Genomic DNA, 56,764 nt, shown 5'->3' with positions numbered 1-56,764 from the left:
CGCAGCCGCCAGGGCCGCATGCCCAAGGTCTGTCCGCCGCGCCGCCAGCTGATCGTCGCGTAGGCGCCGGTCAGCAGCCAGCACACGATCCAAAGTTCGATCTGCAGCGCGCTGAGCGGCGCGATGTTCTGCCGGGGCGAATGACCGGCCACGGTATAGCCGACGGTGAAGGCCAGCGAAGCCAGCATCCATAACGCCAGCGCCGGCCACAGATCGTAGAGCAGGGCGAGCCAGCGCCAGCCGATCAAAGCCTGTCGTGGATTCGATCCGGGGGCACGGGGTTCTGTGGCGAGGGGGTCGGCTTCTTCCATAGCGCATCAGCATAGCCGCGCGCGGCGCGCATCGCTAAGCTGGCGGCATGGTTGCCAGCACGCCCGCCGACCGCCGCAAGTCCGCCAACGCCTTGCCGCCGACGCCCGACGCCGACGATGCCGCGATCCAGGCTTTCATCGACGCCACCTGGGCCGAAAGCGGTCTGGCGCGCAGTTCGCTGGATAGTTATCGCCGCGATCTCGAAGGCTATGCGCGCTGGCGCGAAGGCCGGGGCGGCGGCTTGGCCGGCGCGGACCGTGCCGCGCTGTTCGAATACCTGGCCTCGCGCGCGCGCGCCGGCTATTCGGCACGCAGCAACGCGCGGCTGCTGTCATCGCTGCGCGCGTTCTTCGCGCATCGCGTGCGCCGCGGCGATCGCAGCGACGATCCCACCGCGTTGCTCGATCCGCCCAAACTGCCGCGCTCGTTGCCCAAAGCGCTCGCCGAAAGCCAGATCGACGCCCTGCTGGATGCGCCCGACGTCGATTCTCCGCTGGGCTTGCGCGACCGCGCGATGCTCGAGCTGATGTACGCCTGCGGGCTGCGCGTCAGCGAGCTGGTCCATCTGCCTGCGACTGCCGTCAACCTGCGCCAGGGCGTATTGCGGGTGATGGGCAAGGGCAGCAAAGAGCGCTTGGTGCCGCTGGGGGAAGAGGCGCAGCACTGGCTGGAGCGTTATCTGGCGCAATCGCGTCAGGCACTGGCCGGCAAGCGCAGCGTGGCGGCCTTGTTCGTCGGCGCGGGCGGCGCGCCGCCGTCGCGGCAGCAGTTCTGGCAGATCGTCAAACGCTATGCCGGCGCCGCCGGCATCGACCCGGCCAAGGTCAGCCCGCACGGCCTGCGGCACAGCTTCGCCACGCACCTGCTCAACCGCGGCGCGGACCTGCGTGCGCTGCAGATGCTGCTGGGCCACAGTTCCTTGTCGACCACCCAGATCTACACGCTGGTGGCGCGCGAGCAGCTCAAGCAGTTGCATGCCAAGCACCATCCGCGCGGCTAGGCCGAGTCTGGTTCTAATTTCAGCGCGTTTGCTCCTGCACTGTAGAACCGAGCTCGCTCCGCTGCCTTGGCTAGGGGTTTGTGGCGACCTGCCGGCCTTTCAGGCCGGGGTTTCGTCCGCTAAACCCGCGGCCGAGTGACCCTTCGGCAAGCTCAGAGGCATGCTTTCTTTTTGTGGGGCCTAAAAAGAGCTATCGCCAAAGAAAAGGGCCTTTGAAAGGGGTCTTGGCGACGTGTTCTTGGCCACCGCTTGCCAGCGCTCGGGATTCCTCCCTCGCTTCGACATTCAGATCCGAGGCGATCGACCAGAATGCCTCCTTAGCGCAACTCCGCAAAAGCCACGTCACCCATAGACTGCGAATCAAAATCTAGTACCTGCGTAAGAAGGTCACCTGCGACGAAAGCAGGTCCGCTGGCGGACTTACAGGTGCGACCCATCGCACCGCAGTTCAGGCCCTTTCTTGGGTTACTTTCTTTGGGCCAGCAAAGAAAGTGACCCGGCGCAGCCGGAAGCCTTTGTCCATGGCGCGAGTCGCAGCGCAGTCCACAAGAACGCGGGCCTGGGTCCCAGCGTTCGCTGGGATGGCGGGTGCAAAGCAAGGGCGGCCTCGGGATCTTTGTTCGGGCATGAGAGCAGGGTGGGCGCGGCCAATAAGCAGGGGCGGAACGACTCGACCGCTCTGGCCTGCAGTCCTCCTGAACGCCGTAACTGTCATCATGGGCGGCCAAGCTTGCATCTATGCGAAAATCCAGAACTAGCGCCCCCGGCCGCGGTCCCACCCGGCCTCCTTCACGGATATCGCACCGCATGAAACGCTACGCCACCGCCGCCCTGCTGGGCGCGATCAGCTTGTCCGCTTGCGCGCAACCGCAGGCGCCGGGCGCCGACGCTAAGACCGCGGCTGCGCCTGCCGCTTCCGTCGCCGGGACCCAGCCCAAGACCACGCCGGGCACGCCGGACGCGAAAGCGGTCGCGGCGATCCGCGCGCTCAACCAGCAGGTGCCGATCGACCGCGTCGGCGCCGCGCCGATGCCCGGCTTCCGCGAAGTAATCGTCGGCGGCAGGACGCTTTACGTGTCCGACGACGGCAAATACCTGATCCAGGGTTCGCTGTACGACATGAGCGTCAAGAAGGACCTGAGCGAAGCCAGCCTGTCCAAGCTGCGCAAGGAAATGCTCAAGCAGGTGCCGATCAGCGACCGCATCGTGTTCGCGCCGGCCAATCCCAAGTACACGCTCACCGTGTTCACCGATATCGAATGCGGCTATTGCCAGAAGATGCACAGCGAGATCGCCGAGTACAACCGGCAGGGCATCGAGATCCAATACCTGGCCTTTCCGCGCATGGGCCTGGGCAGCCAGGACCACAAGAAAATGATCGCGGTATGGTGCGCCGCCGACCGCAAGCAGGCGCTGACCGCGGCCAAGTCCGGCAAGTCCGTGCCGATGAAGGACTGCAAGAACCCGGTGACCATGGAATACGACCTGGGCCAGCGCCTGGGCCTGACCGGCACGCCGATGATCATCACCGCCAACGGCGAGCAGGTGCCCGGCTACATGCCGCCGCAGGAAATGCGCAGCTATCTCGACAAGCTCGCCGAGTCCGCGGCCGATCCCAAGACGGCCGCCGCCAGCGGCTGATCCTCGGATTTCCCGACTTCACGGAACCACGCGATGGGACGTGTCCTGCCGATGCTGTTGTCGTCGTACGTAATCTTCGTCTGCAGCGGCGCTGCGCAGGCGCAACCGGCGCCGGAAACCGGCGTGGCGGCCGCGATACAGGCCTACGACCGGGCCTGGGCCGGCAAGGATCCTGTGGCCTTCGAGCGCACGCTGGCCGCCGATTACGTCTACTTCACCTCGAAAGGCGGCGTCAGGTCGCGCCAGCAGTGGGTGGAATTCCTGGGCTCTCCGAAATTTCGCCTGGCATCCGCCGAGCGCAGCGAAATCCAGGTGCACCGGACGGCCGACACCGCGGTGGTCGGCAGCCGTTGGAAAGGGCACGGCAGCTACGACGGCAAGCCGTTCCGCGACGACCAGCGCTGCAGCATCGTCCTGGCCCGGTCTGCGGACGGTTGGAAAGTCCTGTCCGAGCATTGCGTGCAAATCGTCGAGGGCTGACCGCGCCGTCCGCGGCGGACAGACCCCGGGCCGGCCGGCTACAATAGCGCCCCGTTCCACGGTTTATCGCCGGACATGATCGTCCTCGAGGGCCAACCGGCCCTGTCGCCGTTCCGACGCGAGCGGCTCGAAGCCCGCCTGCAAGCCCTCGTTCCCACCGTCCGGATTTCCGGTGCCTGGCACGTCTATTGGGTCCAGCCCGAAGACGGCGCGCAGCCCCAGGCCGATGCGTTGCGGCGCATCCTGCAGGCCGGATCGCAGGCGCAGCCGCTGGCCGCGGGTGCCCTTTCCCGCTTCGTGCTGCCGCGGCTGGGCACGATCTCGCCCTGGGCCAGCAAGGCCACCGAACTGCTGCATGGCGCAGGCCTGCCGGTGAAACGCGTCGAGCGCGGCACCCGCATCGACTTGCTCGGTTGGCCGGACGATCCCGCCGCGCAAGCCGCGCTGGCCAAGCGCCTGCACGACCCGATGACGCAATCGCTGCTGGCCGACCGCGAAGCCGCCGTGGCCCTGTTCGCCGTGCCGCCGCGCGGCACGCTCGAACGCATTCCGCTGGCGCAACTGGAATCGGCCAATGCGCGGTTGGGCCTGGCGCTGGCCGACGACGAAATCGACTACCTGCGCCGGCGCTACGCCGAACTCGGCCGGGATCCGTCCGACGTCGAACTGATGATGTTCGCGCAGGCCAATTCCGAGCACTGCCGGCACAAGATCTTCAACGCTTCCTGGACCATCGACGGCCGCGAGCAACCACTGTCGCTGTTCAAGATGATCAAGCACACCCATGCGCAGACGCCCGAGCACACGTTGTCGGCGTACAGCGACAACGCGGCGGTGATCGAGGGCTATGCGTCGCGCCGCTTCCGGCCCGATGCGCGCAGCGGCGAATACCGCGCCGAAGCCGTGCAGGACAGCGCGTTCTGCATCAAGGTCGAAACCCACAACCATCCCACCGCGATCGCGCCGTTCCCCGGCGCCAGCACCGGCGCCGGCGGCGAGATCCGCGACGAAGGCGCCACCGGCCGCGGCGGCAAGCCCAAGGCCGGCCTGTGCGGCTTCAGCGTGTCGCACCTGCGCATTCCGACCCTGCCGCAACCGTGGGAAAGCGAGCGCGCCTTGAATCCGCGCATGGCGCCGGCGCTGGAAATCATGCTCGACGGCCCGATCGGCGCAGCCGCATTCAACAACGAATTCGGCCGTCCGAACCTCACCGGCTATTTCCGCAGTTTCGAGCTGCGCGAACCCGACGCGACGGTGCGCGCCTACGACAAGCCGATCATGCTCGCCGGCGGTTTGGGCGCGATCGACCGTCCGCTGGTGGAGAAGAAGCGGTTGTCCCCGGGCGACGCGGTGATCGTGCTCGGCGGCCCGGCGATGCTGATCGGCCTGGGCGGCGGCGCGGCCAGTTCGGTCGCTTCGGGCGACAGCGCCGAAGACCTGGATTTCGCCAGCGTGCAGCGCGACAACCCTGAAATGGAACGGCGTTGCCAGGAAGTGATCGACCGCTGCGTCGCGTTAGCCGAACGCAATCCGATCCTGTGGTTCCACGATGTCGGCGCCGGCGGCCTGTCCAACGCGATTCCCGAACTGCTGCACGATTCGGGCGTGGGCGGCGTGATCGATCTGGGCAAGGTGCCGACCGACGATCCCTCGCTGTCGCCGATGCAGTTGTGGTGCAACGAGTCGCAGGAACGCTACGTGCTCGGCATCCCGCAGGACCGCATCGCCGATTTCACCGCCATTTGCGAGCGCGAGCGTTGTCCGTTCGCCGTGGTAGGCACGGCGACGGCGGAAGAGCGCCTGGTCGTCGGATACGGCGTCGGCTCTTCCCTTCTCCCCTCGGGAGAAGGTGCCCGAAGGGCGGATGAGGGTACGCAGTACGACGCAAGTCAGAACGCCGTCGCTTCCCCGAACCATCACCCCAACCCCTCTCCCGATGGGAGAGGGGCTTCACAGCGCGATCTGCCGATCGATTTGCCGATGGACGTGCTCTTCGGCAAGCCGCCGAAGATGCACCGCGACACGCAGCGTCCGCGCGCGGCGCGCTGGCCGGAACTGGACAGCGACGTGCTCGGCGAGAATCCGGGACAAGTGCTGCACGACGTCGGCCTGCGCGTACTCGCCCACCCCACCGTCGCCGCCAAGAGCTTCCTGGTCAGCATCGGCGACCGCAGCGTCGGCGGTTTGACCGCGCGCGACCAGATGGTCGGCCCGTGGCAACTGCCGGTGGCCGATTGCGCGATCACGCTGTCGGGTTTCGAAGGCGGCGCCGGCGAAGCGATGGCGATCGGCGAACGCACGCCGCTGGCGCTGCTCGACGCCGCCGCATCGGCGCGCATGGCCGTCGGCGAGGCGATCACCAACCTGTGCGCCGCGCCGGTGGAAAGCCTGCAGCGCGTCAAGCTGTCCGCCAACTGGATGGCCGCGGCAGGCCACGCCGGCGAAGACGCGCGCCTGTTCGACGCGGTCAAGGCCGTGGGCATGGAATTGTGCCCGGCGATCGATCTCAGCATTCCGGTCGGCAAGGATTCCTTGTCGATGCAGGCGCAATGGTCGCAAGACGGCCAGGCGCACAAGTCCGTGTCGCCGGTGTCGCTGGTGGTCAGCGCATTCGCGCCGGTCGCCGATGCGCGCGCGCAGCTGACGCCACTGCTGTCGCGCGATGCCGATACCGAGTTGTGGCTGATCGGTTTGGGCGCCGGCAAACAGCGTCTGGGTGGTTCGATCCTGGCGCAGTGCTACGACCGCTTCGGCGGCGACTGCCCGGATCTGGACAGCCCCGAACGCCTGCGCGGCTTCTTCGAACTGATCCGCGACGCGCGCCAGGCCGGCCTGCTGCTGGCCTACCACGACCGTTCCGACGGCGGCGCCTTCGCCGCGCTGTGCGAAATGGCGTTCTGCTCGCACCTGGGCCTGGATATCCTGCTGGACGGCTGGGGCGAAGGCCGCAGCGACGATCCCTGCCGCACGCTGTTCAACGAAGAACTCGGCGCGGTGGTGCAGATCGCGTCCGAGGACCGCGCCGAATTCGCCGACCTCATCGCGCGCCACGGCCTGGTCGAATGCGCGCAGCGCATCGCCCGGCCCAGCACCGCGCCGACGATCCGCGTACGCCACGACAACGAAACACTGGCCGAATGGCGCTGGGACGCGCTGTTCGACGCCTGGTGGTCGGTGACGCACGCGATGCAGAAGCTGCGCGACGATCCGGCTTGCGCCGACGAAGAGCGCGATGCGGTGCGCGCGTTCGCTGCGACCGGACTGCAGCCCAAGCTCGCGTTCGACCCGGCCGAGGACCTCGCCGCGCCGTATCTCAATCTGGGCGCCAAGCCGAAGGTCGCGATCCTGCGCGAGCAGGGCGTCAACGGCCAGATCGAAATGGCCTCGGCGTTCACGCGCGCGGGATTCTCCGCTTGCGACGTGCACATGAGCGACCTGATCGCCGGGCGCGCGAAGCTGGCCGATTTTCGCGGCATTGCCGCCTGCGGCGGTTTCAGCTACGGCGACGTGCTGGGCGCGGGCCGCGGTTGGGCGACGTCGATCCTGGAGCGCGGCGCTTTGCGCGAAGCCTTCGCCGAATTCTTCGTGCGGGACGATACGTTCGCGCTGGGCGTGTGCAACGGCTGCCAGATGCTGGCGCAACTGAAGGACATCATTCCCGGCGCCGCGCATTGGCCGGTATTCCTGCGCAACCGCAGCGAGCAGTTCGAAGGCCGCTTGAGCTTGGTCGAAGTGCCGGAATCGCCGTCGCTGTTCTTCCGCGGCATGGCCGGTTCGCGCATTCCGGTGGTGGTGTCGCACGGCGAAGGACGCGCCGCGTTCGCCGGCGACGCCGACCGCGCCGCTGCGGCCGTCGCGATGCGCTATATCGATGGAGACGGACAGCCCGCTACGCAGTATCCGGCTAATCCGAACGGTTCGACCGACGCGATCGCAGGCCTGACGAGCGACGACGGCCGCGCCACCATCCTGATGCCGCATCCCGAACGCACGCCGCGCAGCGTCAACCTGAGCTGGCATCCGCGCGAATGGCCGGATGCGTCGCCGTGGATGCGGATGTTCGGCAATGCGCGGAAGTGGGTGGGCTGAGCCATAGCTTTTGTAGGAGCTTCGGCTTTTGTAGGAGCGGCTTTAGCCGCGAGCTTTTGCAAGGTCGCGCGAAAGGGTCAAGAGCTCGCGGCTAAAGCCGCTCCCACAAAGAGCACAGCTCGCCGGCGCGGCAACTGATAAAGTCGGCGCACGATCCAAGGCATGAGGCCGCGATTGCCAGCCAACCGTCACCACCGCGAACCGGCAGCCCATGGCGGCTGACAAGGCAGCGCTGCCGATCGTGCTGCTGCCGCTCGGCACCGACGACGAGGCGCTGGACCGCTGCCTCGGAGCGCTCGACGCCGGCACGCCCGCCGGCACCCGCATCTGGCTGGCCGACGACGCGCAAGCCGGGCCGCGCGCGCTGGCCATCGTCGAACGCTGGCTGGTGCGCACGCCGCTCGCCGCCGATTACACGCGGCGCCAGCGCATGGTCGGCGAAGTTGCGCATTTGGACGAAGCTTTGAAAGCCTGCGGCGACGCCGACGTCGCCGTGCTCGCGCCCGATGCGATGCCCTCACCGGGCTGGCTGCAGCAACTCGCCGCGTGCCTCGCGCGCGATGCCGCCATCGCCACCGCCACGCCGTGGTGCAACGCAGGCGAATCCGCCTCATGGCCGCGCTGCGGCGAGATCGCGCCCTTGCCGGACGATCCCGAACGCCTGGCGCGTGCGGCTGCGACGTTGCCGCCGCTGCATCCGGAATTGCCGGCCGCAGTCGGCCACGCGGTGCTGCTGCGCGGCAGCGCGCGCCGTCGCGCAGGCGGATTGGATGCGGACAGCTACGGCTCCTGGTACGCCGCACTGGTCGACCTCTCGCTGCGCCTGTCGGGCCTGGGCTGGCGCAACGCGCTGTGCGAAACGGCCTACGTCGCGCGCGGCGGCGAGGGCGGCCCCTACGAAGGCGACATGGATGCGCTGGCCGCGCGCTGGCCGGACTGGCATGCGCGCATCGCCGGTTTCCTGATGAACGACCCGCTGCGCGACATGCGCGAACGGCTCGCGCAGCACTATGCGCAGGTCGACTTGCCGCAATCGCAGCACGACCTGTTCCCGCGCGACCGCGCGGACAGGCGTTGAGCGCGCGACGCATGGCCGACATCGCCGCCATCGTCGTCGCCTACCGGAGCGCCGCCACCATCGACGAATGCCTGTTGCGGCTGCGCGCCGCGGAAGGCGTCGCGCAGATCCGCGTGGTCGACAACGGCTCGCAGGACGGGACGCTGGACGTCGTGTTGCGGCATGCCGCGAGCGACGCGCGCCTGCGCTTCGTCGGCAATCCCGACAATCCCGGCTTCGCCGTGGCCTGCAACCAGGGCGCCCGCGACTGCGATGCGCCGTGGCTGGCGTTCGTCAATCCGGATTGCCTGGTGGAAACCGACACGCTCGCGCGTTTGCGCGCGCGCACGCAGCGGCTGGGACGCGAAGCGCTGCTGGGCGCCGATCTGGTCGACGAATCCGGCGCGCGCGACGCGGCCGCGCGACGCCGCGACCCGGATTTCGCCGCCATGCTCGGCTCGCGATCGGCGCGTTCGCTGGATCTGCCCGCCGACGATTTGCAAAGCCTGCAGCCGGTCGATGCGGTATCGGGCGCGTTGATGCTGATGCCGCGCACTTTGTTCGAAAGCATCGGCGGCTTCGACGAGAACTATCGCTTGCATGCCGAAGATCTGGATCTTTGCCGCCGCGCGCGTGCGGCCGGCGCGGCGATCGCCGTGGCCAACGACGTCCGCGTCTTGCACGTGCGCGGCGTGTCCAGCCGGTCGCGGCCGTTGTTCGTCGAATGGCACAAGCACCGTGGCTTGTGGCGGTATTTCAAGAAGTTCGAGGCTTCGCGACGCAGTCTGCCGACGCGCATGGCGGTGTTTTCCATGATATGGCTGCGCTTCCCGTTCGCCGCGCTACGCGCGATTGCGCGTTCTTCTTAGCCGCGCAAGCGAAACCACCCGACTGCGAGCTGGTCTTGCTGTACCTCCCCCCTTGAAAAAGGGGATTGAGGGGGATTTGCTTTTGCTCTGCATAGGGGGAGGCGCCAAAAGCAAATCCCCCTGTGTCCCCCTTTTTCAAAGGGGGAGAAGGCATAGTTCAGCGGTATCGGTTGATCTCGTCGCGAAGCGTCTTAGCCGCAATCGCGGCCGCTGCGGCGTAATCGTCGCCTTTCGAGGCATACAGGATCGCCCGCGAAGAACTGACGATCAGGCCGGTGCCATCGGCGGTCTTCGCATTCGTAACCACCGCCTCGACGTCGCCGCCCTGCGCGCCGACGCCGGGCACCAGGAACGGCACGTCGCCGACGATGGCGCGCACTTCGCGCAGTTGTTCCGGCCAGGTCGCACCGACGACCAGCGCGCAGTTGCCGTTATCGTTCCATTCGCGCGCCACTTTCTCGGCCACGTGCTGATACAGCGGGCGGCCGTCGACGCGCAGATCCTGCAGATCGCCGGCGCCGGGATTGGAGGTGCGGCACAGGATCACCACGCCCTTGTCCGCGCGGTCGAGGAAGGGCTGTACCGAATCGCGGCCCAGATAAGGGTTGGCGGTGACGGCGTCGGCGCGGTAACGGTCGAATGCTTCCGCGGCGTACTGCTGCGCAGTGCTGCCGATGTCGCCGCGCTTGGCGTCCAGGATCACCGGTATGCCCGGATGCTTGGCATGGATGTGCGCGATCAGTCGTTCCAGCGCGTCTTCGGCGCCGTGCGCGGCGAAGTGGGCGATCTGCGGTTTGAAGCAGCAGACGTATTCCGCGGTGGCGTCGGCGATGTCGCGGCAGAAGGCGAAGATCGCATCCGGGTCGCCCGCGAATCGGGCCGGGAACTTGGCCGGCTCGGGGTCCAGTCCTACGCAAACCAACGACGATGCGTTTTGCCAGCGTTGCTTCAGCGCAGTCGTGAAAGCCATGGTGGGGATCCTGTAGGCGAGGGTGCGTTGCTCAAATGCCGAGATGGTCCGCGTAGAAGATCCAGGCGCCCGCCACGATCAGTCCGTAGACGAGTCCGAACGCGCAGACCAACTGCGAATAGCGCAGCTCGGGATGGCGGCGGCCGATCGCACGCATGTCCAACAGCAAGGAAAACAGGCCGACGCCCCGTCCATCGGCAAGCGCCTGCCTCATGATGCGCTGCAAATGCACGGCGCACCACAGCAGCGGCAAGACGAGCAAAGATTGCGCGACGGCGACCAGCGCCAGCACCGGCACGCCGAGAGGACGTTCGCCGAAAGCCAGGACAAGGACCCGGCGCACGCCGGGATCGAACAGCGTCGCGGTCAGCAAGGCGTAGAGCAGGACCGGCAGCATCCACTCGTCGCGCTTGATCGGCATCGCCGCCCCTCGCCGGACCGCTTACTTGAGCGCCTTGAACCGCAACCGGTGCGGTTGCGCGCCCTCGTCGCCCATGCGCCGCTTCTTGTCTTCCTCGTACTCGCGATAGTTGCCCTGGAAGAACTCGACGTGGCTGTCGCCTTCGAAGGCCAGGATGTGGGTGGCGATGCGGTCCAGGAACCAGCGGTCGTGCGAGATCACGAACGTGTTGCCGGGGAATTCCAGCAACGCGTCTTCCAGCGCGCGCAGCGTTTCGATGTCCAGGTCGTTGGACGGTTCGTCCAGCAGCAGCACGTTGCCGCCCTGCAGCAGCGTCTTGGCCAGGTGCAAACGTCCGCGCTCGCCGCCGGACAAGGTGCCGACCAGCTTCTGCTGGTCTTGGCCCTTGAAGTTGAAGCGGCCGATGTAGGCGCGCGACTGGATCTCGATGCCGTTGATGTTGAGGATGTCGGCGCCGCCGGAGACTTCCTGGAAGACGTTGTGGTTGCCTTCCAGCTTCTCGCGGCTCTGGTCCACGTAGGCGATGTTGACGGTCGGGCCCTTGACGATCTCGCCTTTGTCCGGCTTTTCCTGCCCGGTGATCATCTTGAACAACGTCGACTTGCCGGCGCCGTTGGGGCCGATGATGCCGACGATCGCGCCGGGCGGGACGATGAAGCTCAAATCGTCGATCAGCAAGCGGTCGCCGAACGACTTGGACACGCCCTTGAACTCCATCACCGAATTGCCCAGGCGCTCGCCCGGCGGGATGAAGATCTCGTTGGTCTCGTTGCGCTTCTGGTAATCGACCGATTGCAGCTCTTCGATGCGCGCCAAACGCGCCTTGCCCTTGCTGCGGCCGCCCTTGGCGTTGCTGCGCGCCCACTCGAGTTCGCGCGCGATCGCCTTCTGGCGCGCCTTCTCGGAAGACTCTTCCTGCTTCAGGCGTTCTTCTTTCTGGATCAGCCACTCGGTGTAGTTGCCCTTCCACGGGATGCCGCGGCCGCGGTCGAGTTCCAGGATCCACTCGGCGGCGTTGTCGAGGAAGTAGCGGTCGTGCGTCACCGCCACCACGGTGCCGGTGTAGCGCGCCAGGAATTGCTCCAGCCATTCCACCGACTCGGCGTCGAGGTGGTTGGTGGGCTCGTCGAGCAGCAGCATGTCCGGCTTCTGCAGCAGCAGCTGGCACAGCGCGACGCGGCGCTTTTCGCCGCCGGAGAGCTTTCCGATCACGGCATCCCACGGCGGCAGGCGCAGCGCGTCGGCGGCCACTTCCAGCTGGTTTTCCAGGGTGTGCGCGTCGCCGGCGGCGAGGATCGACTCGAGCCGTTGCTGCTCGGCGGCGAGCTTGTCGAAGTCGGCGCCTTCTTCGGCATAGGCTTCGTAGATCTTGTCGAGCGCGGCCTGCGCCTGCAGCACTTCGCCGACGCCTTGCTCGACGGCTTCGCGCACGGTCTGGTTGGGATCCAGCAGCGGCTCCTGGGCCAGGTAGCCCACCTTGATGCCCGGCTGCGGACGCGCTTCGCCGATGAAATCCTTGTCGACGCCGGCCATGATCTTGAGCACCGTCGACTTGCCCGCGCCGTTCAGGCCGAGCAGGCCGATCTTGGCGCCCGGGAAGAACGACAGCGAGATGTCCTTGATGATCTGGCGCTTCGGCGGCACGACCTTGCTGACGCCGTTCATGGTGTAGATGTATTGCATGCGTAACTCCGGAATCCGGGCGCGCCGAGCCCGGCCGGATGGCCTGGGGATGGGCGGGCTAGGGGTTAATTATCCCGCAGGCGGGGCCTGCGTTCCAGCTTTGGGTGCCAGACGGCTCTTGCGGGAGGGCGTAGCCCGGGTAAGCGCAGCGCACCCGGGATGTCGAAGCGACCGTGTTCCCCGGGTGCGCTGCGCTTACCCGGGCTACGCCCTTCGACGAGCCTCAGATCCAAACGATGAACGCCACCACGCCGGCCACCAACGCGTACTTCAGCCCGTAATAAAGCGTCTTGTTGCGCTCGCGCAGGGCTTTGGCCTTGAGCCGGAACGCATAGAAGTACTTGAAAGCGCGATTGATGCCGCCGGTCTTGTCGCCCTCCATGTTGGGCGAGGCGCCGGCTGCGATCAGGTGGCGAGCGATGAAACGGTTCAATGCCCGCGCCCAGCCGAACTTCATCGGCCGCTCGATGTCGCAGAACAGGATGATCCGGTTCTCGTCCGAGTCGTTGCGGGCGTAGTGGATGTAGGTCTCGTCGAACATCGTCCACTGGCCGTCGCGCCAGCTGTAGCGCTGGCCGTCGACGCTGATGAAGCAGGCGTCGTCGTTCGGCGTTTCCAGGCCCAGGTGCAGGCGCAGCGAGCCGGCATACGGATCGCGGTGCGGCCGCAGTTCCGAGCCCGGCGGCAGCTCGGTGAACATCGCCGCCTTGACGCTCGGGATCGAGCGCAGCAGGGCGGTGGTGTTGGGGCAAAGCTCGGCGGCGGAAGGGTGCGCGTCGTCGTACCACTTCAGGTAGAAGCGCTTCCAGCCGCGCCGGAAGAAGGAATTGAAGCCGACGTCGTTATAGCCGGATGCGGCCTTGATGTGCTGCTGCTCGCGCAGGTAGCGGGCTTCCTCGCGGATGTTCTGCCAGTTGGCCCGCAACGGTTCCAGCTCGGGGAAATGGCGTTCCAGGTCGCCCACGAACGGCGTGGTCGGCACCCGCGACAGGGCGTACATCAGCACGTTGATCGGCGCCATGAAGGTGGAATGGTCCAGCAACTGGCGGTTCCAGCGGTGGCGCACCGCGCCGCGGAAGTGCACGTACAGCGCGCTGGCGACGAACAGCAGGACTAGGATCCATTTCAAAGCGGCTTCCTCGGCGGGCGGACGGGCGAATCGGCGCGGCGTCCGGGCCATGGCGGGGTTTTGGTTATGGCCGCATTCTAAGCCCTGGGCTACCATGCCGGCTGGGTCGGGAAATGCGGCCCGCGCCGTTTTTTTCAACCCCCACAGAGGTTTGCGAATGTTCCCCAGCTCCGCCCGTATCGCCGGTTACGACGACGAACTCGCCAAGGCCATCGCCGACGAGGCGCGGCGCCAGGAAGACCATGTCGAGCTGATCGCCTCCGAAAACTACGCCAGCCCGCGGGTCATGGAGGCGCAGGGCAGCCAGCTGACCAACAAATACGCCGAAGGCTACCCCGGCAAGCGCTACTACGGCGGCTGCGAATACGTCGATATCGCCGAACAACTGGCGATCGACCGGGTGAAGCAGCTGTTCGGCGCCGATTACGCCAACGTGCAACCGCATTCGGGCTCGCAGGCCAATCAGGCCGTGTATTTCGCGCTGCTCAATCCGGGCGACACGATCCTGGGCATGTCGCTGGCGCATGGCGGCCATCTGACCCACGGCGCCAAGGTCAACCTCAGCGGCAAGATCCTCAATGCGATCCAGTACGGCGTCGACGAAAACGGCTTCATCGATTACGACGAAGTCGAGCGGCTGGCGCTGGAACACAAACCGAAGATGGTGGTCGCGGGGTTCTCCGCGTATTCGCAAGTCGTCGATTGGGCGCGCTTCCGCGCCATCGCCGACAAGGTCGGCGCGTATCTGTTCGTCGACATGGCGCACGTCGCCGGCCTGATCGCCGCCGGCGTGTACCCGAGTCCGTTGCCGCACGCGCATGTGGTCACTTCCACTACGCACAAGACGCTGCGCGGGCCGCGCGGCGGAATCATCGTTGCGAAGGGCGCTGGCGAGGAAATCGAGAAGAAGCTGCAGTCGATCGTGTTCCCCGGCATCCAGGGCGGACCGTTGATGCACGTGATCGCCGCCAAGGCCGTGGCTTTCAAAGAAGCGTTGGAGCCGGATTTCAAGGATTACCAGCAGCAGGTCGTCAAGAACGCGCAGGCGATGGCCGACACCATCATCAAGCGCGGCTACAAGATCGTCTCCGGCGGCACCCAGAACCACCTGATGCTGGTCGACATGATCGGCAAGGGCATCACCGGCAAGGACGCGGAAGCCGCGCTCGGCAAGGCCCACATCACCGTCAACAAGAACGCGGTGCCCAACGATCCGCAGAAGCCGTTCGTCACTTCCGGATTGCGCATCGGCACGCCGGCGGTGACCACGCGCGGTTACAAGGAAGCCGATTGCGTGGCGCTGGCAAATTGGATTTGCGATGTGCTGGACAATCCCAGGGACGAGAACGTGATTGCGGGTGTGCGTGAGAACGTCACCAAGCAGTGCAAGCAGTTTCCGGTTTACGGCGGATAGGTTGTAATCGAGTAAACGATGCATTGCCCCTTCTGCCAGCACGTAGACACCCGCGTCATCGACTCGCGCGTCAGCGACGACGGCGCGACGATCCGCCGCCGCCGCGAGTGCGAAGCCTGCGGCGAACGCTTCAGCACGCTGGAAACGGTGGAGCTCAAGCTGCCGGCGATCATCAAGTCCGACGGCCGCCGCGACAACTTCGATGCGCGCAAGTTGCGCCTGAGCTTCGACCGCGCGCTGCACAAGCGCCCGGTCTCGGAAGAGCAGATCGAATCGGCCGTGCGCGCCGTCGTTCACCAACTGCGCATGACCACCGAGCGCGAGCTGCCGTCGCGTCGCGTCGGCGAATTCGTGATGGCCGAGTTGCGCAAGCTCGACCACGTCGCCTTCGTGCGCTTCGCTTCGGTCTACCGTTCGTTCGAGGATGTGGCCGATTTCCGCGAGGAACTGGACCGGCTCGAGCGCGACCTGCCCGGCGAAGGGCAGCTGCCGCTGCTCGCGGCCGATGTCGTACCTATCGAAAAGGGGCGCAAGAAATGAACGTATCTTCGCGGTGGTGGCTGTCGGTCGCGCTGGCGATCGCCGGAACGGGCCTGGCCCAGGCGCAGCAGAAGGACGGGTCCGGCGGCCGCGTCGACCCGGCGCTGGTCGGCCACTACTACCTCAACGGCGTCATGGAAACAGGCTCCGAAATGCTGCTGAACGCCGACGGTCGCTTCCAGTGGATGATGGTCTACGGCGCGCTCGATCAGACCGCGCAGGGACGCTGGCACCGCATCGGCGACCGTGTGGTGCTGCAGTCGGACCCGGTCGCCAAGACGCCGGAATTCCGTCCCTTCACCGATGCGGAGATGCAATCGCACCCGCCGTCGTCCGCCGATGCGTGGACCGCGGTGGTCGGCATTCCCGAGCAGGGGCCGATGTCCGGCGTCGAAGTGATGTTCGAAAGCGACGACGGCAAGACCCAGACGCGCATCACCGGCGCCGACGGCATGGCGACGCTGCAGCCGTTCCCGAAAGGCCGCAACTGGACGCGCGCCGCATTGCGCAGGCAGGGCCGCAACGAAGCATGGCAATGGTTCGCGTTGCCCGAGCCATGGCAGTCGGAACGGTTCGCCGCCTATTTCGTGAAGGATGCGTCCGCCTACCGGAAAACCGCGTTCGAAAAAATGGAATTGCGCGTCGACGGCAGGGAACTGGTGCCGTCGTGGCCCTGGGAAGACGGCAAAGAGCGGGGCCGTTACGCGCGTGAATGATGCGAATGCGAACGCGCCGGGCTTCACCGCCGTCGACTACGCGATGATGGCGCAGGCCCTGCGCCTGGCCGAGCGCGCGGCATACACCACCAAGCCCAATCCGATGGTCGGTTGCGTGATCGCGCAGGGCGAAGAAGTCGTCGGCGAAGGCTGGCACCAGCGCAAGGGCGGGCCGCACGCGGAAGTTTTCGCGCTGCAGGCGGCCGGCGAGCGCGCGCGCGGCGCGACCGCTTACGTCACCCTCGAACCCTGCGCGCACACGGGCAACACCGGGCCGTGCGCGGATGCGCTGATCGCGGCAGGGGTAGCGCATGTGGTTGCTGCGATGCGCGATCCTTTCCCGCAGGTCAACGGCGCCGGCTTCGACAAGCTGCGGGCGGCCGGCATCGCGGTCCGGCACGGATTGATGGAAGCGCAGGCGCGGCATCTCAACCGCGGCTTCTTGTCGCGCATCGAGCGCGGCCGGCCCTGGCTGCGGATCAAGCTCGCCACCAGCATCGACGGCCGTACTGCGATGGCCAGTGGCGATTCCAAATGGATCAGCGGCGATGCGGCCCGCGGCGACGTGCACCGCTGGCGCGCGCGCAGCGGCGCGATCCTGACCGGCTCGGGCACGGTGCTGGCGGACGATCCGCACCTTACCGTGCGTTTCGACGAACCGACCGAATTCGTCGCGCCGCTGCGCGTGGTGCTCGATCCCGGCCTGGCCACCGTGACACGCGGCCACGTGCGCGAAGGCGCCGCGCCGACGTTGTACCTGCACGCCGCCGATGCCAAGCCGCCGCGCGACCTGTCCGCGCAGCACGCCGCGGTACCGATGCGCGACGGCAAGCTCGATCTGGACGCCGTGCTGAAACTGTTGGCCGAGCGCGAGATCAACGAAGTGCAGGTCGAGGCCGGCGCCACGCTGGCCGGCGCCTTCCTGTGCGCCGGCCTGGTAGACGAGCTGCTGCTGTACGTCGCGCCGGTGCTGCTCGGCGAGCGCGCGCGGCCGCTGTTCGAAGGCCTGTGCATCGACGAGATGGCGCAGCGCCTGCGCCTGCGCATCGTCGAAACGCGGCGCATCGGCGACGACGTGCGCGTGCTGCTGCAGCCCGACGCCGCCGCATGAGTTTCAAAGACCATTTCTCCGCCTCCGCGGCCGATTACGCGGCTGCGCGTCCCGAATACCCGCAGGCCCTGTTCCAGTGGATCGCTTCCGTCGCGCCGTCGCGCGGCCGGGCATGGGAAGCCGGCTGCGGCAGCGGCCAGGCCACTCGCGACTTGGCCGCGCATTTCGACGCGGTCTACGCCACCGACCCGAGCGCCGCGCAGATCGCGCAGGCCTATGCCCCGGACAACGTGGTGTTCGCGGTCGAAGCCGGCGAACGTTGCGTGCTGCCTGCGGCCAGCGTCGATGCGGTCTGCGTCGCGCAGGCCTTGCACTGGTTCGACCGTGCGGCGTTCTTCGCCGAATGCGAACGCGTGCTCAAGCTCGGCGGCGTGCTGGCGGCCTGGGGCTACCAGGACATCGTCGTGCCGCCTGCGCTGGAGGCGGCCAATACCGCGTTCCAGGACGAAATCCGCGCCTATTGGCCGCCCGAGCGCCGGCTGATCGACGAAGCCTACGCGGATTTCGACTGGCCGTTCGCGGCGCTGGATCCGCCGGCTTTCGCGATGCAGGCGGACTGGCCGCTGTCGCGCCTGCTGGCCTATTTCTCGAGCTATTCGGCGGTGAAGCAATACCGCCAGGCGCGCGGCGCCGACCCCGTCGCGGCCCATGCGGGGGCGTTCGCCGCGGCCTGGGGCGACGCGGATGCAACGCAGCGTCTGCACTGGCCGCTGTTCGTGCACGCCCGCCGCAAGAACGCCGGGTGATAGAATGCGCGGGCCGGTTCGCCGGCATCGTCTCAACCACAATTCGTTGAAACGTCTTCAGGGCGGGGTGCGATTCCCCACCGGCGGTAGGTGCGGCGCTCCATGGAGCACGCACGAGCCCGCGAGCGCTTCCGGCGGCCGTATTCGTACGCGTGCCGGAAGGTCAGCAGACCCGGTCCGATGCCGGGGCCGACGGTGATAGTCCGGATGAAAGAAGACGGCAAGGCGCGGCCTGGCGGCCGTGCGCCTGCCTCATGCCTTGGGCGTTTTTCGCGTTGTCCGATGCGGGAAGCGTTTCATGTTCACAGGCCTTGTCGAAGGTGTCGGATCGCTGGCGGCGCGCGAGGCGCGCGGCGGCGACGCCCGTTTGCGGATCGCCGCCGGCACGCTGCCGTTCGCCGATGTCGCCTTGGGCGAAAGCATTTCGGTCAACGGCGTCTGCCTGACCGTGGTCGCGTTCGATGCGGCGTCGTTCGATGTCGACGCTTCCAACGAAACCCTGTCGCTGACGACGCTGGGCCGGCTGCCGATCGGCAGCGCGGTGAATCTCGAGCGCGCGATGAAGCCCACCGACCGCCTCGGCGGGCATCTGGTCAGCGGCCATGTCGACGGGGTCGGCGGCGTGCTGCGCATCGAGGACGACGCGCGCGCCCAACGTTGGAGGTTCTCGGCGCCGGCGCCGTTGCTGAAGTACATCGCCCAAAAAGGCTCGATTTGCGTCGACGGCGTCAGCCTGACCGTGAACGCGGTCGATGGCGAAGGCTTCGAAGTCGCGCTGATCCCGCACACGGTGTCGCATACCGCGTTCTCGGCCACGCAGGTCGGCGATGCGGTGAATCTCGAAGTGGATCTGGTGGCGCGCTACGTCGAGCGGCTTTTGCAAGCCCCCAAATAACCGTCATCCCAGCGAAAGCTGGGACCCATTTGATTTTGATCTTTACAGCAATAACAGCAACAGCAACATGGGTCCCAGCTTTCGCTGGGATGACGGAAAAACAGAGCACAACGACCATGACCTTCGCCCCCATCCCCGAACTGCTCGAAGAAATCCGCGCCGGCCGCATGGTCGTCATCGTCGACGACGAAGACCGCGAGAACGAAGGCGACCTGATCATGGCCGCCGAACTGGTGCGCCCCACCGACATCAATTTCATGGTCACCCATGCGCGCGGACTGGTTTGCCTGTCGCTGACGCGCGAACGCTGTCGCCAGCTCGGCCTGCCGCCGATGGTGCGCGACAACACCTCGCCGCACGGCACCAATTTCACCGTCAGCATCGAAGCGGCCGAAGGCGTGACCACCGGCATCTCCGCCTACGACCGCGCGCATACCATCCGCACGGCGGTGCGCCCCGATGCGAGCGCGGCCGACCTGTCGCAACCGGGACACATCTTCCCGCTGATGACCCAGCCCGGCGGCGTGCTCAACCGCGCCGGCCACACCGAAGCGGCCAGCGACCTCGCTCTGCTCGCGGGCCTGGAACCTGCTGGCGTGCTCGTCGAAATCCTCAACGCCGACGGCACCATGGCGCGCCGTCCGCAGCTGGAAGCCTTCGCCCGCGTGCACGGGTTGAAGATGGGTTCGATCGAGGAATTGATCCGCTACCGTTTGCACAACGAGCACACCATAGAACGCGTCGACGAGCGCGAGATCGACACCGAACACGGCCCGTTCCGACTGCACACCTATCGCGACCGCGTCAGCCATGCGCTGCACTTCGCGCTGCTGCGCGGCGAAGCCGACCCGGCGACACCGACCTTGGTGCGCGTGCACATGCTCAATCCGCTGGCCGACGCCCTGCATTGGCGGCGCGCCGATTTCGGTCCGGCGGTCGGGGAAGTGCTGGCGACGATCGCCAAGCAAGGCGCCGGCGCGCTGGTATTGCTCGGCGAGACGCCGAACGCCGAAGCGCTGCTCGCCCGCATCCGCGAGCAGCCCGAGCAGGCCCGCGCGGAGCCCGCCGGCCGCGGCGGCGCCCTGGCCGAATGGCGCCGCAACGGCGCCGGCAGCCAGATCCTGGCCGATCTGGGTCTGGGCAAGCTGCGCGTGCTGGGCACGCCGCGCAAGCAGGTGGGGCTGGCGGGGTTCGGGCTGGAGGTCGTGGAGTATGTCGAGGCTTAACCTCCTTTCTCGTCATCCCAACGAAAGCTGGGACCCATGTTGCTGTGGGGGCCGACTAATCAAAATCAAAATGGGTCCCAGCTTTCGCTGGGATGACGGAATCGGGAGGCTCCGGTGCCCCGGCTCGCCGCTTGCTAAACTGCGCAACCCACCAGGCCCGCCCATCACATGACCCTGCACGAAGGCGACCTGCGCGCCCCCGATAACGCGCGCTTCGCGATCATCGCCAGCCGCTGGAACCCGCGCATCACCGATACGCTGGTGGCGGGCGCTCGCAAGACTTTCGCCGAGCATGGCGTGACGGAGCAGGCGGTGGACGTGATCCGCGTGCCGGGCGCCTGGGAAATCCCGGCTGCGGCGGCGCGCCTTGCCGCGGCCGGTTCGCATAGCGCCATCGTCGCGCTGGGTTGCGTGATCCGCGGCGATACGCGCCACTACGAGCATGTCGCCGACAATTGCGCGCAGGGCCTGATGCGCGTGTCGTTGGATTTCCGCGTGCCGGTGGCCAACGGCGTATTGGCGGTGGACGAGCCCGAAGATGCGGAAGCGCGCGCCGGCGGCAGCCACGGCAACAAGGGCGAGGAATGCGCGCTGGTCGCGATCGAAATGGCGAGCCTGATGGGCAAGCTGCCGTGACGCGCCACCGGTCCAAGGGCGGCATCGACCCGGTCGCGCGTTCGCGCGCGCGCCGTCGCGCGATGCAGGCGGTTTACGCGTGGCAGATGTCCGGCGGCGACGTGCGCCAGGTGATCGCGCAGTTCGCCCACGAGCAGGCGCACGAGGTCGCCGATCTGGAATACTTCGAAGACCTGGTGCGCGGCGTGCTGCAGCACCGCAGCGAGCTGGACCAGGCCTTGCAGCCTTACCTCGATCGCGAAATCGAACTGGTCGACCCGATCGAGCGCGCCGTGCTGCGCATCGCCGCCTATGAAATGCGGCATCGCATCGACGTGCCGTATCGCGTGATCATCAACGAGGCGTTGGAAACGGCCAAGCGCTTCGGCTCCGAGCACGGCCACACTTTCGTCAACGGCGTGCTGGACCACGCCGCGGTCGAATGGCGCGCGGTGGAAGTGAACGCCGCGCGGCCGAAGTGACTGCTGAGTTCGACCTGATCGAACGCATCCGCATGCGTGCGGGAGCGCGCAGCGACGTGATCCTGGGCATAGGCGACGACGCCGCCCTGTTGCAGGTGCCGGCGGGCAAGCAATTGGTCGTCGCCATGGACACGCTCAACGAAGGCGTGCATTTCCCACCCGAAACCATGGCCGCCGACATCGGCTGGAAGTCTCTGGCCGTCAATTTGTCCGATTTGTCGGCGATGGGCGCGCAGCCGGCCTGGTGCACGCTGTCTTTGTCGTTGCCGCAGGCGGACCGAGCATGGTTGGATGAATTCCTCGACGGATTTCTGGCGTTGGCCGCCAGCCATGGCGTCGCGCTGGTAGGCGGCGACACCACGCGCGGGCCGTTGTCGGTTTGCGTGACGGCGCATGGCTTTGTCGATGAAGGAAGGGCATTGCGGCGTGACGGCGCGCGGCCCGGCGATGACGTATGGGTCAGCGGCACGCTGGGCGATGCCGCAGCCGCTTTGGCGCAATGGCGTGATGGCGAGCCCGTCGTTTCCGCTTTGAAAACCAGGCTCGACCGGCCCACGCCGCGTACAGCGTTAGGTCTCGCGTTGCACGGAATCGCGAACGCATGCATCGATGTTTCCGATGGTTTGCTGGCCGATCTCGGCCACGTGTGCCGCAGCAGCGGCGTCGGCGCGGAAATATCGGTTATGGAACTGCCTGCGTCGGATGCGCTGCTCGGCGCCTTTGATGAAGGTACGCGCTTTATTTTCCAAGCTACGGGTGGCGACGATTACGAGTTGTGCTTCGCTGCGCCTGAGCATTGCCGCGATGCGATTGAGGCGATCGGCGAGCAAGAGAGAATCCGCGTGACGCGCATCGGGCGCATTATTGCGGGGCAGGGCGTCCGCGCATTGCGGCGCGATGGAAGTCCATGGGCGCCGCCGAGCGCCGGTTACACGCATTTCGTTTCATAGCTTTTTGCTTCTGCTTTTGTAGGAGCGGCTTCAGCCGCGAGCTTTTCTAGCAAGGGTGCGCTCGGGCGAGGCGGCGCGAAAAGCGGACCCCTCTCCCTGGCCTTTGGCCTGTCCCTCTCCCGCAGAGGGGAGAGGGCAAAATGGCTACGGCAGCACCTTGCCCGGATTCAATAGACCATCGGGGTCGAAAGCGTTTTTTACGGCACGCATCGCCGCCAAGGTCGCCGGATCGAAGGCGTGCGCCATGAAATCGCGCTTGGCGAGGCCGATGCCGTGCTCGCCGGACAGCGTGCCGCCCAGTTGCAGCGTCAGCGTGAACAGGCGCGGCAGCGCGGCCTGGGCGCGGGCGTCCTGGCCGGCGTCGTCGGGGTCGTACAAGATGTTGGCGTGCAGGTTGCCGTTGCCGGCATGGCCGAAGGCGACGATCGGCAGGTCGAACTCCCGCGCCAGCGCCTGGATGCCGTCGACCAGTTCGGGGATGCGCGACACCGGAACCACCACGTCCTCGTTGATCTTGCCCGGCGCGATGCTGCGCAACGCGGGCGACAAGGCTTTGCGCGCGGCCCAGAGCTTTTCGCTGGCGATCTCGTCCGGTGCGGTGTCGAGCGAAAGCAAGCCTTCGCCGCGCGCGGCTTGCGCCAGCACGGCGACCGCGTGCGGCAGCGTGGCGGCGTCGCCGTCGGCTTCGATCATCAGCAACGCGCCGGCGTCGGGAATGTCGGTGCCGCCGACGTCGCGCGCCAGTTCGATGCAGGCCGCATCCATGAATTCGAGCATCGCCGGTGTCGTCGGCTGGGCCATGATCCGCGACACCGCGGCCGCTGCGCTGGCGACGTCGGCGTACAGCGCGCGCAGGCTGGCGCGCTGCGGCGGCACGGGCGCAAGCTTCAGGGTGGCGTCGACGATCAGCGCTAGCGTGCCTTCGCTGCCGACGATCAGGTGGGTGAGGTCGTAGCCGGTCGCGTCCTTGGTGGTCGCGCTGCCGCAATGGATCAGTTCGCCGGTGCCGGTGACGGCGGTCAGGCCGAGCACGTTGTCGCGGGTGGCGCCGTATTTCACGGTGTGCGGGCCGCCGGCGTTGCAGGCCAGGTTGCCGCCGACGGTGCACAGTTCGGCGCTGGCCGGATCCGGCGGCCAGAACAGGCCGTGCGGGGCCAGCGCGCGCTGCAGATCTCCGTTAAGCACGCCCGGTTCGACGACGGCGTAGCGGTCGCCGGCGCGGATCTCGAGGATGCGGTTCATGCGTTCGAACGACACCACCACGCCGCCCGCTATAGGCAGCACGGCGCCGGTGCTGCTGGTGCCGGCGCCGCGTGCGACGATCGGCACGCGGTGCGCGCGGCAGGCGCGCACCAGCGCTACGACTTGTTCGCGCGTGTTCGGCAAGGCGACGGCGTCCGGCAGCGCGGAACGGCGGGAGTTGTCGTTGCCGTGCGCCTGGCGCTCGTCTTCGCCGGTTCGCCAGCCGTCTCCGAGCAGGGCGGCGAGTTCTTGGTCGAGGGCGGCAGGAAGCGAGGTCATTCGCCGATTGTAGTCCTTGCCGAGTTTTGTCCCGATCGCCGGGCGCGATGATCCCGACGTTAACCGCGATGACGGCATCTCTCCCGTTCTGTAGAGCGGAGCTCGCCCCGCTGCCTTTGCTCCAGCTGGGGCTTGCCCCGCTGCTCTTGCCGCGGCTTTGTAGAGCGGAGCTTGCTCCGCTGCTCTTGCTCTTAGGCCGTTCGCTCTTAAGCCCTTAGCTCTTAAGCCGTCATCCCAGCGAACGCTGGGACCCATGTTGCTTTTGCTGTTGCCCCTAAGCCGTCATCCCGGCGAAGGCCGGGATCCAGGCCCGCGTCCTCGCCAGCTGCGCTGCGACTCGCGCCATGGACAAAGGCTTCCGGCTGCGCCGGGTCACTTTCTTTGTTGGCCCAAAGAAAGTAACCCAAGAAAGGGCCTGAACTGCGGTGCGATGCGTCGTGCCTGAAAGTCCGCCAGCGACCCTGCTTTCGTCGCAGGTGACCTTCTTACGCAGGTACTAGATTTTGATTCGCAGCCTATGGGTGACGTGGCTTTTGCGGAGTTGCGCTAAGGAGGCGTTCTGATCGATCGCCTCGGATCTAATATCGAAGCGACGGCGGAATCCCGAGGGCCGGCGATAAGGGGCCAAGAACACGGGGAGCCCCTCGCCGGGATCCCTTCCAAAGGCCCTTTCTCTTTGGCGACTTCTCTTTTTGGGCCCATCAAAAAGAAAGTAACTCGGCCGCGGTTTTAGCGGACGAAACCTCGGCCCACAGGGCCGGCAGAGCCGACAAACCCACATCAAAGGCAGCGGAGTAAGCGCCGGTCTACACGGCCACGGCTTCAACGCTCAGATATCGTCGGCGCGGAACGCGTCGCGTAACCAGTTCAATCGCGGAGCCGCCGGGTCGCCGTCGGCTTCGACCACGTCGAAACGGCAAGCTGCATTTGCGTATTCGCGATGCGCCAACAGGAACATCTGCGCGGCGTGCACGAGCTTGCGGCGTTTGCCCGCGTCGACGGACGCCGCGCCGCCGCCGAAACGCGGATCGCGGCGGTAGCGTACTTCGACGAAAACCAGGGTCGGTTCGCCGCGGCCGCTGCGGTCCAGCATCACCAGGTCCAGTTCGCCGCCGCGGTAGTTCGCATTGGCGGCGACATCGACGAGCCCGGCCTTCTTCAGATGCGCATGCGCGGCGGCTTCGACCGACGCTCCGCGCGCGCGCCGGTCAACCGCCACCGCGCGACAAAGGCACGACGGTGCCGCCGCTGAAGGTCGACCAGGCCGGTGCGCGGATGATGTTGCCGAAGCCGTCGATACGCAGATCGCCGGTGGCGCCCTTCACGTCGCCCTCGGCGCTGGTCGCCAGGCGTTCCAGATAGGCGGTGATCAGCCATGCGTCGTAGCCGAACGCGAACAGGCGCGCCGCCGGCCCGCGTGCGGTCGGCAATTCCTGGCCGGTCGCGCTCGCCGGCGGCAAGCCCGGCGCGCCGCGCACGCTCCAAGCGTCGCTGGGGAAGATGATGCCGTCCAGCGCACGGTCCTGCTCCGGCTTGCCTGTGCCGGAAATGAGTTGCGAAGTGGCCACGCGCGGCTTGCCGGCCAGACCGGCCGCGGCCAGCTGCGGCGCCAGCGCGCGCGCCTGGCTGCCCTTCACCGCCAGGAAGATCGCATCCACGCCGCCTTGCTTCGCCGCTGCGGCTTGCAGCGCGGGCGTGAAGCCTTCGGCGCTTTCGCCGACGGTCAAGGTTTCGGTCACCGCTCCGCCGCGCTCGGCGAAGCGTTCGCGGAACGCATCGGCAGCGCGGCGCATCGTCGCATCGCTGCTGCTCAGCACCAGCACATGGCGCGCGTTGCTGGCGATCAGGTATTCCGCGGCCGAAATCGCCTCGTCTTCCGGCGCGAGCGAAAAACTGGCGTTGCCCGCCGGCGGCGCCACGTTGCCGCGATTGAGCGCGAGCATGGGCACGCTGAGATTGCCCTGGTTGAACAAGGCGCTGACCTCGTCGCGGCCGAGCGGGCCGACCACGAAGTCGTTGCCTTCCGCCGCAGCCTTGGCGTAAGCCGCCACGGCGCCGGCGGCCGTGCCGGCGGTGTCGTAGAACTGCACGTCGGGGCGTTGCCGGCGTTCGCCGTAGTAGCCGGCGAGCAAGCCGTCGCGCACCGGGGCCGCGGCCGTGGCCAGGCTGCCGGACAGCGGCAGCAGCACGGCGAGCTTGTTCGGCGGCCGGTAGCCGTCGCGGTCCGCCGGCGGCCGGCTGCTCGCGTCGAAGCCCCATTGCGCACTGCGGTTGAACGGCCGCGGCAGGGGCAGCCCGCGCCGCAGCAGCGCGCGTCCGGCGAAGTTGTAGAGCGGATCGTTGGCCGCCAGCGCGGCGGTTTCGCGCGCCAGGGTGGCATCGTCCAGGCCCGAGAGAAGGCGGTCGATCTGGCGGGCGTTGTCCGTCCGGGCCTGGCCGGTTAGCGTTGCGTCGTTGCGCGCCAATGCGCCGGCGGCTTGGATGGCCGCATTGTCGGAAGCGCCGGCCGGCTTGCCGTCCGTGCCGCTGACCTGCACTGTGGCGCAGCCGGCCACCATCAGCAGCATCGCCAACGCCAGCAACAGCCTCGATCCGGCAGTCCGTGTCATCGCATTCCGCATCGTTGCGGGTCTCGGTGGGAAGAACGGCTAGGATTCTACCCGCGCAGCCGCTGGAGAAACGATGTCAGGCCCTTCACAATCCGCCGGCACGGTCCGTTCAGGCAGCCTGTTCGTGGTCGCCACCCCCATCGGCAATCTCGGCGACCTGAGCCCGCGCGCGTTGGAAACGCTCAAGCGCGTTGCCGCCATCTGCGCCGAAGACACTCGCCACACGCGGCAGTTGCTGGCGCATTTCGGCGTGGAAAGGCCGCTGATCGCATTGCACGAACACAACGAGGACGAGATCGCAGAAAGGCTGGTGGCGCGCCTGCTCGCCGGCGAATCGCTGGCCCTGGTCTCGGATGCCGGCACGCCGTTGGTCAGCGACCCCGGTTTCCGTCTGGTCCGCGCCGCGCGCGCAGCGGGCGTACCGGTGAGCCCTGTGCCCGGGCCGAGCGCGCTGATCGCCGCGCTGAGCGTGGCGGGTATGCCCAGCGACCGCTTCGTCTTCGAAGGCTTCCTGCCGGCAAAGGCGACCGCGCGGCGCGAACGCCTGTCCGCGTTGGCGGGCGAAACGCGGACGCTGGTGTTCTACGAATCCGCGCATCGCATCGAAGATGCGCTCGCCGACGCCGTCGCCGCGTTCGGCGCGCAGCGCCCGGCCACGATCGCGCGCGAGCTGACCAAGCTTTTCGAAACGGTGCTCGATGGCACGCTCGAGGATCTGCGGGCGCGCGTCGCGGCCGATCCCAATCAGCGCAAGGGCGAATTCGTGTTGCTGGTGCACGGCGCCGGCGAGGACGCCGACGCCAAGGTCGCCGACGGCCGCCGTCTCTATGCCAAACTCAGCGAGCATCTGCCGCCGTCGACTGCGGCCAAGTTGGCTGCGGAATTGAGCGGGGCGCCGCGCAAGGCGCTGTATGGCGGCTAGCAGCGCTGCCCTCGTTTTTCGTAGGTGCGAATTCATTCGCACGCTTTTGCTCTTCCGTGAGAAGCGTACGAATGAATTCGCACCTACGAAGTGCAGCGGAGCAAGCCCCGCTCTACAAAGCGTGGGCTCGCGCCGATGATCGAGAACCGGGCCGGCGCCGTCGATCGCGCGTACGACAACGCCTGGACGATCTTCCTCGTCTTCCTGCGATTGGGATTGACCTCGTTCGGCGGCCCGATCGCGCACCTGGGCTATTTCCGCGAAGAGTTCGTAGTGCGGCGGCGCTGGCTGTCGGAGCAAGGCTATTCCGACCTGATCGCGCTATGCCAGTTCCTGCCTGGCCCGGCCAGCAGCCAGGTCGGCATGGCGGTAGGGTTGGCGCGGGGCGGTTTGCGCGGCGCGTTGGCGGCGTGGTGCGGATTCACGCTGCCGTCGGCGCTGGCCATGGTCCTGTTCGCGCTGGCGGCGTCGGCATGGGGCATGCAGTGGCCGTCCGGCGCGGTGCATGGCCTGCTGCTGGTGGCGGTGGCGGTGGTCGCGCAAGCAGTGTGGGGCATGGCGCGCACGCTATGTCCGGATGCGCCGCGGATCGCGATCGCGTTGGCGTCGGCGGTAGTCGTGCTGCTGCGGCCCGATGCCTGGGGACAGATCGGCGTAATCGCCGCGGGCGGCATCGTCGGCGCGATTTTTTTCCGGCGCACGCCATCGCCGTCGCAGGACGCGTTGCCGATGCGGATACCGCGCCGCCTCGGCGCGTTGTCCCTGCTGGCCTTTTTCGCGTTGCTGCTGGCGTTGCCGTTGGCCACGCGGCTGTGGCCGGTGCCGGAGCTGACGATCTTTTCGGCGTTCTACCGCGCCGGTTCGCTGGTGTTCGGCGGCGGCCACGTCGTGCTGCCGTTGCTGCAGGCCGCTGTGGTGCCGACGGGCTGGATTTCCGACGATGCCTTTCTGGCCGGCTATGGCGCGGCGCAGGCTGTGCCCGGTCCGTTATTCACTTTTGCCGCCTATCTAGGCGCAGCGATGTCGGCTGGACCGGGCGGATGGTGGGGCGGCCTGCTTTGCCTGACGGGGATCTTCCTGCCGTCGTTCCTGCTCGTCATCGGCGTGCTGCCGTTCTGGAGTGCATTGCGCCGCAACGCACGCATGCAGGCTGCGCTGGCCGGCGTCAATGCCGCGGTCGTCGGGCTGTTGTTAGCGGCGTTGTATCGGCCGGTGTGGACGAGTGCCGTGCATGCCCTGAGCGACGCCGCGCTGGTGGTGCTGGGCGTGGCCGCGCTGACCCGCTGGAAGCTGCCGCCGTGGCTGGTCGTTCTGGGTCTGGCGCTGACCAGTCTTATACTGGGGCTGTTGCGATAGGGGGCGCTATGAAAGCTATCGGGTGGTCGCTGCTGTTGGTGATCGCATGTGCCGCGCCGGCGTTGGCCGGCGCACAGGCGCCGGCATCGGTGCCGATCATCGAACACTATCCCGGCGGCGACCGCCAGCCGATGCAGGCGCGCATATTCAAACCGCGCGATGGCGATACCCCGTCGCCGCATGCCGCCATCGTTTTATTCCATGGCGGTGGCTGGAACGAAGGCGAAGCCAGCTGGATGGACTCAAGCGCGGCTGCGTGGGCAAGCGAAGGGCTGGTGGCGATCGCTGTGGACTACCGGCTATCGGACCAGAAATCGATCACGCCTTACCAAGCCGTCGCCGATGCGCGCGCAGCCATGCGCTGGGTGCGGCGCCAAGCGGCCCGTCTGAACATCGATCCCAAGCGCATCGCCGCCGCCGGCACGTCGGCGGGCGGACACCTGGCCGCTTCGGCGGCCATTTTCGACGATGCTTCGGACGGCGCGGTTCCTGCGCGCCCCGATGCGTTGGTACTGCGGTCGCCGGCTTTGTCGATTGCGGACTCCGGCTGGTTCCGAAAACTTACCGGCAGCGACGAAAGGGCTGCTGCGTTGTCGCCGGATCGGCACGTCCGCACCGGCCTGCCGCCGACGCTGGTGCTACAGGGCGAAAAGGACAACGTCACGCCGGCTGCGGGCGCGCGCACGTTCTGCGAACGCATGCGCAAGGCCGGCAACCGTTGCGACCTGCAGATATATCCCGGCGTCGGCCATCTGTTCACCCGCAACCTGGCGCAGCAAGAAATACCGGACTACCCATCGATCGACGAAGCCGTGAGCCGGGACGCCAAGGCCAAGGCGGTCGCCTTCCTGCGTGAGCTCGGCTTTATCGGTCGATAAACGGCCATTCAAGTCATAAACGGGCATTAATGAGACAATGCCCATGGCGGAGTCGGCCAGGCAGTCGCGTCACCCGCAAGGGTGCCGAGGAAAGTCCGGGCTCCACAGGGCACGGTGCCAGGTAACGCCTGGGCGGCGCGAGCCGACGGAAAGTGCAACAGAAAGATACCGCCGAACGGTTCTTCGGAACGCGTGGCAAGGGTGAAATGGTGCGGTAAGAGCGCACCGCGAGTCCGGCAACGGACCGGCACGGCAAACCCCACCGGGAGCAAGGCCAAATAGGGAGACTATGCCGCGGCCCGCGGTGTCTCCGGGTAGGCTGCTCGAGCGTATCGGCGACGATGCGCCTAGAAGAATGACTGTCCACGACAGAACCCGGCTTAACGGCCGGCTCCGCCCCGCGTTTCCAATGCTACGCATTGAAAACCCCAAATTTTGGTGAAGCTAAAATTTGGGCCCCGCTATGTGCTTCCAATTCCCCGCACTGTCGCGCCCCCTTTACTAAAGGGGGCTATTCCTTTCGAGTGGCTTCTCGCGATCGGCTTTCAGCTTTTCGTAGGAGCGGCTTCAGCCGCGAGCTTGTGATCTCGCTCGTGGCATTCGGCCGCTAATCAGCCGCGCGGAATGATCGCTTCCACGCGACGGTTTTTCGCGCGCCCTTGCGGATCGTCCGTGCCATCGGACCGCTGGTTGGGCGCGACCGGGTCGGCTTCGCCGAAACCGGTCGCCTGCAGGCGAGTGTCCGGCACGCCGTTCGCTGCCAACCATGTCTTGACCGCATCGGCGCGACGCTTGGACAACCCCAAGTTGTAGGCATCCTCGCCCTTGGCGTCGGTGTATCCCTTGAGTTGCACGGTGCCCTGCGTTTTGCCTACCAACTCGGCAAGCGTGCGCAGGCCGGCCTCGGCTCCGGAGCGGATTTCGGCCTTGTCGAATTCGAACAGCGTATCGGCCGGCAATGCGACATAGATTTCGCTGTCGCGGACCTCGCCGCCGAGCGCGTCGACCAGGCCCTGCAGTTGCGAGACGTCGCCCGCGAGCCCGCTGACGGTTCCGGTCAATGCGGAACCTTGCGCAACAGGCGCTTGCGCGTTGCCTGGGGGTGGCGTCGATGGGTTGGCCGTTTCCGAACTCGGTTGCCGGGCTTCCTGCTGCGGATCCGCCGGTGCGTCTGGCCGGGAGCAGCTGCAGGCAAGGCCGATCAGCGCAATCGGCATCAGGAATCTCATCGCTGGATCGCTACGCCGTCGAACGGAGCGACTTCGGGAATATTGATCGAAACGGTTTGCGACGTCGCCGGCGGCGCAGGGAATTTCACCCAGATCACGCCGTTCGAATTTTTCTTGATGTCGAGCTTGAGCTTCTGGTCGTTCTGCGTATTCAACGGAGCCGCCATCGGCTTGCCGGAATTATCCTGAAGCGGGCTGTAGCGCTGCGAAGTAGCATCGTCCACGACGCTGACATCGCTCAGCGGCAGCGACGGATTCCACAAGTTCTCGTCGCCGGTGCGGATGTTGAATTGTACGGTCAACACGTTTCCGGTCACGGCGACCTTGGACAAGTCCCATTGCGAACCTTTCGGGCCGATCTGCGTAGCGATAGGCGCCGCCACCGGAGGAGGCGCTGTCGGCTGCTGCGCGACTGTCGGATTGGGTTGTGCCGCAGATTCGGCGGCGACGGCGGACGTATCGGCCGGAGGCTGTGCCGTGCCTGTATCGGGCGACGACTGCTTGCAAGCGGCAAGTAAGCAAAGAGCGAGCAGCGACAGCATCCGGCATGTGGTCATGTCCAAGTCTCCGTTGGCAGGCGGGGCATTCGTAACAAGTAGCGCATTAATCATTTGTGGAACCTCACTAGGGTGTCTGCCGGATGGAGGCGCCTTGGTCACTAAATGAAACAATTTCATTTATTTAAAGCAATTGTCCTATTTTTGTTTTTAATCGTGAATTGTTGCGGCGCAACAAAGCAGATCCGTGAGGCAGCACGCTTGTCTCAGCATGCGTGAGAATATGATCAATCTCAAAATTTGAGACGAAACAGCAGCTTGTGGATAAAGCTTGAACAAGTCTCTCAAGTTTGCTGCAAGTCATTGACGCGCCTAGCGAAATTCTCACCTGAAAGTTGTTGACAACGTTGTGGGGCACTCCTAAGGTGGCGTCTCGTGGGGAAACCTGGGTTTTAGTGGTTTTCCGATGCTGAAGCCCGCCGAAGACGGGCAAGAACCGGACGGCTGTGTGTTCCAGGGCGAGACCGCCATCACGATCGACGACAAGGGCCGGCTGGCGATCCCCACCGGCTATCGGGACCTCGTCGCCCGCGAATGCGGCAACCGGCTGGTGATCACCTACAACCCGTTCGAAGCCGGCAGCCTCTACCTCTATCCGCAGCCGGTCTGGGAGCGCGTGCGCGACCAGATCAACGCGTTGCCGCGCACCAAGAGCGTCAGCCGCAACCTGCAGCTGAAACTGGTCGGCGCGGCGAGCTTCGTCGAGCCCGACGGCAGCGGCCGCATCAGCGTGCCGGCCAGCCACCGCAGCGCGGTCGGCATCGAGAAAAAAGCCGTGCTGCTGGGCATGGGCGACAAATTCGAACTGTGGAGCGAGCAAGCGCACCACGCGCAGATCCGCCAGACCATCGGCGATGCGGATCTGGGCGAGGACATGCTCGATTTGCAGTTGTGACGGCGGGTGGCGCGGCCGTCCGGTCCGCCCACCTTCCGGTGATGTTCGTGCAGGTCATGGAAGGGCTGCGGGTGGTCGAGGACGGAACTTATTTGGACGGCACGTTCGGTCGCGGCGGCCATGCGCGCGGCGTGCTGCAGAGGCTGGGCGCGGGAGGGCGACTGCTGCTGATGGACAAGGATCCCGAGGCGATTGCGACTGCCGAACGCGAGTTCGGCAAGGATCCGCGCGTCTCGATCCGACGCGGCAGCTTCGCCGATCTTGCGCGATGGGACGCTGCCGCGGACGGCCTGGACGGCATCCTGTTCGACCTGGGCGTGTCTTCGCCGCAGCTCGACGTCGCCGAACGCGGCTTCAGCTTCGGCAAGGACGGCCCGCTCGACATGCGCATGGATCCCGACAGCGGCCAAAGCGCGGCGCAGTGGCTGGCGAACGCATCCGAGCAGGACATCGCCGACGTGCTGTGGACCTACGGCGAAGAACGCATGAGCCGGCGCATCGCGCGGAGCATCGTCGCCCGGCGCGCGCAGCAGCCGATCGAGCGCACCGGCGACCTCGCGCAACTGATCGCTTCGGCGATGCCACGCGGCAAGCAGGAGATCCACCCCGCGACGCGCTCGTTCCAGGCGATCCGCATCCACATCAACCGCGAACTGGCCGATCTGGAAGCCGGCTTGGACGCCGCGCATGCCGCGCTCAAGCCGCACGCTCGGTTGGCGGTGATCAGCTTCCATTCGCTGGAAGACCGCATCGTCAAGCGCTTCATCGCCAAGCATGCGAAGGCGCCGCCGGCCAATCGCCGGCTGCCGGAGGCGGAAGTATTCGTGCCGACGTTGCGCGCGATCGGCGATGCGCAGAAAGCGGATTCCGCCGAAACGGCGGCCAATCCGCGCGCCCGCAGCGCGGTGCTGCGCGTGGCCGAAAAACTGGCGGAGGCCGCATGAGCCTGCGCGTGCTCCTGGCCTTGCTGCTCGCCGCCAACATCGGCAGCGCGATCCTGGTGGTGTACGCGCGCCACCAGCACCGGGAGCTGTTCGTCGAGCTGACCAGGCTGGAGAAGGCGCGCGACGAGCTCAACATCGAATTCGGCCGGCTGCAGCTGGAGCAGGCGACCTGGGCCGAGAGCAACCGCATCGACCAGATCGCGCGCAACAAGCTCGGCATGAAATTCCCCGAAGCGGACGAGATCGTGGTGGTGCGCCCATGAAGCCGCGCAACCGCGCCCAGTTCAATCTCCGTGCCCGTTTGGCGATGGTCGCCGGCGCGCTGGGCCTGTGCTCGCTGGCGCTGGTCGGCCGCGCGGTGGACCTGCAGCTGATCGACAACGACTTCTACCAGAAGCAGGGCAATGCGCGCTTCCTGCGCGACATCGAGATCCCGGTTTCGCGCGGCATGATCACCGACCGCAACGGCGAGCCGCTGGCGGTGTCCTCGCCGGTGGAATCGGTGTGGGCCGACCCGCAGGAACTGCTGAAGAATCCCGCGCGCTTGCCGGAATTGGCCAAGGCACTGGGCGTGCCGAGCGACTACCTGACGCGCAAGGTCTCGCAGCGCGCCGGCAAGGAATTCATGTGGCTCAAGCGCCGCATCAGCCCCGTGGCGGCGAAGAAGATCATCGCGCTCGGCATTCCGGGCGTGGCTTCGCAACGCGAGTTCCGCCGCTTCTACCCGCAGGGCGAAGCGATGGCGCACGTGCTGGGCTTCACCGACATCGACGACCACGGCCAGGAAGGCCTGGAGCTGGCCTTCGACGAATGGCTGCGGGGCACGCCGGGCAGCAAGCGCGTGATCCGCGACAACCGCGGCCAGTTCGTCGAGAACGTCGACCTGATCAAGCCTGCGCAACCGGGCAAAGACCTGACGCTCACCATCGATCGCCGCATCCAGTACCTCGCTTATCGCGAGTTGAAGAACGCGCTGCTCGAATCCGGCGCCAGCAGCGGTTCGGTCGTGGTGCTGGACATCGCCACCGGCGAAGTGCTGGCGATGGCCAACCTGCCGTCGTACAACCCGAACGCGGTCGAAGTCGGCAACCGCGACACCCACCGCAACCGTGCGGTGACCGACGTCATCGAGCCCGGCTCGACCATGAAGCCGCTGACCGTGGCCGCAGCGCTGGAAGCCGGAGTGATCACGCCGCGCACGATCTTCGACACCAATCCGGGCTGGATCCCGAACGGCCGCTACCGCACCACCGACATGCACAACTACGGCGTGCTCGACACCACCGGCGTGATCCGCAAGAGCTCGAACGTCGGCGCGGCCAAGATCGCGGCGCGGCTGCCGAACCAGACGTTCTACGATTTCCTGCGCAAGTTCGGTTACGGCCAGAGCACGCAAAGCGGCTTCCCCGGCGAAGTGCCCGGGCTGTTCCCGCCGCCGGCGAAATGGTACGGCACGACCAAGCAGACCATGTCCTACGGCTACGGCATTTCCGCCACGCCGATCCAGATCGCGCAGGCCTACGCCGCGCTCGCCAACGGCGGCAAGCTGCGCGCGCCGACGTTCGTGAAAGGACAGGACAACGAAGCGCGCGAAGTGCTCGATCCGGCGATCGCGCACGAAGTGATGAAGATGATGCAGACCGTGACCGAGCCGGGCGGAACCGCCAAGCAGGCGGCGATCCTGGGCTATCACGTCGCCGGCAAGACAGGCACCTCGCGCAAGGCCAGCGGCGGCGGCTATTCGCGCCGCTATGTCGCCTTTTTCGCAGGCGTGGTGCCGGTGGACAATCCGCGGTTCTCGATGGCGGTCGTGGTCAACGATCCCGAGCCGGGCCTGACCGGCTACACCGGCGGTGCCGTTTCCGCGCCGGTGTTCCACAACGTGATGGAAGGCGCGCTGCGTTTGATGGATGTGCCGCCGGACGACATCGAAACCTGGCTCGCGGCGCAATCCGCCGCCGAAGCCAAGCGCAATGGCGGGAAACCTGCCGTCGCGCGCGCACCGGCCGCCGCCGCCGACGAAGAAGCAGCACCGGTGCTGCTGCCGGCGCAGGGAGCCCTGCGATGACGCGCGCGATGCTGCTCGCAGAGTTGCTGCCGGACGTCGCCGACGTGCCGCAGGATCTGGCCGTCACCGGTCTGGTGCTGGACAGCCGCGACATCCGCGCCGGCGACGCTTTCGTCGCGATCGCCGGTTTCGGCGCGCACGGCCTGGGCTTCGTCGATCAGGCCAAGGCCGCCGGCGCAAGCGCGATCCTGTTCGAACCGCCGGCGCCCGAAGAATTGCCTGCGCCGGAAGATGCGATCGCAGTGCCCGGCTTGCGCGCGCGCATGGGCACGATGGCCGACCAGTTCCACGGCCGGCCTTCGCATGCGATGACGATGGTCGGCGTGACCGGCACCAGCGGCAAGACCTCGACCGTGCAGCTGATCGCGCAGTCGCTGGAATTGCTGGGCAAGCGCACCGGCACCATCGGCACGCTGGGCGCCGGCCTGTACGGCGACGTGCGCCCGACCGGTTTCACTACGCCGCTGGTGCTGCAAATGCACGCGCTGCTGGCGCAATTGCGCGACGCGGGCGCGGCCGCCGTGGCGATGGAAGTGAGTTCGCACGCGCTAGACCAGGGCCGCGTGGACGCGGTGCATTACGACGTCGCGGTGTTCACCAACCTCACCCGCGACCATCTCGATTATCACGGCGACATGGCCGCTTACGGCGCGGCCAAGGCGAAGCTGTTCGCGCGCCCGGGCTTGCGCGCGGCCGCGATCAATCTCGACGACGAGTTCGGCGTTTCGCTGCTGGCGCAGCTGCCCGAATCGGTGCGCGGCATCGGCCTGAGCGCGCAGGGCCAGGCGCAGGCGCTGGTGCGCGCCGAAAACGTCGCGCTGGACGCATCCGGCATCGCTTTCGACCTGGTGCTCGGCGACGAGCGGTTCGCGGTGCGGTCGCCGTTGCTGGGCCGTTTCAACATCGACAACCTGCTGGCGGCGGCCGGTGTGCTGCACGCGCTGGGCGAAACCCCGCAAGCGATCGCCGCCGCCCTGCCGCAGTTGCAGCCGATACCCGGCCGCATGAACCGCCTCGGCGGCGATGGCGTGCTGCCGCTGGTGGTGATCGACTATTCGCACAAGCCCGACCCGTTGCAGCAGGCGCTGGAATCGCTGCGCGGCCACCTGCGCGGCCGGCTGATCTGCGTGTTCGGCTGCGGCGGCGAACGCGACCGCGGCAAGCGCCCGCTGATGGCGGCTATCGCCGAAGCGCACGCCGAGCGCGTCTACGTCACCGACGACAATCCGCGCGGCGAGGACGGCGACGCGATCGTCGCCGAGATCGTGTCCGGGTTCGCGCGGCCGCAGGACGCCGTGGTCGAGCGCGACCGCGCCGCCGCCATCGCCCGCGCGATCGGCGAAGCCGGCCCGGACGACATCGTGCTGATCGCCGGCAAAGGCCACGAGACCTACCAGGAAGTCGCAGGCAAGAAATATCCGTTCGACGATACGCAGGTCGCGCGCAAAGCTTTGGAGGGCAGGGCATGAAGCCGATGCGCCTGTCCGAGATCGCGATCATGACCGGTGGCCGCGTGCATGGCGACGATGTCGTGATCGATGCGGTCGCCACCGACACCCGCGCGCTTCCGCAGGGCGCGCCGCTGTTCATCGCGTTGAAGGGCGAACGCTTCGACGGACACGATCACGTCGGCAAGGCCGCCGAAGGTGGCGTCGCGGCGGCGCTCGTGTCGCGGCCGCTGGATGTCGCCATTCCGCAGATCGTCGTCGCCGACACCGAGCGTGCGCTCGCCGCATTCGCCGCCGGTTTGCAGCATGGACGGGGCAGCGAAGTCATCGCGATCACCGGCAGCAACGGCAAGACCAGCGTCAAGACGCTGCTGCTATCGATACTCAAGCTGATCGCGCAGCGCGAAGACAAGATCGCCTACGCCAATCCCGGCAACCGCAACAACGAAATCGGCCTGCCGCTGGCGGTGATCGACGCGCCGGAAGACGCCGACTACGCGATCTACGAAATGGGCGCCGGCCAGCCGGGCGACATCGCCTACCTCACCGCCATCGCGCGGCCGGACGTCGCGCTGGTCAACAACATCGCGCCGGCGCACCTGGAGCGCATGGGCAGCCTGCTCGGCGTGGCCGACACCAAGGCCGCGATCTACGACGCGTTGCCGGCAGACGGCGTGGCGGTGATCAATGCCGACGACGCGTTCGCGCCTTACTTCGCCGAACGCGCGCATGGCCGCCGTATCCTGCGTTTCGGTCTGGAGGCCACGGCGGATATCGGCGCGCGCGATATCCGCGCTACCGACGAAGGCACGCGTTTCACCATGATCACGCCGACCGGGGATGCCGATATCGATTTGCATCTCCCCGGACGCCATAACGTATCCAATGCGCTGGCCGCTGCCGGCCTGGCGCTCGGCGCAGGCGTTCCGCTCGATGCGATCGCCGCCGGGCTCGGCGCCGCGCGTTCGGTCGCGGGCCGCCTTGTCACGCACCGGCTCGGCAACGGCGCGCTGCTGATCGACGACAGCTACAACGCCAATCCCGGTTCGCTCAACGCCGCGATCGACACGTTGGCCGGGCAGACCGGCGAGAGTTGGCTGGTGCTGGGCGACATGCGCGAACTCGGTGCCGACGGCGAGGCGCTGCATGCTGAAGCCGGTCGCCGCGCCAAAGCCGCGGGCATCGCGCGCCTGTATGCGCTCGGCACATTGAGCGCCGCCGCCGCGCGCTCGTTCGGCGATGGCGCCAAGGTTTTCGAATCGCACGAAGCGTTGGCGACGGCGCTCGGTTCGGATCTCGAGGGTTTCGCCGGGTCCGCCGGCTTGCGCGTGCTGGTCAAAGGCTCGCGCGGCAGCGCCATGGACCGCATCGTCACCGCATTGCTGCCTCATGGGGAGGGCGCCGCACATGCTGCTTGAACTCACGCGCTGGCTGCAGCAGTTGGAAAGCCTGTTCGGGCTGTTCGCCTACCTCACGTTCCGCGGCATCCTGGCCGCGCTCACCGCGCTGTTCCTGTCGCTGTGGCTGGGACCGGCGGTGATCCGCAAGCTGGCGCAATACAAGGGCGGCCAGCCGATCCGGCAGGACGGCCCGCAGACGCATTTCTCCAAGGCCGGCACGCCGACCATGGGCGGCGCGCTGATCCTGATCACCGTGCTGCTGTCGGTGCTGCTCTGGGGCGACCTGCGCAACCGCTACGTGTGGCTGGTGCTGGCGGTGATGCTCGCGTTCGGCGCGATCGGCTGGTACGACGACTGGATCAAGATCGTCAAGCGCGATCCGAACGGGTTGAAATCGCGCTGGAAATACCTGGCGCAGTCCGTATTCGGCTTGGCAGCGGGCCTGTTCCTGTTCTACACCGCCGACGCGCCCGCCGCGACCACGTTCTACATCCCGTTCTTCAAGGCGGTGGCCTTGCCGCTGGTCGGCATCACCTTCGTCGCGATCGCTTATTTCTGGATCGTGGGCTTTTCCAACGCGGTCAACCTGACCGACGGCCTCGACGGCCTGGCGATCATGCCCACGGTGCTGGTGGCCTGCGCGCTGGGCGTGTTCGCCTACGCTTCCGGCAATGCGGTGTTCTCCAATTACCTGCAAATTCCGCAGGTGCCCGGCGCCGGCGAGCTGGTGATCATCTGCGCGGCCATCGCCGGCGCGGGGCTCGGTTTCCTGTGGTTCAACACCTATCCGGCGATGGTGTTCATGGGCGACATCGGCGCGCTGGCGCTGGGCGCGGTGCTCGGCACCGTGGCGGTGATCGTGCGCCAGGAATTGGTATTGGTGGTGATGGGCGGCATCTTCGTCATCGAAACGCTGTCGGTGATGATCCAGGTGGCCTCGTTCAAGCTCACCGGCAAGCGCGTGTTCCGGATGGCGCCGATCCACCACCACTTCGAACTCAAAGGCTGGCCCGAGCCGCGCGTGATCGTGCGCTTCTGGATCATCTCGGTGATCCTGGTCCTGGTCGGCCTGGCCACGTTGAAGGTGCGCTGATGAGCACGGCCTTCCTAGACACGCCACGACAGGCCACCCGGCTCGACGCCATCCAAGGCCGGTTCGACCCGTGGCTGCTCGGCGCCGCGATCGCGCTGGCCTGCCTGGGCGTGATCATGGTCGCGTCCAGCTCGATCGCGATCGCGGAGAACGACGGCGTCGGTCCGTTCTATTACCTGACGCGGCATGTCGTGTTCCTCGGCGCCGGCTGCGGCCTGGCGGTGTGGGCGATGCGCACCGAATTGAAATCGGTGGAGCAGAAGAACCAGTGGCTGCTGCTGCTGTGCTTCGTGCTGCTGCTGCTGGTGTTCGTGCCCGGCATCGGCAAGAGCGTCAACGGCGCGCGGCGCTGGATCAACCTGGGCGTGTCCAATTTCCAGGCCGTGGAAGCGGTCAAGCTGATGTACGTGGTGTGGCTGGCCAGCTATCTGGTGCGCTTCCGCGACGAGGTCAACGCGACCTGGGTCGCCATGCTCAAGCCGATCGGCGTCGCGGTCCTGCTGGTCGCGCTGCTGATCATGCAGCCGGACTTCGGTTCGCTGTCGCTGATCCTGGCGATCACTGCCGGCATGTTGGTGCTGGGCGGCGTGCACATGCCGCGCATGTTCGGCCCGGTGCTGATCGGCCTGCCGGTGCTGGCGGCGATCGCTATCGCCGAACCGTACCGCGTGCGCCGTTTCACCTCGTTCCTGGATCCGTGGGCCGATCAGCTCGGCAGCGGCTACCAGCTGACCAATGCGCTGATGGCGGTCGGCCGCGGCGAATGGTTCGGCGTCGGCCTGGGCGGTTCGGTGCAGAAGCTGAACTTCCTGCCCGAGGCGCATACCGATTTCATCCTGGCGGTGATCGGCGAAGAACTCGGCTTCGTCGGCGTGTGCCTGGTGATCGGCCTGTATGCGCTGCTGGTCGGCCGTGCTTTCTGGATCGGTTTGCGTTGCGTCGAGATGCGTCGCCACTTCGCCGGCTATTGCGCGTTCGGCATCGCGCTGTGGATCAGCCTGCAGAGCTTCGTCTCGATCGGCGTCAATCTCGGCCTGCTGCCGACCAAGGGCTTGACCTTGCCGCTGATTTCGTCCGGCGGTTCCAGCGTGCTGATGACCTGCGCCGCGCTGGGCCTGTTGTTGCGCGTGTCCTACGAGCTGGATCGCGCCGAACGCCAAGTCGCGCGTTTGCGCGGCGAAGCGGCCCAACCTTCGGCCGGCACGCCGCCGACCGCGCAACCTGCGCCGGCCGACATTGCGCCCGCGCGCGGCACCAGCCGTCTGCGGCAGCGCACCGAACCGACGCTCGGATTGAGGAAGGGCGCATGAAGCTCGCCGCGACCGGCTCCGAGCTGCACCCGGTGATGATCCTCGCCGGCGGCACGGGCGGGCACATTTTCCCGGGTCTCGCGGTCGCGCGCGCATTGCGCGATCGCGGCGTGCCGGTGCTCTGGTTGGGCGCCGAGGGCGGGATGGAAACGCGGCTGGTGCCGCAGCACGGTATCGCCATCGACACCATCGCCGTACGCGGCGTGCGCGGCAAGGGCTTGGCCACATTGCTGGCGGCGCCGTTCAAAGTGTTGTCGGCCGTGAACGCGGCGCGGCAGACGCTGCGCGAACGGCAGCCGCGCGCGGTGATCAGCTTCGGCGGCTATGCCGCCGGTCCGGGCGGCCTCGCGGCGCGCCTCGCCGGCATTCCGCTGATCGTGCACGAACAGAATCGCGCGCCGGGCCTCACCAACCGCGTACTGGCGAAATTCGCCAAGCGCGTGCTGAGCGGATTCCCTGGCAGTTTCGCCGTTGCCGGCGAACAAGTGGTCGGCAATCCCGTACGCGCCGAGATCGCAGCCATCGTGCCGCCGGCCGAGCGTTTCGCCGGACGCAACGGCAGCGTGCGCATGCTCGTGCTCGGTGGCAGCCAGGGCGCTCGCGCCTTGAACGCCGTGTTGCCAAAAGCACTGCGCGCGCTCAATGCCGAAAACCTGGAAGTGCGCCATCAGTGCGGCGAAAAACTGCTCGCAACGGCGCAGCAGGCCTATGCCGAAGCCGGCGTATCCGCCAGCGTGGAGCCTTTCATCGCCGACATGGCCGCCGCGTACGCGTGGGCCGATCTGGTGGTGTGCCGCGCAGGAGCGCTGACACTGGCCGAGCTCTGCGCGGCCGGGCTCGGCGGTGTGCTGGTGCCGTTCCCCGCTGCGGTCGACGACCACCAGACGCGCAACGCCGAATTCCTGGTCGAGCGCGGCGCGGCGGTGCTGGTGCCGGAAGGCGAGGGTTTCGAATCTCGGATGGTCGATGCGCTGCGTCCGTTGCTGGCCGATGCCGGCAAGCGCCGCGCGCTGGCCGACGCCGCGCGCAAGCTCGCGCGGCCGGACGCCGCCGCGGAAATCGCCGACATCGTCCTGAAGGAGGCCGCGTGATGTCGAGCACCATGCACACCCGGCGCATGCAGGACAGCGGCGACCTCGCCGCCGCCTATCGCCGCGTGCATTTCGTCGGTATCGGCGGCGTCGGCATGAGCGGCATCGCCGAAGTGCTGTGCACGCTCGGCTATCAGGTGTCCGGATCGGACAACGCCGACAACGCGGTTACCCGGCGCCTGGCCAAGCTCGGCGCGGCGGTGCACCGAGGCCACGCCGCGGCCAACGTGCTCGGCACCGATTGCGTGGTCGTGTCGAGCGCGATCAAGCACGACAACCCCGAACTGATGGAAGCGCGCGCGCAGCGCATCCCGATCGTGCCGCGCGCCGAAATGCTGGCCGAGCTGATGCGCTTCCGCCGCGGCATCGCGGTCGCCGGCACGCATGGCAAGACCACCACCACGTCGCTGACCGCCAGCGTGCTGGGCGAGGGCGGCATCGATCCGACGTTCGTCATCGGCGGGCAGCTGCTCGCGGCTGGCGCCAACGCGCGCCTGGGCGGCGGCCAGTGGCTGGTGGCCGAGGCCGACGAGAGCGACGGCAGCTTCCTGCGCCTGAATCCGCTGATCGCGGTGATCACCAATATCGACGCCGACCATCTGGAGAATTACGGCGGCGATTTCGCGCAGGTGCAGGCCGCTTTCGAGGAATTCCTGCATCGGCTGCCGTTCTACGGGCTGGCGGTGCTGTGCGTAGACGATCCGGAAGTCGCCGCGCTCGCGGCGAAGACGCCGCGCCACGTGATGGCGTACGGTTTTGCGGAAGAAGCCGACGTGCGCGCCGAGAACGTCGTCCAGGACGGCGCGCGCATGCGTTTCGACCTGTGCCTGCCGGACGGTTCGCGCACGCCGGCGACGCTGGCGCTGCCGGGCCGCCACAACGTGCAGAACGCGCTGGCCGCCGCGGCGATCGGCTGGCAGCTCGGCGTGCCCGCCGATGCGATCGTGCGCGCGCTGGAGAATTTCGCCGGCATCGGCCGCCGCTTCAATCTGCTCGCCGAACTGAAGACCGGCACCGGCGCACGCGTGCAGCTGGTCGACGATTACGGCCACCATCCGAAAGAACTCGAAGCCGTATTCGCCGCCGCGCGCGGGGGTTGGCCCGGCAAGCGTCTGGTCGTCGCCTTCCAGCCGCACCGCTACAGCCGCACCCGCGATCTGTTCGACGAGTTCGCGGCGGTGCTGTCGAACGTCGATGCGCTGGTGCTGACCGAGGTCTATCCGGCCGGCGAAGCGCCGATAGCCGGCGCCGACGCGAAGTCGCTGGCGCGCGCGATCCGCGCGCGCGGTCGCATCGACCCGGTGGTGACCAACGGCGCCGGCGATCTGGCGGCACTGCTCCCCGACGTGCTGCAGGACGGAGACCTGCTGCTGATGATGGGCGCCGGCGACATCGGTTATGCCGCGCAACAACTGGCCGCGCACGGATTCGAAGGGAACAAGAAGTGACGAAACAGATCGCCCCGCTGCGCATCAAGGACCCGACCGCCTTCGGCCGCGTCGCCGTGCTGATGGGCGGCGCGAGTTCCGAGCGCGAAGTGTCGCTCGACTCCGGCCGCAATGTGCTCGAGGCGTTGCGTTCGCGCGGCGTCGACGCGAACGGCGTCGACGGCATCCCCAATTTGCTGCGCGAACTGCAAGACAAGCAATTCGACCGCGTGTTCAACATCCTGCACGGCGGCGACGGCGAAAACGGCGTGCTGCAGGGCCTGTTGCAGACGCTGGGGGTGCCGTACACCGGCTCGGGCGTGCTCGGTTCTGCGCTGGCCATGGACAAGATCCGCACCAAGCAGGTGTGGTTGTCGCTTGGGCTGCCGACGCCGCGTTACCTGCGCCTGCAAAAGAGCGGCGATGTGCATGCCGCTGCGCGCGAACTCGGTTTGCCGGTGATCGTCAAGCCTTCGTTGGAAGGGTCGAGCGTCGGCGTGTCGCGTGTCTTCGACGATGCGGGCCTCGATGCCGCCGTCGAATTGGCCGCGCGTTATCCGGGCGAATTGTTGATGGAGCAATTGATCGAAGGCGACGAGCTGACGGTCACCATTCTCGGCGGCGTCGCCTTGCCGTCGATCCGCATCGTGCCGGCCGGCGAGTACTACGACTACCACGCCAAATACGTCGCCGAGGACACGCAGTATCTGTGCCCGGGATTATCGGGTCCGGATGAGGACGAGATCCGGCGCCTCGCTTCGGCCGCGTTCGAAGCCGCCGGCTGCACCGGCTGGGGCCGCGTCGACGTGATGCGCGACCGCGGCGGCCGCCTGTATCTGCTGGAAGCGAACACGGCGCCGGGCATGACCAGCCATTCGCTGGTGCCCAAGGCCGCGCGCCAGGTCGGCATCGAGTTCGACGAACTGTGCTGGCGGATCCTGGAGATGACCCTGCCGGAGGCCGGATCATGAGCGCGATGCTGCGCTTCTTCGCCTGGGCGCTGGCGTTGGCGCTGGTCGCGCTGCCGGTGGTGGCGGTGGTCAACGGCTGGGTCGGCGCCGAGCGTTTCCCGCTGCGCAAGCTGCGCGTCACCAGCCAGTTCGAGCGCGTCGATCCGCAATTATTGCGGCAGACCGTGCTGCCTTACGCCAAGCAGGGCTTCTTCGCCGTGCAACTCGACGATGCGCAGAATGCGGTCAGCAAGCTGCCGTGGGTGGACCGCGCCGAAGTGCGCAAGCATTGGCCCGACGTGCTGGAGATCCGCCTGATCGAGCACGCGCCGTTCGCGCGCTGGGGCAGGGATCGCCTGCTTTCGCAGCAAGGCCGATTGTTGCCGGTCAAAGGCATCGACGTGCCCAAAGGCTTGCCGCAGCTCGACGGACCGGATGCGCGCACCGCCGATGTGGTGGCGCTGTACAACGAATCTCGGGCGATGTTCGCCAGCAGCGGCATCGGCGTGCTCGGCATCGCGCTCGATCCGCGCGGCAGCTGGTCGTTGACCCTCGACAACGCCGCGCAGGTCGTCGTCGGCCGCGGCGACGAGGATGCGCGCTCGCGGCTCGCGCGCTTCTCGCGATTGCTGCCGCGGCTGCTGGAGCAGCAGCAAAAGCCGCTGCTGCGCGCCGACCTTCGCTACACCAACGGTTTCGCATTGAGCTGGGGCGATGCGCCGCCGCCGGCCGCGGCCGTTGCGCCTTCAACTCCACCCACCGCGAGCGGCAGCGGAAGCGGTACGCCGCGAGGAAAGACATGAACCGCAAAGGCGACAAATCGCTGATCGTCGGGCTCGACATCGGCACATCGAAAGTGGTCGCGCTGGTCGGCGAGTATTCGCCGGGCAACCCGATCGAAGTCATCGGCATCGGCTCGCACGAATCACGCGGGCTCAAACGCGGCGTGGTGGTCGACATCGAATCGACCGTGCAGTCGATCCAGCGCGCCGTCGAAGAGGCCGAACTGATGGCCGGCTGCGAGATACGCTCGGTGTACGCGTCGATCTCCGGCAACCACGTGCAGTGCCGCAATTCGCCTGGGATCGTGCCGATCCGCGACGGCGAAGTCAGCTATTCCGACCTGGACCGCGTGCTGGAAGCCGCGAAAGCGGTCGCGATCCCGGCCGACCAGAAGATCCTGCACGCGATCGCGCGCGAGTACGTGCTCGACGACTCGCAGGAAGGCATCCGCAACCCGGTCGGCATGACCGGCGTGCGCCTGGAGGTGCACGCGCACCTGGTGGTCTGCGCGCAGTCGGCCGCGGCCAACGTCAGCAAGTGCGTGCAGCGCTGCGGCCTGCAGATCGACGATCTGGTGTTGTCGTCGCTGGCCTCCAGCACCGCGGTGCTGACCAACGACGAACGCGAGCTCGGCGTGGCGCTGGTCGACATCGGCGCCGGCACTACGGACCTGGCCGTGTTCGTGCAGGGCGCGATCTGCCACACCGCGTCGCTGCCGATCGCCGGCGATCACGTCACCAACGACATCGCGCACATGCTGCGCACGCCCACGCCCGAGGCCGAGCAGATCAAGGTGCGTTACGCCTGCGCCTTGGCGCAGCTGGCGACGGCGGAAGAAAGCATCCAGGTGCCCAGCGTCGGCGATCGTCCGCCGCGTCGGCTGCCACGCCACTCGCTGGCGCAGGCGGTACAGGGCCGTTACGAAGAGATTTTCGAAATGGTGCAGGCCGAATTGCGCCGCTCCGGCTTCGAGGAGCTGGTCCGCGCCGGCATGGTGCTGACCGGCGGCGCTTCGAAGATGGAAGGCGTAGTCGAACTGGCCGAGGAGATGCTGCAGATGCCGGTGCGCGTGGGCATCCCGCAGCACGTGTCGGGCCTGGGCGAAGTGGTCGGCAATCCGGTGCATGCCACCGGCGTGGGCCTGCTGCTGATGGGCAGCCAATTGGAGAACCCGCGGCGGCCGTCGATACCGACCGGCCGCGCGGGCAGCTTGTTCAACAAATTGAAGGATTGGTACCGGGGCGAGTTTTAACGGCCCGGCGAAGGCAAGCGTAGGCGCGAAGGCGCGTCGATGCAGCGGCGGCAGGCGAGGCGATTGCAACACATTGGTTCCAACAACCCGATTTCATAACTAGCGGTACAGAACGGAGGACATGGACATGGCGCATTTCGAACTGGTTGAGAAAATGGCCCCGAACGCGATCATCAAGGTCGTGGGCGTGGGCGGCGGCGGCGGCAACGCGGTCGCGCACATGGTCAACAGCAGCGTCGACGGGGTGGAATTCATCACCGCCAACACCGACGCGCAGGCGATCAAGAACTGCGGTTCCAAGCTGCAACTGCAACTGGGCACCAACGTCACCAAAGGGCTGGGCGCGGGCGCGAATCCCGAAGTCGGCCGCCAGGCGGCGCTGGAAGACCGCGAACGCATCATGGACGCGCTGGCCGGCGCCGACATGGTGTTCATCACCGCGGGCATGGGCGGCGGCACCGGCACCGGTGCGGCGCCCGTCGTCGCGCAACTGGCCAAAGAGATGGGCATCCTGACGGTCGCGGTGGTCACCAAGCCGTTCCCGTTCGAAGGCCGCCGCCGCATGCAGGTGGCGTTGAAGGGCATCGAGGAACTGTCGCACCACTGCGATTCGCTGATCACGATTCCGAACGAGAAGCTGATCACGGTGCTCGGCCGCAACGCGACGATGATCCAGGCCTTCCGCGCCGCCAACGACGTGCTGCAGGGCGCGGTGCAGGGCATCGCGGACCTGATCGTGCGCCCGGGCCTGATCAACGTCGACTTCGCCGACGTGCGCACCGTGATGAGCGAGATGGGTTTGGCGATGATGGGCACCGGTCACGCCCGCGGCGACGACCGCGCCCAGGCGGCGGCCGAAAGCGCGATCCAGAATCCGTTGCTGGACGACGTCAACCTGTCCGGCGCCAACGGCATCCTGGTCAACATCACTGCAGGTCCGGACTTCACGATGGCCGAGTTCGACGAAGTGGGCCGCACCATCGAGAACTTCGCTTCCGAAGACGCGACCGTGGTGATCGGCACCGTGCTGGATCCGGACATGCAGGACGAGGTCAAGGTGACCGTGGTCGCCACCGGCCTCAACCGCGTGGCTGCGCGCCAGCACGTGCGCGTGCAGGAGCACGAGCCGATGCGCACGCCGATCAAGCTGGTACGCAACGCCACCACCGGCCAGCCGGATTTCGACGCGATGTCGCATGTCGATCCGGCGCCGATGCCCGGCTTCGGCGGCCTGCGCAACCGCAGCGTGGCGGCGGACCCGGCTCCGGCCGTGGCCGACCTGCCGGGTGACTACCTGGACATCCCGGCCTTCCTGCGCCGGCAGGCGGATTGATTTGCAGTAGCTGACGAGTAAGCCAGTCCTCCATTGGCTGCCGGGCCGCGCCGGCCCGGCAGCGTTTTCCCGTTATCGGCGCGAACTGCTCTTTTTATAAAAGGGGCGGCTTTTGTGGGAGCGGCTTTAGCCGCGAGCTTTTTCGGCTGTCGCGAACACCGGCCGGCTAAAAGCTCGCGGCTAAAGCCGCTCCCACAAAAAGCGGCCTTCCGTTCAGGTTCAGCTAACGGCGTGTTAATCTCCTTGGCCTTGCGGCCGGGCTATCCTCAGGCCGGCAGGCCGCAGCGATACGCTGTCCGCTGCGCCCCATAACAACAACGTCAGCGCAAGGCTCCGCCCCCGACCTATGCTGCGTCAACGCACCCTTAAAAATGTCATTCGCGCCACCGGCGTGGGCCTGCACAGCGGCGAGAAGGTTTATCTCACCCTGCGTCCGGCCCCGGCCGATGCCGGTGTCGTGTTCCGTCGCGTGGATTTGAGCCCTGTGGTCGAGATTCCGGCCGCCGCCGATCTGGTCAACGAGACCACGCTGTGCACCGGCCTGGCCCGCGAAGGCGCCAAGGTGCAGACCGTCGAACACCTGATGTCGGCCCTGGCCGGCCTGGGCGTGGACAATGTCTATGTCGAGCTGTCGTCGGCCGAGCTGCCGATCATGGACGGCTCGGCCGGTCCGTTCGTGTTCCTGCTGCAATCGGCGGGCATCGTCGAACAGGACGCCCCCAAACGCTTCATCCGCATCAAGCGTCCGGTGGAAGTGCGCGAAGGCGACAAGCTGGCGCGCTTCACGCCGTACGAAGGCTACAAGCTCGGCTTCACCATCGAATTCGACCATCCGATGATCCCGGCCGCGCAGTCGCACGCCGAGCTGGATTTCTCGACCATGGCCTATATCCAGGAAGTCAGCCGCGCCCGTACCTTCGGTTTCATGCGGGATCTGGAATTCATGCGCGAGCGCAACCTCGGCCTGGGCGGCTCGATGGACAACGCCATCGTGCTGGACGAATTCCGGGTGTTGAACGACGACGGCCTGCGTTACGCCGACGAATTCGTGCGCCACAAGATCCTGGACGCGGTCGGCGACCTGTACCTGGCCGGCCACGCCATCATCGGCGCCTACGAAGGCTACAAATCCGGCCACGCCCTCAACAACAAGTTGGTCCGGGCCCTGCAGGCCGATGCCGCCGCCTGGGAAGTGGTCACCTATCCCGACCGATCGGTCGCGCCTCCCCTCTACGGCGAGCTGGCCCACGCCTGAGCCGCCTGTCGCTTCCGCTGAACCGCTCATCCACGTGAGCGGATTGTGAAGCGCGTACGTTCATTTAACTTTTTTCTTCCCGGATATTAACGAATCGGGCGGGCGGGCTGGGTACCATGCCGGCTGGTCGGGCGGTGCGTCCCAGTGGGGAAACGGGATCAGTCGCCGCACCCGGCCAATCAGGAGCGTTCTCCAGGTTCCGCGGAGTCGGGATCTTGCAGGGAATCCAAGGCGGCTCGCAGGGCGTCACGCGAGGCCGTCGACATCGGTTTGACCGTCTTTTCCACCCGTGATGGCTTATCAATCAACGGGTTAGTCGTCGTTTTAACGACAAGGCCGGTCGCACCGAGCCCGAGGGACCGGGCAGCGTCGAGCACTTCGGCAGCCGCAAGCCGGAGTTTGGCCGCCCAAACCGGGGCCTCGGCGAGCAAGACCAGTTTGCCATCCGGGTCGACATTGGCCAGCCGCACATGCGCGGCCAATTCGGAGGGCAGACAGGGCCGAAGGCGCTGATCCAGGGCATCCAGCCACAGGGCTCGACGCACGGGATCGCCGGCCGGGCCCGCCAGCAGCGCGTTCAGCGCGGGCTGGGGCGCCGAACCGCGGTCGTCGCGGGATCCGGGGCCGGTCATGCGGGTCCTGGGTGGGTCGAAGAAGAACGAGTGGCAGAAGGCAGTTTCACAACGCAGGCAGTGTACCCACACGGCCGGATTTTTTTGGATTCCCGTCTTACAGAAGCGCAACAGGGGCAGCGGTAACTTCTTTGCTGGCGGAGTCTTTGAGATGGATGCTTCGAATTCGATGACCTTTACTGACTATTTGAACAATGCGCGTTACTGGGTGATGGACCTGCCCTATCGCACGCGCGATTTCATCTCCTTCCGTCCCGGCTTGGCCGCGATCGTATTGGCCTCCATCGGCATCGCTGCCGGCGCAGGCGCCCGCACCGGCATCGGCAGCATCGAAGTCGATCAGCTGCAGGCCAAGCTCGACAGCCAGCAGGCGCAGTTCGATCAGGTCCGCACCCACGCCAAGCAGGAAGTGAACGCCATGGCCGCGCGCCTGGCCGAACTGCAGGCCGAAGCCAATCGTCTGAATGCGCTGGGCGAGCGCCTGACCCGTATCGGTCAGTTGCAGGACGGCGAATTCGATTTCGACAAGCCGGTCGGCGTCGGCGGCGCCGGCCCGGTCCGCGACATGAAGCCCGGCGAGCTGCACGACGGCCTGGACCAGTTGCAGGCGCAGCTGCAGTCCTCCGGTGGCCAGCTGACCCTGCTTGAGTCGCTGCTGTTCAACCGGCAGCTCGACCAGAACGCGGTGCCGTCGCGTATGCCGATCGCCAACACCTACATCACCTCCGGCTTCGGCGGCCGCGCCGATCCGTTCGGCGGCGGCAGCCAGTACCACAAGGGCATCGATTTCAAGGCCAATGTCGGCGATCCGGTGACCGCGGTGGCCGATGGCGTGGTGAGCTATTCGGGCGTGCGCTCGGGCTACGGCAATGTGATCGAGATCGACCACGGCAACGGTTACGTCACCCGTTACGCCCACAACTCCAAGTTGCTGCTGAAGGTCGGCGACCTGGCGCGGGCCGGGCAGACCATCGCCAAGGCCGGTTCCACGGGCCGTTCCACCGGCGCCCACGTGCATCTGGAAGTGTGGCAGAACGGCGCTGTCGTCAACCCCCGCAAGTTCCTGGGCGAGCAGGGCAACGGCCTCAAGCGGGGCTGAGCTTTGCTCCCTCTCCTGCGAAGCGGGAGAGGGCTGGGGTGAGGGCGCGCGGAATAGCGCATTTTGATGGTGGCCGGGAAGGGCTTGACGCGATCTGAAACTCCGCGCGCCCTCATCCGGCGCTTCGCGCCACCTTCTCCCGCAAGCGGGAGAAGGGAAAAGCCTTGTAACCACCCCCGGCGACCCCAAGCTACAATGCGCGTTGCCAAAAAGGGCGCCCAGCGCCCTTTTCTGTTTTCGGGCCCAGCCCGATCGCCGCGCCCGGCGCGGCGTTCACCCCTTGATCCGGTCAAACCATGCTCAACAGCCTGCTCACCCGCGTTTTCGGCAGCCGCAACGACCGCCTGCTGCGCCAGCTCGACCGCGTCGTCGCCAAGGTCAACGCCCTCGAACCCGACATGCAGAAGCTCAGCGACGAGCAACTGCAAGCCAAGACCCCCGAATTCCAGAAGCGCGTCGCCGACGGCGAGTCGCTGGACAAGCTGCTGCCCGAAGCGTTCGCGGTCTGCCGCGAAGCGTCCAAGCGCGTGCTCGGCATGCGCCATTACGACGTGCAGCTGATCGGCGGCATGGTCCTGCACCTGGGCAAGATCGCCGAAATGCGCACCGGCGAGGGCAAGACGCTGGTCGCCACGTTGCCGGTCTACCTCAACGCGCTGGCCGGCAAGGGCGTGCACGTGGTCACCGTCAACGACTACCTGGCGCGCCGCGACTCGGCCTGGATGGGCAAGCTGTACAACTGGCTGGGGCTGTCGGTCGGCGTGGTCTACCCGGGCATGCCGCATTCGGACAAGGGCGCGGCCTACGCCAGCGACATCACCTACGGCACCAACAACGAATTCGGCTTCGACTACCTGCGCGACAACATGGCGCTGGCCAAGGAAGACCGTTTCCAGCGCGGTTTGAACTACGCGATCGTCGACGAAGTCGACTCGATCCTGATCGACGAAGCGCGCACGCCGCTGATCATCTCCGGCCCGGCCGACGAATCGCCCGAGCTGTACCACAAGGTCGACGCCATCGTGCCGCGCCTGACCCGGCAGAAGACCGAGGACGGCGACGGCGACTACTGGGTCGACGAGAAGGGCAAGCAGGTGCATCTGTCCGAACAGGGCCAGGAACACGCCGAAGACCTGCTGCGCGGCGCCGGCGTGCTCGGCGACGACGGCCTGTACGACGCGCACAACATCCACGTGGTGCACCATCTCAACGCGGCGTTGCGCGCGCACGGCATCTACCAGCGCGACGTCGATTACATCGTCCGCGACGGCGAAGTGATCATCGTCGACGAATTCACCGGCCGCACCCTGCCGGGCCGGCGCTGGTCCGACGGCCTGCACCAGGCGGTCGAGGCCAAGGAAAAGGTCAACGTCCAGCGCGAGAACCAGACGCTGGCCAGCATCACCTTCCAGAACCTGTTCCGCATGTACAACAAGCTGTCGGGCATGACCGGCACCGCGGACACCGAAGCGTTCGAATTCCAGAACATCTACGGCCTGGAAGTGATCGTCATCCCCACCAACAAGCCGATGATCCGCAAGGACCATTCGGACCAGGTGTTCCTCAACCGCGCCGGCAAGTACCGCGCGGTGGTCAACGAAATCAAGGAAGCGCACGCGCGCCAGCAGCCGGTGCTGGTCGGCACGACCTCGATCGAAGTCTCGGAGATGCTGTCCGAACAACTGCAGGAAGCCGGCGTGCCGCACGAAGTGCTCAACGCCAAGCAGCACGAGCGCGAAGCCCACATCGTCGCCCAGGCCGGACGCCCCGGCGCGGTCACCATCGCCACCAACATGGCCGGCCGCGGCACCGACATCGTGCTCGGCGGTTCGCTCGAAGCCGAACTCGCCGCGCTCGAAGCGCAGGCCGGCGGGGAACTCGACGAAATCACCCGCGCCCGCGTGAAATCCGAATGGCAGCAGCGCCACGACGCGGTCAAGGCCGCCGGCGGCCTGCACATCGTCGGCACCGAACGCCACGAGTCGCGCCGCATCGACAACCAGCTGCGCGGCCGCTCCGGCCGCCAGGGCGACCCGGGCTCGTCCCGCTTCTACCTGTCGCTGGAAGACAACCTGATGCGCATCTTCGCCGCCGACTGGGTGCAGCGGATGATGGCGCGGATGGGCCTGAAGGAAGACGACATCATCGAAAGCCCGTTGGTGACCAAGCAGATCGCCAATGCGCAGCGCAAGGTCGAGGCGCACAACTTCGACATCCGCAAGAACCTGCTCGACTTCGACGACGTCAACAACGACCAGCGCAAGGTGATCTACCAGCAGCGCGACGAACTGCTGGAAGCCGAGTCGGTCAACGAGAACATCGTCGGCATCCGCGAAGACGTGGTCGCCGACGTGGTGCAACGCTTCGTACCGCTGAACTCGATCGACGAACAGTGGGACCTGCCGGGCCTGGAAGCCGAGCTGAGCAACGAGTTTGGCCTGCAGCTGCCGCTGGTCCGCCTGCTTGAGGAAAAGCGGGAGATGGACAGCGAGCAGCTGACCGCCTACGTGCAGGAAGCGGTCGTCAAGCACTTCACCGACAAGGAAGCGCAGGTCGGCGGCGAGACCATGCGCATGCTCGAGCGCCACATCATGCTCAACGTGCTCGACCAGAACTGGAAAGAGCATTTGGCGCGCATGGACTACCTGCGCCAGGGCATCCACCTGCGCGGATACGCGCAGAAACAGCCCAAGCAGGAGTACAAGCGCGAGGCGTTCCAGTTGTTCAGCGAGATGCTGGACAAGGTGAAGCGCGAAGTGATCGCGCTGCTGGCGCGCGTGCGCATCCGCACCGAGGAAGAAGTGGCCGCGCTGGAAGCCGAAGAACGCCGCCAGGCCGCGGCGATCGCGCAACAGCTGCAGTTCCAGCACCAGGAAGTGGGCGGCTACGGCGCCGACGAGGAAGCCGCCGCCGAGCAGCGCTCGGGTGCGCTCCCCGAATTGTCGGTCGAACGCGCCAGCGGTCCCAAGGTCGGCCGCAACGATCCTTGCCCGTGCGGCAGCGGCAAGAAATTCAAGCATTGCCATGGGCAGTTGGCCTGAAGCTCTTCCCCCTCTCCCGCTTGCGGGAGAGGGCCGGGGTGAGGGCAAGCCCGAAGCGGTGAGACTTCAAGCCTGCGCGGCGGTCTTGAAGATCGTGTGCCCTCATCCCTTCGGCGCCCGCGATGCGAAGCGCTGAAGACGCTTCCATCGTCGAAGTCGTCGCCGGCGTCATCGCCGACGCCCGCGGCCGCATCCTGCTGGCGCGACGCACCGACGGCCGCGACCTGGCCGGCCTGTGGGAATTCCCGGGCGGCAAATGCGAGCCGGGCGAATCGCCCGAAGCCGCGCTGATCCGCGAGCTGTACGAAGAGCTCGGCATCCAGGCCGAAGTCGGCGCGCCGCTGATCGCGGTGCCGCAGCAATATCCGCACAAACGCCTGCGGCTGGACGTGCGCCGCATCGATTCATGGCGCGGCGGCGCGCCGAAAGGGCTCGACGGCCAGGCCCTGGCCTGGGTGCCGCCGCAGAAGCTGGCCAGCTATGCGATGCCGCCCGCCGACCGCCCGGTAGTCGCGGCATTGCTGCAACCGGATACCTATCTGGTCACGCCTTCGCCCGGCGACGACGACAAAGCCTGGCTCGACGCGCTGCAGCGCGCGCTCGCCGCCGGCGTGCGCCGGGTGCAGTTGCGCGCGCCGGACATCGAACCGGCGCGCAGGCGCCGGCTATTCGCCAAGGCGGTGACGCTATGCCGCAAGGCCAAGGCCGAAGCGCTGATCAACGGCGATCCCGCGCTGGCCGCCGAGTTGCAGGCCGGCGTGCATCTGCGTGCCGCGCAGTTGCGCGCATTGCGGGAGCGACCGTTGCCCGCGGGCGCGACGGTGGCTGCGTCCTGCCACGATGCCGAAGAACTCCGCGCAGCCGAAACCCTGCAGTGCGATTTCGCGGTGGTCGGCCCGCTGAAGCCGACGCCGACGCATCCGGATGCGGCCGGCATCGGCTGGCAGGCCTTTGCCGCGCTGCGCGAGCAGGTCTCGCTGCCGTTGTACGCCATCGGCGGTCTGGGTCCGGCCGATCTGGCCGAGGCTCGCAGCTACGGTGCGCAGGGCATCGCCGCCATCCGCGGTTTGTGGTCCTGAGTTTTTGTGGGAGCGGCTTCAGTCGCGAGCTTTTACCGCCATCCCGAGCGCAGCGAGGGACCTGCTGATCGCGATGCGAGGAAACAAGCAAGTCCCTCGTTGCGCTCGGGATGACGGCATGAAGTGCGTGCGAACGTAACTGTTTCTATGCAGCTGCCGCCAACGCGCGATAACGCTCATCCAGCGCCGCGACCTGCGCGTCCAGCGCGTCCAGCGGCCCGTCATTGACGATGACGTCGTCCGCAATCGCCAAACGCTGCCCGCGGGTGGCCTGGGTGGCCAGCATCTTCTCGGCCAGCGCGGCATCGATGCCGTCGCGCTGCATCAACCGGTGCAGTTGCGTCTCGCGCGGCACGTCGATCGCCAGGATGCGGTCCAGCCACGGATAGGTCTGCTTTCCGCCGCCTTCGGTCAGCAACGGGATCGCCGCGATGGCATAAGGCCCCGGCGCCGCTTCGCACGCCGCTTTCAACATCGCCCGCACGCGCGGGTGCACGATCGTTTCCAGCCGCTTGCGCGCATCCGCATCCGCGAACACATGCCGGCGCATCGCTGCGCGGTCGAGCGCTCCGTCGGCCCCGAGCATGCCGGCGCCGAAGGCCGCCACCACTTCGGCCAGGCCCCGCGAGCCGACGGCGACCGCTTCGCGCGCGGCGACATCGGCATCGGCCACCACGACGCCGAGGGCTTCGAAGCGCCGCGTCACCTCGCTCTTGCCGGAGGCGACGCCGCCGGTCAGTCCGATGAGGAATTCGCTCATGCGTCCATTGTCCCCTTTAGCGCGAGCATCTGCTGTTCCCTCCCCCCTTGCGGGGGAGGATGCCCGAAGGGCAGGAGAGGGGAGCGCGAGCGTAGCGAAGCGTGCTTTTGCTCTCGCTGTCAGACGGCGCGAAAAGCCGGCCCCTCTCCCTGGCTGGCCTTCGGCCTGTCCCTCTCCCGCAGAGGGGAGAGGGAAAAATCTACGGCTTCAGGCCGGAATAGCGCAGATACGCATCGACGATATCCTTGCCCCAGAAGAACACGATCCAGCCTGCGATCGCCAGATAAGGCCCGAACGGGATCGGCGTGGCCTTGTCGCGGCCCTTCATGGCCAGCCAGACCGAGCCGACGACGGCGCCCACCACCGAAGACAGCAGGATGATCGGCAAGATGCCGTTCAAGCCCACCCACGCGCCCAGCGCTGCCAGCAGCTTGAAATCGCCGTGGCCCATGCCTTCCTTGCCGGTCAGCTGCTTGAACAGCCACCACACCGCCCACAGGCTCGCGTAGCCGGCCATCACGCCCAGCAGCGCCGCCTTCTGGCCGATGTAGAGGTTTTCCACCGCTGCGATCAGCCCCAGCCACAGCAAGGGCAGGGTGAGCTGGTCGGGCAACAACTGCGTGCGCAAATCGACGCCGGAAAGCGCGATCAGGAAACAGGTGAACAGGATCGCGCCGAAGCCCTGCCAACCGAAGCCGAAGCGCCACACGCAGCACAGCGTCAGCGCCATCGTCAGCAGTTCCACCAGCGGGTACTGCAGCGAGATGCGCTTGCCGCTGTAGCGCGAACGGCCGCGCAGCATCACGTAGCTCAGCACCGGGATGTTTTCCCACCAGGCCAGCGGATGGCCGGTGTCCGGGTCGTGCGAGCGTTCCACCACGATCCCCGGCGGTGGCGGGTCGTAAAGATCCGGCTCGCCGAGCACCTCGCGGCTGTCGCGCTTCCACTGCCACTCCAGCCGCTTGGGCAGCCGCAGGATCACCACGTTGAGGAAGCTGCCCAGCAGCAGCCCTAGTCCGGCCGCGGCGGGATAGCCGAGGCCGGGATTCTGGTCGAGGAAGGCCATCCGTCTAGATTAGCCGACCACGGCCGCCAGCTTGAAGATCGGCAGGTACATGCCGATCACCATGCCGCCGACGATGACGCCGATGAAGACCATGATCATGGGCTCGATCAGGCTGGCCAGCGCGTCCACGGCGTTATTGACTTCCTGCTCGTAGAACTCGGCGACCTTGAACATCATCGTATCGAACGCGCCGGCCTCTTCGCCGATCGCCGCCATCTGCACCACCATATGCGGAAACAGGTTCACCTGCTTCATGGCCATGTTGACCTGATAGCCGACGGACACGTCGTCGCGGATGCGCTTGACCGCCTGCTCGTACACCGTGTTGCCGGTGGCGCCGGCCACGGTCTCCAACGCTTCGACCAGAGGCACGCCGGCCTTGAACGTGGTCGCCAGCGTCCGTGCGAAACGTGCGATCGC

Annotated in this window: 49 protein-coding genes, 1 other RNA gene, 2 pseudogenes and 1 riboswitch (2 of these 53 only partly in view); of the genes and pseudogenes, 38 read left to right on the top strand and 14 right to left on the bottom strand. The window is 66.9% G+C overall.

Going from position 1 to position 56,764, the window contains the following annotated elements; all coding sequences use genetic code 11:
- A protein-coding gene (locus M2650_RS08125) for an RDD family protein (RefSeq protein ID WP_249473184.1) crosses the window boundary here: on the bottom strand, positions 1-311 show its 5' portion. It extends 190 nt beyond the left edge of the window; the window shows 311 of its 501 coding nt (coding positions 1-311); its start codon is at positions 309-311; its stop codon lies beyond the left edge, outside the window.
- 47 nt (positions 312-358) lie between these two features.
- Between M2650_RS08125 and xerD the strand changes: the two genes are divergently transcribed.
- The 6 genes from xerD (at position 359) to M2650_RS08095 (ending at position 9,448) form a co-directional block, all read left to right on the top strand.
- Complete coding sequence (gene xerD / locus M2650_RS08120; protein WP_249473183.1) at positions 359-1,312, top strand: site-specific tyrosine recombinase XerD; 954 nt, start codon at positions 359-361, stop codon at positions 1,310-1,312.
- A gap of 807 nt (positions 1,313-2,119) precedes the next feature.
- Positions 2,120-2,953, top strand: a complete 834-nt coding sequence (locus M2650_RS08115; RefSeq protein ID WP_249473182.1) for a DsbC family protein — start codon at positions 2,120-2,122, stop codon at positions 2,951-2,953.
- A gap of 33 nt (positions 2,954-2,986) precedes the next feature.
- Complete coding sequence (locus M2650_RS08110; RefSeq protein WP_249473180.1) at positions 2,987-3,433, top strand: nuclear transport factor 2 family protein; 447 nt, start codon at positions 2,987-2,989, stop codon at positions 3,431-3,433.
- A gap of 75 nt (positions 3,434-3,508) precedes the next feature.
- Positions 3,509-7,522, top strand: a complete 4,014-nt coding sequence (purL, locus tag M2650_RS08105; RefSeq protein WP_249473178.1) for a phosphoribosylformylglycinamidine synthase — start codon at positions 3,509-3,511, stop codon at positions 7,520-7,522.
- A gap of 211 nt (positions 7,523-7,733) precedes the next feature.
- A complete protein-coding gene (locus M2650_RS08100) occupies positions 7,734-8,600 on the top strand; it encodes a glycosyltransferase family 2 protein (RefSeq protein WP_249473176.1) in 867 nt (288 codons plus the stop codon).
- Positions 8,601-8,611: 11 nt separating this feature from the next.
- Positions 8,612-9,448, top strand: a complete 837-nt coding sequence (locus tag M2650_RS08095) for a glycosyltransferase family 2 protein (protein WP_249473174.1) — start codon at positions 8,612-8,614, stop codon at positions 9,446-9,448.
- Positions 9,449-9,605: 157 nt separating this feature from the next.
- Here M2650_RS08095 and pyrF read toward each other — a convergent pair whose 3' ends face one another.
- The 4 genes from pyrF to lpxO form a co-directional block, all read right to left on the bottom strand.
- Positions 9,606-10,418, bottom strand: coding sequence for an orotidine-5'-phosphate decarboxylase (gene pyrF, locus M2650_RS08090; protein ID WP_249473173.1), 813 nt, complete (start codon positions 10,416-10,418; stop codon positions 9,606-9,608).
- 31 nt (positions 10,419-10,449) lie between these two features.
- On the bottom strand, positions 10,450-10,839 hold the full coding sequence (locus M2650_RS08085; protein ID WP_249473172.1) for a hypothetical protein: 390 nt from the start codon (positions 10,837-10,839) through the stop codon (positions 10,450-10,452).
- A 21-nt stretch (positions 10,840-10,860) separates the two neighbouring features.
- Positions 10,861-12,522, bottom strand: a complete 1,662-nt coding sequence (gene ettA, locus M2650_RS08080) for an energy-dependent translational throttle protein EttA (protein WP_249473171.1) — start codon at positions 12,520-12,522, stop codon at positions 10,861-10,863.
- A gap of 223 nt (positions 12,523-12,745) precedes the next feature.
- Entirely contained in the window at positions 12,746-13,702 is a 957-nt protein-coding gene (gene lpxO, locus M2650_RS08075; protein WP_249473170.1) for a lipid A hydroxylase LpxO, read from the bottom strand.
- Between the two features lie 106 nt (positions 13,703-13,808).
- Between lpxO and glyA the strand changes: the two genes are divergently transcribed.
- The 10 genes from glyA to thiL all read left to right on the top strand — a co-directional run bounded on the left by glyA (position 13,809) and on the right by thiL (position 22,346).
- Complete coding sequence (gene glyA, locus M2650_RS08070; RefSeq protein ID WP_249473169.1) at positions 13,809-15,065, top strand: serine hydroxymethyltransferase; 1,257 nt, start codon at positions 13,809-13,811, stop codon at positions 15,063-15,065.
- Positions 15,066-15,083: 18 nt separating this feature from the next.
- Complete coding sequence (gene nrdR, locus M2650_RS08065) at positions 15,084-15,605, top strand: transcriptional regulator NrdR (RefSeq protein WP_249473168.1); 522 nt, start codon at positions 15,084-15,086, stop codon at positions 15,603-15,605.
- Entirely contained in the window at positions 15,602-16,321 is a 720-nt protein-coding gene (locus M2650_RS08060) for a hypothetical protein (RefSeq protein WP_249473167.1), read from the top strand. Before nrdR ends, M2650_RS08060 begins: the two co-directional genes overlap by 4 nt.
- Before the next feature lie 43 nt (positions 16,322-16,364).
- Positions 16,365-17,432, top strand: coding sequence for a bifunctional diaminohydroxyphosphoribosylaminopyrimidine deaminase/5-amino-6-(5-phosphoribosylamino)uracil reductase RibD (gene ribD / locus M2650_RS08055; protein ID WP_249474307.1), 1,068 nt, complete (start codon positions 16,365-16,367; stop codon positions 17,430-17,432).
- Positions 17,429-18,178 carry a class I SAM-dependent methyltransferase gene (locus M2650_RS08050; RefSeq protein ID WP_249473166.1) on the top strand — a complete coding sequence of 250 codons (750 nt, stop codon included), beginning with the start codon at positions 17,429-17,431 and terminating at the stop codon, positions 18,176-18,178. The genes ribD and M2650_RS08050 overlap by 4 nt, the downstream gene beginning before the upstream one ends.
- Before the next feature lie 49 nt (positions 18,179-18,227).
- A riboswitch (FMN riboswitch) is annotated at positions 18,228-18,401 on the top strand.
- Positions 18,402-18,476: 75 nt separating this feature from the next.
- Positions 18,477-19,073 carry a riboflavin synthase gene (locus tag M2650_RS08045; RefSeq protein ID WP_249473165.1) on the top strand — a complete coding sequence of 199 codons (597 nt, stop codon included), beginning with the start codon at positions 18,477-18,479 and terminating at the stop codon, positions 19,071-19,073.
- A 116-nt stretch (positions 19,074-19,189) separates the two neighbouring features.
- Positions 19,190-20,299: a 3,4-dihydroxy-2-butanone-4-phosphate synthase gene (gene ribB, locus M2650_RS08040; protein ID WP_249473164.1), complete on the top strand. Its 1,110-nt coding sequence runs from the start codon at positions 19,190-19,192 to the stop codon at positions 20,297-20,299.
- A gap of 168 nt (positions 20,300-20,467) precedes the next feature.
- Positions 20,468-20,935: a 6,7-dimethyl-8-ribityllumazine synthase gene (ribH, locus tag M2650_RS08035; protein ID WP_249473162.1), complete on the top strand. Its 468-nt coding sequence runs from the start codon at positions 20,468-20,470 to the stop codon at positions 20,933-20,935.
- Positions 20,932-21,396 (top strand): transcription antitermination factor NusB, encoded by a 465-nt coding sequence (gene nusB, locus M2650_RS08030; RefSeq protein ID WP_249473160.1) that lies wholly within the window; start codon positions 20,932-20,934, stop codon positions 21,394-21,396. Before ribH ends, nusB begins: the two co-directional genes overlap by 4 nt.
- Positions 21,357-22,346 (top strand): thiamine-phosphate kinase, encoded by a 990-nt coding sequence (gene thiL / locus M2650_RS08025; RefSeq protein WP_425602511.1) that lies wholly within the window; start codon positions 21,357-21,359, stop codon positions 22,344-22,346. The genes nusB and thiL overlap by 40 nt, the downstream gene beginning before the upstream one ends.
- Before the next feature lie 144 nt (positions 22,347-22,490).
- On the opposite strand, the gene M2650_RS08020 is transcribed toward thiL, so the two are convergent.
- From M2650_RS08020 to M2650_RS08010, 3 genes and pseudogenes are all read right to left on the bottom strand, one after another.
- Positions 22,491-23,867: an FAD-binding oxidoreductase gene (locus M2650_RS08020; RefSeq protein WP_249473158.1), complete on the bottom strand. Its 1,377-nt coding sequence runs from the start codon at positions 23,865-23,867 to the stop codon at positions 22,491-22,493.
- Between the two features lie 829 nt (positions 23,868-24,696).
- Positions 24,697-25,086, bottom strand: coding sequence for a YraN family protein (locus M2650_RS08015; protein ID WP_249473156.1), 390 nt, complete (start codon positions 25,084-25,086; stop codon positions 24,697-24,699).
- Positions 25,076-26,356 (bottom strand): annotated as a pseudogene (locus tag M2650_RS08010) (penicillin-binding protein activator); the annotation flags it as partial. The pseudogene M2650_RS08010 and the gene M2650_RS08015, both read right to left, overlap by 11 nt.
- Positions 26,357-26,549: 193 nt before the next feature.
- Between M2650_RS08010 and rsmI the strand changes: the two are divergent.
- From rsmI to rnpB, 4 genes are all read left to right on the top strand, one after another.
- A complete protein-coding gene (gene rsmI / locus M2650_RS08005) occupies positions 26,550-27,398 on the top strand; it encodes a 16S rRNA (cytidine(1402)-2'-O)-methyltransferase (protein WP_249473154.1) in 849 nt (282 codons plus the stop codon).
- A 135-nt stretch (positions 27,399-27,533) separates the two neighbouring features.
- Positions 27,534-28,754: a chromate efflux transporter gene (chrA, locus tag M2650_RS08000; RefSeq protein WP_249473152.1), complete on the top strand. Its 1,221-nt coding sequence runs from the start codon at positions 27,534-27,536 to the stop codon at positions 28,752-28,754.
- An 8-nt stretch (positions 28,755-28,762) separates the two neighbouring features.
- Complete coding sequence (locus tag M2650_RS07995) at positions 28,763-29,632, top strand: alpha/beta hydrolase (protein ID WP_249473150.1); 870 nt, start codon at positions 28,763-28,765, stop codon at positions 29,630-29,632.
- Positions 29,633-29,680: 48 nt separating this feature from the next.
- Positions 29,681-30,031, top strand: an RNA gene (gene rnpB / locus M2650_RS07990) — RNase P RNA component class A.
- A gap of 212 nt (positions 30,032-30,243) precedes the next feature.
- Here rnpB and M2650_RS07985 read toward each other — a convergent pair.
- Entirely contained in the window at positions 30,244-30,693 is a 450-nt protein-coding gene (locus M2650_RS07985) for an OmpA family protein (protein WP_249473148.1), read from the bottom strand.
- Positions 30,694-30,857: 164 nt separating this feature from the next.
- Positions 30,858-31,538: a hypothetical protein gene (locus M2650_RS07980; protein ID WP_249473146.1), complete on the bottom strand. Its 681-nt coding sequence runs from the start codon at positions 31,536-31,538 to the stop codon at positions 30,858-30,860.
- 286 nt (positions 31,539-31,824) lie between these two features.
- Here M2650_RS07980 and mraZ point away from each other — a divergent pair, with 286 nt between their 5' ends.
- The 15 genes and pseudogenes from mraZ (at position 31,825) to lpxC (ending at position 48,667) form a co-directional block, all read left to right on the top strand.
- The gene (mraZ, locus tag M2650_RS07975; RefSeq protein ID WP_249473145.1) at positions 31,825-32,313 is read left to right on the top strand and encodes a division/cell wall cluster transcriptional repressor MraZ; all 489 of its coding nucleotides are present in this window, start codon (positions 31,825-31,827) and stop codon (positions 32,311-32,313) included.
- Positions 32,310-33,257, top strand: coding sequence for a 16S rRNA (cytosine(1402)-N(4))-methyltransferase RsmH (gene rsmH, locus M2650_RS07970; RefSeq protein ID WP_345779847.1), 948 nt, complete (start codon positions 32,310-32,312; stop codon positions 33,255-33,257). The genes mraZ and rsmH overlap by 4 nt, the downstream gene beginning before the upstream one ends.
- Positions 33,254-33,520 (top strand): cell division protein FtsL, encoded by a 267-nt coding sequence (ftsL, locus tag M2650_RS07965; RefSeq protein WP_249473142.1) that lies wholly within the window; start codon positions 33,254-33,256, stop codon positions 33,518-33,520. Before rsmH ends, ftsL begins: the two co-directional genes overlap by 4 nt.
- Positions 33,517-35,325 (top strand): peptidoglycan D,D-transpeptidase FtsI family protein, encoded by a 1,809-nt coding sequence (locus M2650_RS07960; RefSeq protein ID WP_345779846.1) that lies wholly within the window; start codon positions 33,517-33,519, stop codon positions 35,323-35,325. Before ftsL ends, M2650_RS07960 begins: the two co-directional genes overlap by 4 nt.
- Positions 35,322-36,794, top strand: coding sequence for a UDP-N-acetylmuramoyl-L-alanyl-D-glutamate--2,6-diaminopimelate ligase (locus tag M2650_RS07955; protein ID WP_249473141.1), 1,473 nt, complete (start codon positions 35,322-35,324; stop codon positions 36,792-36,794). Before M2650_RS07960 ends, M2650_RS07955 begins: the two co-directional genes overlap by 4 nt.
- Complete coding sequence (locus M2650_RS07950) at positions 36,791-38,191, top strand: UDP-N-acetylmuramoyl-tripeptide--D-alanyl-D-alanine ligase (RefSeq protein WP_249473140.1); 1,401 nt, start codon at positions 36,791-36,793, stop codon at positions 38,189-38,191. Before M2650_RS07955 ends, M2650_RS07950 begins: the two co-directional genes overlap by 4 nt.
- Complete coding sequence (gene mraY, locus M2650_RS07945) at positions 38,181-39,266, top strand: phospho-N-acetylmuramoyl-pentapeptide-transferase (RefSeq protein ID WP_249473139.1); 1,086 nt, start codon at positions 38,181-38,183, stop codon at positions 39,264-39,266. The genes M2650_RS07950 and mraY overlap by 11 nt, the downstream gene beginning before the upstream one ends.
- The gene (gene ftsW, locus M2650_RS07940) at positions 39,266-40,576 is read left to right on the top strand and encodes a putative lipid II flippase FtsW (RefSeq protein ID WP_249473137.1); all 1,311 of its coding nucleotides are present in this window, start codon (positions 39,266-39,268) and stop codon (positions 40,574-40,576) included. The genes mraY and ftsW overlap by 1 nt, the downstream gene beginning before the upstream one ends.
- Positions 40,573-41,661 (top strand): annotated as a pseudogene (gene murG / locus M2650_RS07935) (undecaprenyldiphospho-muramoylpentapeptide beta-N-acetylglucosaminyltransferase); the annotation flags it as partial. The gene ftsW and the pseudogene murG, both read left to right, overlap by 4 nt.
- A 17-nt stretch (positions 41,662-41,678) precedes the next feature.
- Complete coding sequence (gene murC / locus M2650_RS07930; RefSeq protein WP_249474300.1) at positions 41,679-43,115, top strand: UDP-N-acetylmuramate--L-alanine ligase; 1,437 nt, start codon at positions 41,679-41,681, stop codon at positions 43,113-43,115.
- On the top strand, positions 43,112-44,065 hold the full coding sequence (locus tag M2650_RS07925) for a D-alanine--D-alanine ligase (RefSeq protein ID WP_345779845.1): 954 nt from the start codon (positions 43,112-43,114) through the stop codon (positions 44,063-44,065). The genes murC and M2650_RS07925 overlap by 4 nt, the downstream gene beginning before the upstream one ends.
- A complete protein-coding gene (locus M2650_RS07920) occupies positions 44,062-44,847 on the top strand; it encodes a cell division protein FtsQ/DivIB (RefSeq protein ID WP_249473135.1) in 786 nt (261 codons plus the stop codon). Before M2650_RS07925 ends, M2650_RS07920 begins: the two co-directional genes overlap by 4 nt.
- Positions 44,844-46,079 (top strand): cell division protein FtsA, encoded by a 1,236-nt coding sequence (ftsA, locus tag M2650_RS07915; RefSeq protein WP_249473133.1) that lies wholly within the window; start codon positions 44,844-44,846, stop codon positions 46,077-46,079. Before M2650_RS07920 ends, ftsA begins: the two co-directional genes overlap by 4 nt.
- Positions 46,080-46,206: 127 nt before the next feature.
- Entirely contained in the window at positions 46,207-47,412 is a 1,206-nt protein-coding gene (ftsZ, locus tag M2650_RS07910; RefSeq protein WP_249473131.1) for a cell division protein FtsZ, read from the top strand.
- A 346-nt stretch (positions 47,413-47,758) separates the two neighbouring features.
- Entirely contained in the window at positions 47,759-48,667 is a 909-nt protein-coding gene (gene lpxC, locus M2650_RS07905) for a UDP-3-O-acyl-N-acetylglucosamine deacetylase (protein WP_249473130.1), read from the top strand.
- A 179-nt stretch (positions 48,668-48,846) separates the two neighbouring features.
- Here lpxC and M2650_RS07900 read toward each other — a convergent pair whose 3' ends face one another.
- Positions 48,847-49,299 carry a DciA family protein gene (locus M2650_RS07900; RefSeq protein WP_249473127.1) on the bottom strand — a complete coding sequence of 151 codons (453 nt, stop codon included), beginning with the start codon at positions 49,297-49,299 and terminating at the stop codon, positions 48,847-48,849.
- Positions 49,300-49,510: 211 nt separating this feature from the next.
- Here M2650_RS07900 and M2650_RS07895 point away from each other — a divergent pair, with 211 nt between their 5' ends.
- The 3 genes from M2650_RS07895 to M2650_RS07885 all read left to right on the top strand — a co-directional run bounded on the left by M2650_RS07895 (position 49,511) and on the right by M2650_RS07885 (position 54,518).
- Positions 49,511-50,398, top strand: coding sequence for a peptidoglycan DD-metalloendopeptidase family protein (locus M2650_RS07895; protein ID WP_425602537.1), 888 nt, complete (start codon positions 49,511-49,513; stop codon positions 50,396-50,398).
- A 296-nt stretch (positions 50,399-50,694) separates the two neighbouring features.
- Entirely contained in the window at positions 50,695-53,439 is a 2,745-nt protein-coding gene (gene secA, locus M2650_RS07890; protein WP_249473125.1) for a preprotein translocase subunit SecA, read from the top strand.
- Between the two features lie 122 nt (positions 53,440-53,561).
- Positions 53,562-54,518, top strand: coding sequence for a Nudix family hydrolase (locus tag M2650_RS07885; protein ID WP_249473123.1), 957 nt, complete (start codon positions 53,562-53,564; stop codon positions 54,516-54,518).
- Between the two features lie 145 nt (positions 54,519-54,663).
- Here the strand turns inward: M2650_RS07885 and coaE are convergent, their stop codons facing one another.
- The 3 genes from coaE to M2650_RS07870 form a co-directional block, all read right to left on the bottom strand.
- On the bottom strand, positions 54,664-55,278 hold the full coding sequence (gene coaE, locus M2650_RS07880) for a dephospho-CoA kinase (RefSeq protein WP_249473121.1): 615 nt from the start codon (positions 55,276-55,278) through the stop codon (positions 54,664-54,666).
- A gap of 199 nt (positions 55,279-55,477) precedes the next feature.
- Complete coding sequence (locus M2650_RS07875) at positions 55,478-56,344, bottom strand: prepilin peptidase (protein ID WP_249473119.1); 867 nt, start codon at positions 56,342-56,344, stop codon at positions 55,478-55,480.
- 9 nt (positions 56,345-56,353) lie between these two features.
- Positions 56,354-56,764, bottom strand: partial view of a type II secretion system F family protein gene (locus M2650_RS07870; RefSeq protein WP_283254632.1) — the 3' end only. 864 nt of this gene lie beyond the right edge of the window; only the last 411 of its 1,275 coding nucleotides appear in the window; the start codon falls outside the window, past its right edge; its stop codon occupies positions 56,354-56,356.

The organism is Luteimonas galliterrae, from assembly GCF_023374055.1.
GTDB classification, from domain to species: domain Bacteria; phylum Pseudomonadota; class Gammaproteobacteria; order Xanthomonadales; family Xanthomonadaceae; genus Luteimonas_C; species Luteimonas_C galliterrae.
Note: the sequence above shows the minus strand (reverse complement) of the source record. Positions and strands in the feature narration are given on the sequence as shown.

What these genes read in the sequence shown, in the direction of transcription:
- M2650_RS07885 (WP_249473123.1), top strand. Translation starts at nt 53,562, where the DNA reads ATGCGAAGCGCTGAAGACGCTTCCATCGTCGAAGTCGTCGCCGGCGTC.
- chrA (WP_249473152.1), top strand. Translation starts at nt 27,534, where the DNA reads ATGATCGAGAACCGGGCCGGCGCCGTCGATCGCGCGTACGACAACGCC.
- lpxC (WP_249473130.1), top strand. Translation starts at nt 47,759, where the DNA reads ATGCTGCGTCAACGCACCCTTAAAAATGTCATTCGCGCCACCGGCGTG.
- ftsA (WP_249473133.1), top strand. Translation starts at nt 44,844, where the DNA reads ATGAACCGCAAAGGCGACAAATCGCTGATCGTCGGGCTCGACATCGGC.
- M2650_RS07875 (WP_249473119.1), bottom strand. Translation starts at nt 56,344, where the DNA reads ATGGCCTTCCTCGACCAGAATCCCGGCCTCGGCTATCCCGCCGCGGCC.
- M2650_RS08110 (WP_249473180.1), top strand. Translation starts at nt 2,987, where the DNA reads ATGGGACGTGTCCTGCCGATGCTGTTGTCGTCGTACGTAATCTTCGTC.
- M2650_RS08095 (WP_249473174.1), top strand. Translation starts at nt 8,612, where the DNA reads ATGGCCGACATCGCCGCCATCGTCGTCGCCTACCGGAGCGCCGCCACC.
- M2650_RS08045 (WP_249473165.1), top strand. Translation starts at nt 18,477, where the DNA reads ATGTTCACAGGCCTTGTCGAAGGTGTCGGATCGCTGGCGGCGCGCGAG.
- purL (WP_249473178.1), top strand. Translation starts at nt 3,509, where the DNA reads ATGATCGTCCTCGAGGGCCAACCGGCCCTGTCGCCGTTCCGACGCGAG.
- murC (WP_249474300.1), top strand. Translation starts at nt 41,679, where the DNA reads ATGCACACCCGGCGCATGCAGGACAGCGGCGACCTCGCCGCCGCCTAT.
- M2650_RS07900 (WP_249473127.1), bottom strand. Translation starts at nt 49,299, where the DNA reads ATGACCGGCCCCGGATCCCGCGACGACCGCGGTTCGGCGCCCCAGCCC.
- M2650_RS07920 (WP_249473135.1), top strand. Translation starts at nt 44,062, where the DNA reads ATGAGCGCGATGCTGCGCTTCTTCGCCTGGGCGCTGGCGTTGGCGCTG.
- M2650_RS07980 (WP_249473146.1), bottom strand. Translation starts at nt 31,538, where the DNA reads ATGAAATTGTTTCATTTAGTGACCAAGGCGCCTCCATCCGGCAGACAC.
- M2650_RS07960 (WP_345779846.1), top strand. Translation starts at nt 33,517, where the DNA reads ATGAAGCCGCGCAACCGCGCCCAGTTCAATCTCCGTGCCCGTTTGGCG.
- mraY (WP_249473139.1), top strand. Translation starts at nt 38,181, where the DNA reads ATGCTGCTTGAACTCACGCGCTGGCTGCAGCAGTTGGAAAGCCTGTTC.
- ftsL (WP_249473142.1), top strand. Translation starts at nt 33,254, where the DNA reads ATGAGCCTGCGCGTGCTCCTGGCCTTGCTGCTCGCCGCCAACATCGGC.
- M2650_RS08115 (WP_249473182.1), top strand. Translation starts at nt 2,120, where the DNA reads ATGAAACGCTACGCCACCGCCGCCCTGCTGGGCGCGATCAGCTTGTCC.
- rsmI (WP_249473154.1), top strand. Translation starts at nt 26,550, where the DNA reads ATGTCAGGCCCTTCACAATCCGCCGGCACGGTCCGTTCAGGCAGCCTG.
- ettA (WP_249473171.1), bottom strand. Translation starts at nt 12,522, where the DNA reads ATGCAATACATCTACACCATGAACGGCGTCAGCAAGGTCGTGCCGCCG.
- lpxO (WP_249473170.1), bottom strand. Translation starts at nt 13,702, where the DNA reads ATGGCCCGGACGCCGCGCCGATTCGCCCGTCCGCCCGCCGAGGAAGCC.
- M2650_RS07995 (WP_249473150.1), top strand. Translation starts at nt 28,763, where the DNA reads ATGAAAGCTATCGGGTGGTCGCTGCTGTTGGTGATCGCATGTGCCGCG.
- ftsW (WP_249473137.1), top strand. Translation starts at nt 39,266, where the DNA reads ATGAGCACGGCCTTCCTAGACACGCCACGACAGGCCACCCGGCTCGAC.
- M2650_RS08060 (WP_249473167.1), top strand. Translation starts at nt 15,602, where the DNA reads ATGAACGTATCTTCGCGGTGGTGGCTGTCGGTCGCGCTGGCGATCGCC.
- pyrF (WP_249473173.1), bottom strand. Translation starts at nt 10,418, where the DNA reads ATGGCTTTCACGACTGCGCTGAAGCAACGCTGGCAAAACGCATCGTCG.
- M2650_RS08085 (WP_249473172.1), bottom strand. Translation starts at nt 10,839, where the DNA reads ATGCCGATCAAGCGCGACGAGTGGATGCTGCCGGTCCTGCTCTACGCC.
- M2650_RS07895 (WP_425602537.1), top strand. Translation starts at nt 49,511, where the DNA reads ATGGACCTGCCCTATCGCACGCGCGATTTCATCTCCTTCCGTCCCGGC.
- M2650_RS08100 (WP_249473176.1), top strand. Translation starts at nt 7,734, where the DNA reads ATGGCGGCTGACAAGGCAGCGCTGCCGATCGTGCTGCTGCCGCTCGGC.
- ribH (WP_249473162.1), top strand. Translation starts at nt 20,468, where the DNA reads ATGACCCTGCACGAAGGCGACCTGCGCGCCCCCGATAACGCGCGCTTC.
- secA (WP_249473125.1), top strand. Translation starts at nt 50,695, where the DNA reads ATGCTCAACAGCCTGCTCACCCGCGTTTTCGGCAGCCGCAACGACCGC.
- nrdR (WP_249473168.1), top strand. Translation starts at nt 15,084, where the DNA reads ATGCATTGCCCCTTCTGCCAGCACGTAGACACCCGCGTCATCGACTCG.
- glyA (WP_249473169.1), top strand. Translation starts at nt 13,809, where the DNA reads ATGTTCCCCAGCTCCGCCCGTATCGCCGGTTACGACGACGAACTCGCC.
- ribB (WP_249473164.1), top strand. Translation starts at nt 19,190, where the DNA reads ATGACCTTCGCCCCCATCCCCGAACTGCTCGAAGAAATCCGCGCCGGC.
- M2650_RS07955 (WP_249473141.1), top strand. Translation starts at nt 35,322, where the DNA reads ATGACGCGCGCGATGCTGCTCGCAGAGTTGCTGCCGGACGTCGCCGAC.
- M2650_RS08020 (WP_249473158.1), bottom strand. Translation starts at nt 23,867, where the DNA reads ATGACCTCGCTTCCTGCCGCCCTCGACCAAGAACTCGCCGCCCTGCTC.
- M2650_RS08050 (WP_249473166.1), top strand. Translation starts at nt 17,429, where the DNA reads ATGAGTTTCAAAGACCATTTCTCCGCCTCCGCGGCCGATTACGCGGCT.
- M2650_RS07950 (WP_249473140.1), top strand. Translation starts at nt 36,791, where the DNA reads ATGAAGCCGATGCGCCTGTCCGAGATCGCGATCATGACCGGTGGCCGC.
- xerD (WP_249473183.1), top strand. Translation starts at nt 359, where the DNA reads ATGGTTGCCAGCACGCCCGCCGACCGCCGCAAGTCCGCCAACGCCTTG.
- thiL (WP_425602511.1), top strand. Translation starts at nt 21,357, where the DNA reads ATGGCGCGCGGTGGAAGTGAACGCCGCGCGGCCGAAGTGACTGCTGAG.
- coaE (WP_249473121.1), bottom strand. Translation starts at nt 55,278, where the DNA reads ATGAGCGAATTCCTCATCGGACTGACCGGCGGCGTCGCCTCCGGCAAG.
- mraZ (WP_249473145.1), top strand. Translation starts at nt 31,825, where the DNA reads ATGCTGAAGCCCGCCGAAGACGGGCAAGAACCGGACGGCTGTGTGTTC.
- ribD (WP_249474307.1), top strand. Translation starts at nt 16,365, where the DNA reads ATGATGGCGCAGGCCCTGCGCCTGGCCGAGCGCGCGGCATACACCACC.
- ftsZ (WP_249473131.1), top strand. Translation starts at nt 46,207, where the DNA reads ATGGCGCATTTCGAACTGGTTGAGAAAATGGCCCCGAACGCGATCATC.